47 protein-coding genes are annotated in these 57,671 nt (G+C 49.9%); 30 read left to right on the plus strand and 17 right to left on the minus strand.

Annotated elements, in window-relative coordinates:
* The first annotated feature begins 141 nt into the window (after positions 1–141).
* Together BZG73_RS07325 and BZG73_RS07330 are read left to right on the plus strand one after the other, a co-directional pair.
* Positions 142–516 carry a diacylglycerol kinase gene (locus BZG73_RS07325; protein WP_077667989.1) on the plus strand — a complete coding sequence of 125 codons (375 nt, stop codon included), beginning with the start codon at positions 142–144 and terminating at the stop codon, positions 514–516.
* A 21-nt stretch (positions 517–537) separates the two neighbouring features.
* Entirely contained in the window at positions 538–2,460 is a 1,923-nt protein-coding gene (locus BZG73_RS07330) for an LTA synthase family protein (protein ID WP_321166653.1), read from the plus strand.
* A 77-nt stretch (positions 2,461–2,537) separates the two neighbouring features.
* Here the strand turns inward: BZG73_RS07330 and BZG73_RS07335 are convergent, their stop codons facing one another.
* The 3 genes from BZG73_RS07335 to BZG73_RS07345 all read right to left on the minus strand — a co-directional run bounded on the left by BZG73_RS07335 (position 2,538) and on the right by BZG73_RS07345 (position 5,054).
* Entirely contained in the window at positions 2,538–3,725 is a 1,188-nt protein-coding gene (locus BZG73_RS07335; protein WP_077607448.1) for an acetate kinase, read from the minus strand.
* Between the two features lie 146 nt (positions 3,726–3,871).
* Positions 3,872–4,252 carry a hypothetical protein gene (locus tag BZG73_RS07340; protein ID WP_077667991.1) on the minus strand — a complete coding sequence of 127 codons (381 nt, stop codon included), beginning with the start codon at positions 4,250–4,252 and terminating at the stop codon, positions 3,872–3,874.
* 319 nt (positions 4,253–4,571) lie between these two features.
* The gene (locus tag BZG73_RS07345; RefSeq protein WP_046075717.1) at positions 4,572–5,054 is read right to left on the minus strand and encodes a TetR/AcrR family transcriptional regulator; all 483 of its coding nucleotides are present in this window, start codon (positions 5,052–5,054) and stop codon (positions 4,572–4,574) included.
* Positions 5,055–5,417: 363 nt separating this feature from the next.
* Between BZG73_RS07345 and BZG73_RS07350 the strand changes: the two genes are divergently transcribed.
* Together BZG73_RS07350 and BZG73_RS07355 are read left to right on the plus strand one after the other, a co-directional pair.
* The gene (locus BZG73_RS07350; RefSeq protein WP_077607450.1) at positions 5,418–7,073 is read left to right on the plus strand and encodes an AMP-binding protein; all 1,656 of its coding nucleotides are present in this window, start codon (positions 5,418–5,420) and stop codon (positions 7,071–7,073) included.
* Positions 7,074–7,304: 231 nt separating this feature from the next.
* Positions 7,305–7,601, plus strand: a complete 297-nt coding sequence (locus BZG73_RS07355) for a DUF406 family protein (RefSeq protein WP_046075715.1) — start codon at positions 7,305–7,307, stop codon at positions 7,599–7,601.
* Between the two features lie 84 nt (positions 7,602–7,685).
* On the opposite strand, the gene BZG73_RS07360 is transcribed toward BZG73_RS07355, so the two are convergent.
* On the minus strand, positions 7,686–8,300 hold the full coding sequence (locus BZG73_RS07360) for a DNA-J related domain-containing protein (RefSeq protein WP_046075714.1): 615 nt from the start codon (positions 8,298–8,300) through the stop codon (positions 7,686–7,688).
* A 397-nt stretch (positions 8,301–8,697) separates the two neighbouring features.
* Here BZG73_RS07360 and BZG73_RS07365 point away from each other — a divergent pair, with 397 nt between their 5' ends.
* Both BZG73_RS07365 and BZG73_RS07370 read left to right on the plus strand, forming a co-directional pair.
* Positions 8,698–9,471, plus strand: a complete 774-nt coding sequence (locus tag BZG73_RS07365; RefSeq protein ID WP_077667992.1) for an EAL domain-containing protein — start codon at positions 8,698–8,700, stop codon at positions 9,469–9,471.
* Between the two features lie 128 nt (positions 9,472–9,599).
* Positions 9,600–11,000 (plus strand): multicopper oxidase family protein, encoded by a 1,401-nt coding sequence (locus BZG73_RS07370; RefSeq protein WP_077667993.1) that lies wholly within the window; start codon positions 9,600–9,602, stop codon positions 10,998–11,000.
* A 79-nt stretch (positions 11,001–11,079) separates the two neighbouring features.
* Here BZG73_RS07370 and BZG73_RS07375 read toward each other — a convergent pair whose 3' ends face one another.
* The gene (locus tag BZG73_RS07375) at positions 11,080–13,035 is read right to left on the minus strand and encodes a methyl-accepting chemotaxis protein (protein WP_077667994.1); all 1,956 of its coding nucleotides are present in this window, start codon (positions 13,033–13,035) and stop codon (positions 11,080–11,082) included.
* A 240-nt stretch (positions 13,036–13,275) separates the two neighbouring features.
* On the opposite strand from BZG73_RS07375, the gene BZG73_RS07380 reads away from it, so the two are divergent.
* Positions 13,276–13,623, plus strand: coding sequence for a carboxymuconolactone decarboxylase family protein (locus tag BZG73_RS07380; protein WP_046075710.1), 348 nt, complete (start codon positions 13,276–13,278; stop codon positions 13,621–13,623).
* A 96-nt stretch (positions 13,624–13,719) separates the two neighbouring features.
* Here the strand turns inward: BZG73_RS07380 and gcvT are convergent, their stop codons facing one another.
* Positions 13,720–14,835, minus strand: a complete 1,116-nt coding sequence (gene gcvT / locus BZG73_RS07385) for a glycine cleavage system aminomethyltransferase GcvT (protein ID WP_077666097.1) — start codon at positions 14,833–14,835, stop codon at positions 13,720–13,722.
* Between the two features lie 64 nt (positions 14,836–14,899).
* Positions 14,900–15,502, minus strand: coding sequence for a helix-turn-helix domain-containing protein (locus BZG73_RS07390; protein WP_077668020.1), 603 nt, complete (start codon positions 15,500–15,502; stop codon positions 14,900–14,902).
* A gap of 581 nt (positions 15,503–16,083) precedes the next feature.
* On the opposite strand from BZG73_RS07390, the gene BZG73_RS07395 reads away from it, so the two are divergent.
* The 6 genes from BZG73_RS07395 (at position 16,084) to BZG73_RS07420 (ending at position 23,543) form a co-directional block, all read left to right on the plus strand.
* Positions 16,084–17,484 carry an L-serine ammonia-lyase gene (locus BZG73_RS07395; RefSeq protein WP_046075707.1) on the plus strand — a complete coding sequence of 467 codons (1,401 nt, stop codon included), beginning with the start codon at positions 16,084–16,086 and terminating at the stop codon, positions 17,482–17,484.
* Positions 17,485–17,510: 26 nt separating this feature from the next.
* Positions 17,511–18,809, plus strand: a complete 1,299-nt coding sequence (locus BZG73_RS07400) for a serine hydroxymethyltransferase (protein ID WP_046075706.1) — start codon at positions 17,511–17,513, stop codon at positions 18,807–18,809.
* Between the two features lie 166 nt (positions 18,810–18,975).
* A complete protein-coding gene (gcvH, locus tag BZG73_RS07405) occupies positions 18,976–19,353 on the plus strand; it encodes a glycine cleavage system protein GcvH (protein ID WP_074214574.1) in 378 nt (125 codons plus the stop codon).
* A gap of 15 nt (positions 19,354–19,368) precedes the next feature.
* Positions 19,369–22,233, plus strand: a complete 2,865-nt coding sequence (gcvP, locus tag BZG73_RS07410) for an aminomethyl-transferring glycine dehydrogenase (RefSeq protein ID WP_077667995.1) — start codon at positions 19,369–19,371, stop codon at positions 22,231–22,233.
* Positions 22,234–22,466: 233 nt separating this feature from the next.
* Positions 22,467–23,243 (plus strand): substrate-binding periplasmic protein, encoded by a 777-nt coding sequence (locus BZG73_RS07415; RefSeq protein ID WP_131826101.1) that lies wholly within the window; start codon positions 22,467–22,469, stop codon positions 23,241–23,243.
* A gap of 126 nt (positions 23,244–23,369) precedes the next feature.
* On the plus strand, positions 23,370–23,543 hold the full coding sequence (locus BZG73_RS07420; protein WP_108743200.1) for a DUF6435 family protein: 174 nt from the start codon (positions 23,370–23,372) through the stop codon (positions 23,541–23,543).
* Here the strand turns inward: BZG73_RS07420 and BZG73_RS07425 are convergent.
* Both BZG73_RS07425 and nsrR read right to left on the minus strand, forming a co-directional pair.
* Positions 23,540–25,351: an ABC transporter transmembrane domain-containing protein gene (locus BZG73_RS07425; RefSeq protein WP_077638358.1), complete on the minus strand. Its 1,812-nt coding sequence runs from the start codon at positions 25,349–25,351 to the stop codon at positions 23,540–23,542. The two genes, BZG73_RS07420 and BZG73_RS07425, sit on opposite strands and share 4 nt — an antisense overlap.
* Before the next feature lie 29 nt (positions 25,352–25,380).
* The gene (gene nsrR, locus BZG73_RS07430; protein ID WP_069360987.1) at positions 25,381–25,806 is read right to left on the minus strand and encodes a nitric oxide-sensing transcriptional repressor NsrR; all 426 of its coding nucleotides are present in this window, start codon (positions 25,804–25,806) and stop codon (positions 25,381–25,383) included.
* A gap of 108 nt (positions 25,807–25,914) precedes the next feature.
* Between nsrR and hmpA the strand changes: the two genes are divergently transcribed.
* From hmpA to arfB, 5 genes are all read left to right on the plus strand, one after another.
* The gene (hmpA, locus tag BZG73_RS07435; protein WP_077667997.1) at positions 25,915–27,099 is read left to right on the plus strand and encodes an NO-inducible flavohemoprotein; all 1,185 of its coding nucleotides are present in this window, start codon (positions 25,915–25,917) and stop codon (positions 27,097–27,099) included.
* A 183-nt stretch (positions 27,100–27,282) separates the two neighbouring features.
* Positions 27,283–27,765: a DUF3015 domain-containing protein gene (locus BZG73_RS07440; protein WP_077578440.1), complete on the plus strand. Its 483-nt coding sequence runs from the start codon at positions 27,283–27,285 to the stop codon at positions 27,763–27,765.
* Positions 27,766–27,869: 104 nt separating this feature from the next.
* Positions 27,870–29,738 (plus strand): Lnb N-terminal periplasmic domain-containing protein, encoded by a 1,869-nt coding sequence (locus BZG73_RS07445; RefSeq protein WP_077668021.1) that lies wholly within the window; start codon positions 27,870–27,872, stop codon positions 29,736–29,738.
* Positions 29,739–29,890: 152 nt separating this feature from the next.
* Complete coding sequence (locus BZG73_RS07450; protein ID WP_077578442.1) at positions 29,891–30,586, plus strand: pirin family protein; 696 nt, start codon at positions 29,891–29,893, stop codon at positions 30,584–30,586.
* Between the two features lie 94 nt (positions 30,587–30,680).
* Positions 30,681–31,094, plus strand: coding sequence for an alternative ribosome rescue aminoacyl-tRNA hydrolase ArfB (gene arfB, locus BZG73_RS07455; RefSeq protein ID WP_077520596.1), 414 nt, complete (start codon positions 30,681–30,683; stop codon positions 31,092–31,094).
* A gap of 161 nt (positions 31,095–31,255) precedes the next feature.
* On the opposite strand, the gene edd is transcribed toward arfB, so the two are convergent.
* Positions 31,256–33,061, minus strand: coding sequence for a phosphogluconate dehydratase (edd, locus tag BZG73_RS07460; protein ID WP_077667998.1), 1,806 nt, complete (start codon positions 33,059–33,061; stop codon positions 31,256–31,258).
* A complete protein-coding gene (locus BZG73_RS07465; RefSeq protein ID WP_046075696.1) occupies positions 33,061–33,582 on the minus strand; it encodes a gluconokinase in 522 nt (173 codons plus the stop codon). Before BZG73_RS07465 ends, edd begins: the two co-directional genes overlap by 1 nt.
* 153 nt (positions 33,583–33,735) lie before the next feature.
* Between BZG73_RS07465 and BZG73_RS07470 the strand changes: the two genes are divergently transcribed.
* The 4 genes from BZG73_RS07470 (at position 33,736) to BZG73_RS07485 (ending at position 39,472) form a co-directional block, all read left to right on the plus strand.
* On the plus strand, positions 33,736–35,115 hold the full coding sequence (locus BZG73_RS07470) for a GntP family permease (protein WP_046075695.1): 1,380 nt from the start codon (positions 33,736–33,738) through the stop codon (positions 35,113–35,115).
* Between the two features lie 10 nt (positions 35,116–35,125).
* Positions 35,126–35,734: a bifunctional 4-hydroxy-2-oxoglutarate aldolase/2-dehydro-3-deoxy-phosphogluconate aldolase gene (locus BZG73_RS07475; protein WP_077667999.1), complete on the plus strand. Its 609-nt coding sequence runs from the start codon at positions 35,126–35,128 to the stop codon at positions 35,732–35,734.
* A gap of 156 nt (positions 35,735–35,890) precedes the next feature.
* The gene (locus BZG73_RS07480; protein WP_077668000.1) at positions 35,891–37,816 is read left to right on the plus strand and encodes a RecQ family ATP-dependent DNA helicase; all 1,926 of its coding nucleotides are present in this window, start codon (positions 35,891–35,893) and stop codon (positions 37,814–37,816) included.
* Between the two features lie 225 nt (positions 37,817–38,041).
* Positions 38,042–39,472 carry a transporter substrate-binding domain-containing diguanylate cyclase gene (locus tag BZG73_RS07485; protein WP_077668001.1) on the plus strand — a complete coding sequence of 477 codons (1,431 nt, stop codon included), beginning with the start codon at positions 38,042–38,044 and terminating at the stop codon, positions 39,470–39,472.
* Positions 39,473–39,545: 73 nt separating this feature from the next.
* Here BZG73_RS07485 and BZG73_RS07490 read toward each other — a convergent pair whose 3' ends face one another.
* Positions 39,546–40,793, minus strand: coding sequence for an aromatic amino acid transport family protein (locus tag BZG73_RS07490; protein WP_077668002.1), 1,248 nt, complete (start codon positions 40,791–40,793; stop codon positions 39,546–39,548).
* A gap of 425 nt (positions 40,794–41,218) precedes the next feature.
* Between BZG73_RS07490 and rihA the strand changes: the two genes are divergently transcribed.
* Positions 41,219–42,154 (plus strand): pyrimidine-specific ribonucleoside hydrolase RihA, encoded by a 936-nt coding sequence (rihA, locus tag BZG73_RS07495; RefSeq protein ID WP_077668022.1) that lies wholly within the window; start codon positions 41,219–41,221, stop codon positions 42,152–42,154.
* Between the two features lie 86 nt (positions 42,155–42,240).
* Here the strand turns inward: rihA and BZG73_RS07500 are convergent, their stop codons facing one another.
* The 3 genes from BZG73_RS07500 to BZG73_RS07510 all read right to left on the minus strand — a co-directional run bounded on the left by BZG73_RS07500 (position 42,241) and on the right by BZG73_RS07510 (position 46,287).
* Complete coding sequence (locus BZG73_RS07500) at positions 42,241–43,824, minus strand: S8 family peptidase (RefSeq protein ID WP_077668003.1); 1,584 nt, start codon at positions 43,822–43,824, stop codon at positions 42,241–42,243.
* Positions 43,825–44,197: 373 nt separating this feature from the next.
* Positions 44,198–44,701: a hypothetical protein gene (locus tag BZG73_RS07505; RefSeq protein ID WP_077607511.1), complete on the minus strand. Its 504-nt coding sequence runs from the start codon at positions 44,699–44,701 to the stop codon at positions 44,198–44,200.
* A 149-nt stretch (positions 44,702–44,850) separates the two neighbouring features.
* Positions 44,851–46,287 (minus strand): coniferyl aldehyde dehydrogenase, encoded by a 1,437-nt coding sequence (locus tag BZG73_RS07510; RefSeq protein ID WP_077668004.1) that lies wholly within the window; start codon positions 46,285–46,287, stop codon positions 44,851–44,853.
* Positions 46,288–46,628: 341 nt separating this feature from the next.
* On the opposite strand from BZG73_RS07510, the gene BZG73_RS07515 reads away from it, so the two are divergent.
* The 4 genes from BZG73_RS07515 to BZG73_RS07530 all read left to right on the plus strand — a co-directional run bounded on the left by BZG73_RS07515 (position 46,629) and on the right by BZG73_RS07530 (position 50,818).
* Positions 46,629–46,970, plus strand: a complete 342-nt coding sequence (locus BZG73_RS07515) for a (2Fe-2S)-binding protein (protein WP_077578453.1) — start codon at positions 46,629–46,631, stop codon at positions 46,968–46,970.
* On the plus strand, positions 46,963–48,342 hold the full coding sequence (locus BZG73_RS07520; protein WP_077668005.1) for an FAD/NAD(P)-dependent oxidoreductase: 1,380 nt from the start codon (positions 46,963–46,965) through the stop codon (positions 48,340–48,342). Before BZG73_RS07515 ends, BZG73_RS07520 begins: the two co-directional genes overlap by 8 nt.
* Complete coding sequence (locus BZG73_RS07525; protein WP_077578455.1) at positions 48,339–49,595, plus strand: NAD(P)/FAD-dependent oxidoreductase; 1,257 nt, start codon at positions 48,339–48,341, stop codon at positions 49,593–49,595. The genes BZG73_RS07520 and BZG73_RS07525 overlap by 4 nt, the downstream gene beginning before the upstream one ends.
* 227 nt (positions 49,596–49,822) lie before the next feature.
* Positions 49,823–50,818: a chemotaxis protein CheV gene (locus tag BZG73_RS07530; protein WP_077578456.1), complete on the plus strand. Its 996-nt coding sequence runs from the start codon at positions 49,823–49,825 to the stop codon at positions 50,816–50,818.
* 110 nt (positions 50,819–50,928) lie between these two features.
* Here BZG73_RS07530 and BZG73_RS07535 read toward each other — a convergent pair whose 3' ends face one another.
* Positions 50,929–52,311: an alanine/glycine:cation symporter family protein gene (locus BZG73_RS07535; RefSeq protein WP_198531458.1), complete on the minus strand. Its 1,383-nt coding sequence runs from the start codon at positions 52,309–52,311 to the stop codon at positions 50,929–50,931.
* 405 nt (positions 52,312–52,716) lie between these two features.
* On the opposite strand from BZG73_RS07535, the gene trhO reads away from it, so the two are divergent.
* Together trhO and BZG73_RS07545 are read left to right on the plus strand one after the other, a co-directional pair.
* Complete coding sequence (gene trhO / locus BZG73_RS07540; protein WP_046075682.1) at positions 52,717–53,697, plus strand: oxygen-dependent tRNA uridine(34) hydroxylase TrhO; 981 nt, start codon at positions 52,717–52,719, stop codon at positions 53,695–53,697.
* 121 nt (positions 53,698–53,818) lie between these two features.
* Complete coding sequence (locus BZG73_RS07545) at positions 53,819–55,471, plus strand: diacylglycerol kinase family protein (protein WP_158010022.1); 1,653 nt, start codon at positions 53,819–53,821, stop codon at positions 55,469–55,471.
* Here BZG73_RS07545 and BZG73_RS07550 read toward each other — a convergent pair.
* Positions 55,450–56,844: a sigma-54 interaction domain-containing protein gene (locus BZG73_RS07550; RefSeq protein WP_201247891.1), complete on the minus strand. Its 1,395-nt coding sequence runs from the start codon at positions 56,842–56,844 to the stop codon at positions 55,450–55,452. The genes BZG73_RS07545 and BZG73_RS07550 overlap by 22 nt on opposite strands.
* Positions 56,845–57,080: 236 nt before the next feature.
* Between BZG73_RS07550 and BZG73_RS07555 the strand changes: the two genes are divergently transcribed.
* Positions 57,081–57,659, plus strand: coding sequence for a BON domain-containing protein (locus tag BZG73_RS07555; RefSeq protein WP_046075680.1), 579 nt, complete (start codon positions 57,081–57,083; stop codon positions 57,657–57,659).
* Positions 57,660–57,671: the final 12 nt, after the last annotated feature.

Raw genomic sequence — 57,671 nt, forward strand, 5'->3', positions numbered from 1 at the left:
ACTAGGTATTATGGATATATCAACATCTGAATATCAAAAAAACAAAGATATTTTTTCACTTACTAGGTATTATGGATATATCAACATCTGAATATCAAAAAAACAAAGATATTTTTTCACTTTGTCGTCAATAGGTAGAATATGAAACCAGGCTATAAAGGCATTAAAAGAATTTTTAAAGCAACCGAGTTTTCAATCAAAGGTTTGAAAGCGGCGTGGAAGAACGAAGCAGCATTCCGTCAAGAAATCTTGCTTGCCTTAATCTTAGTCCCATTGGCATTACTCATGCCCATTGCATTACTAACTAAACTCATATTAATTGGGAGCCTATTGCTTGTACTAATTGTCGAGCTCATTAACTCTGCCATTGAGGCTGTTGTTGATCGTATAGGTAATGAGCACCATGAGCTAAGCGGTCAGGCAAAAGATATTGGATCTTCGGCCGTACTGTTGACATTAATTCTTGCACTATTGACGTGGTTGAGTGTCATAGTAGATTTTATAATTCAGGGGTGAGAGATGCGAATCATAAATTTAATGAAACCAATTTTTATTTTCTTCCTATTAGGATTAGGACTTCTTAGTGCTTTTCGGATTGGACTATTAATTTGGCAGCAAAGCAACATAAGTCATTGGTCTGATTATGTTTATATTTTATCGCAGGGTGTTCGCATAGATATTGCCACTCTATGCTGGCTATATACCCTACCGGCCTTTTTATTGGCACTGCTGCCAACCTCTGGAAAATTTGGTCGTGGGTTTGTTTTTGTCTTGCGGAGTTGGCTGGTCTGTGGGTTAGTCGTATTAGCTTATATGGAGCTTGCTACGCCTTCGTTTATTTTGGAGTATAACCTAAGACCAAATCGGCTATTTATAGAGTATTTAGTTTACCCTAAAGAAGTTTTTTCCATGCTTTGGAAAGGCTATAAGTTACCGTTATTCTTAGGACTTGCAGGAGCGACATTGGTGGGTTTTTATAGCTGGCGATTAAGCGGTAAGCTTACTCAAACGGGAAACCAGCCACGCTGGTGGACACGGCCTATTCTTGCGGTTTGTGTGGTTGCTTTCGGTATCATGGGAGCGCGTTCAACGCTGCAACACCGTCCACTGAACCCAGCACTTGTCGCCTTTTCAACTAATCCGCTATTAAATGATTTAGTACTCAACTCTTCTTATTCGTTGGTCTTTGCCGCCAAATCCATGGCGTCCGAGCGTAATGCTGAAGAATACTATGGCGATATGCCGCTGGAAGAAATCATTTCAACAATTAAAGCTTATTCGCCATCAAGCACACATTATCTCGTTAATTCCGCATACCCAACGTTAAATACGAAGCAAGCGATCGGTAAGGATAAGAAAAATTTGGTCATCTTACTGCAAGAAAGTCTAGGCGCGCAGTTTGTTGGCGCGTTAGGTGGGCTACCGCTTACACCCAACTTAGATAATCTCATGAAGCAAGGCTGGAATTTTACTCAAGCTTATGCAACGGGAACACGGTCGGTACGTGGTATAGAGGCAGTCACAACAGGTTTCACACCAACACCCTCTCGTGCAGTAGTAAAGCTATCAAAAAGCCAAACTGGATTTTTTACTATCGCTGATGTACTGAAACAACAAGGCTATACAACACAATTTATTTATGGCGGTGAGAGTCATTTTGATAATATGAAGTCGTTTTTCCTCGGCAATGGTTTTCAAGATATTGTCGACTTTTCTCAGTTCGAACACCCACAGTTTGTCGGTTCATGGGGTGTTTCAGATCAAGATTTATATAACATGGCTGACAAACAGTTTCGTTCGCTTCATCAAAAAGGAGAGCCTTTTTTTAGTCTTGTTTTTACTAGTTCAAACCATTCGCCCTATGAGTACCCAGATGGACAAATTACACCTTACACTAAGGGAAAAAATACACGCCTGAATACGGTAAAGTACTCGGATCATGCACTCGGTGATTTTTTTAAAAAGGCGAAACAGTCAGACTATTGGCAAAATACCGTCTTTTTGATCATTGCGGATCATGATTCACGTGCTTATGGCGATGATCCGGTTCCCGTTAGCCGTTTTCATATCCCAGCGTTAATTATTGGCAAAGATATTCCTAAACATAAAGATACCCGTTTAGTCAGTAGTTTAGATATGCCACCGACATTACTTTCATTGATCGGTATTGATGCGACAACACCTATGATAGGTCATGATTTAAACCGCGCCGTACCATCTGACTATCAACGTGCAATGATGCAGTTCGATAAAAACTTTGGTTATTTAACACGTGAGTCACTGGTAGTGCTTCAGCCCAAAAAAGACCCTGTCGCCTATCAATATAATTTTGTAAAACAGGCACTCAGTCCGATCAAATTAAACCAAGAAGCGATAGTGCGCGCAAAAGCACATGCACTGATGGGCGGGAAGCTATACAGGCAAGGATTATATCCATCAGGAATAAACAATCCGCGCTGACTCAGTAACATACCGCGAGCAAATAGAGGAACAGCGAGTAATAACACTCGCTGTTTCTATTCAGAGAAGGCTAAGATTCAGGCCATTGCCATGGCTTGTTGCGCGATCACCAGCTCTTCGTTGGTTGGGATCACCAATGCTAGCGGTGACGCTTGGGTGGTGATTTGTCCTGCGGCACCAAAACGCGCGGCGGCGTTGGCATCGGCATCCGCTTGATAGCCAAAAATGGCCAGCTCTTTGAGGATCATCTCACGCACTGGCAGTGAGTTCTCGCCAATTCCGCCTGTGAAAACAATCGCATCCAGGCGAGATAAAGGCACCATGTAACTTGCGATGTATTTTGCTACGCGATAAGCGAACATTTCTAGCGCCAATTGTGCGCCTTTGTGGCCCTGCTCTGCCGCCTCGACCAAGCCTCGACAATCGTTCGTCAATTCCGAAACACCCAATAAACCTGCTTTGTCAAGCAGTTCATGATGGATCTCATCGGTACTCAGGCCTTTTTTGGAGAGAAACTCTAAAATGGATGGGTCGATATCGCCACAGCGTGTGCCCATCATCAATCCCGCCAATGGCGTGAAACCCATGCTGGTATCGACACTTTGGCCATCTTTCACCGCACACAAAGACGCACCGTTGCCAAGGTGTACGGTGATTACGTTGGTTTGCTCAGGTGCTTGGTTAAGCCATTTAGCGGCTTCACGACTCACATAATAATGGCTGGTACCGTGGAAGCCGTAACGACGAATGCCATAATCATTATAGAGCTGACGCGAGATCGCGTAGTGATACGCTTTTTCCGGCATGGTTTGATGGAATGCGGTATCGAAAACCGCGACTTGCGGCAAGCTTGGGAAGGCTTTGCGTGCCGCTTTGATGCCCACTACATGCGCGGGATTATGCAATGGCGCCAAGGCTTTTAGCGCATCGATTTGCGCCAGTACGGCATCGTCTATCAAGGTGGCTTGACTGAAGGTTTCACCGCCGTGTACCACTCGGTGGCCAACGGCCTGAAGTTTGTCACTCAACTGGTTGCTTTCGATAAGGCCCACAATGATGTCCATGGCCTCTTGGTGGTGGTTGCTTCCTGCACTTAAGGTTTTCTCGGTTTTTTCACCGTCGACTTTCCAGCTCATCCGCGCGTCATCGCGCCCAAAGCATTCTCCAGCGCCGGAAATCACAGCATCGCCAGTTTGCGCATCCATCAGCGCGAATTTTAATGACGAGCTACCTGAATTAATAACGAGTACCAGTGCATCACTCATAGGGTTACCTTATTGGCAGAATTAGGGTCACGGCTCACTACCGTCACCCCATTATTAAAATATTTTTGAATAATTCAACTGTCGTTATAGTAATAGCATAATTGCGCAACAATTTACTGCTTAAGATCAAGCTAAGTGCGCACAGACTAGGCAAAAAATAAAACCGATAGATAGCTCACGGCAGCGACAGCCAACACTAATGAAAAATAAGTAACCAGGGCACGTCTCCGGCGGATCCAAGTCCCTACGCCCGCGAGTAGGCTGCGATGTGGACCCGTCATCCCTAGGCTGAGAGCATATTGATGAGCTAGACGTTGGTGGCCTTGCGCATATAACCGCTCAAGCAGCTGGTGGACATGCGCCACTGAGCAGTGACCCAGCACAGCCATACACTCCTCATGGGGCATGACCGTGAGCAATTCAACTTGCTTGTTGAGCTCATATTGCAAAAAGGCATTGCGAGCAGCCACGATTTCTGACGTTGAAAAAGTGGTCGGTTCAGTAAAAGCGTTGTTCATTACCGTCATGGCGAATCTCCCGATTGGCAGCAGGTAACGACCATCAACAACATAGTGCCCAGCAGGGCAGAGTGATGTATAACAGCGAGAGGAGAAAAACAAAGCAGGCGGGGCCAACTATCAACGACAGTCGGTAACAATGAAATGTAGCAATACCAACAGTCGCTATTTTTCTCCGTTAAGACTCGGAGGATGGTCGGTATTGTTCATGGTTATCTCCAAATACATGTGTTGCTTAGAAAGCATGACAACTATACCAAAAAACGCAGGGACTGTCTGTCAACGGAAGGTCATCTCTCACCCCATACGAACAATAATAGCCATGACATTAGGATTTCGTTTCAGCTCGCTGACGACATAACAACACACTGGCGCCCAACAGTTGCGAAAAAGCGACCGTTAAATCGGTTTGCATTTGTTGTTCACACTCTTGCTGTAGTGTTTTTAAACATCTGAATGCGGCACCATTATCGGCTTTTCCGCTTATTAACACATAAAAACAAAGCTTTAGTGTTGCTTTAAACTCACCCTCGGCATGCATCGCCTGCATCCAGCTTTTCATAAACGCATTGATGGTACTGCGAGTATCGAGGGGCGTACGCAGGCTCTCCACCAAAAAAGGCTCTAATGCGACCATAAAATCTTGCTTGCGGGGAAAGTGGTGGCTGATCCCGGTGCGCGATACGCCTGTCGCTTCACTGAGCGTGGTATAAGACATTCCTTCATAACCAAGCGCCAACAGCTGCCGCTTCGCCTCTGCCAAGATAGTCTCAATGGTTTGCTGTGTTTGGGCTTTACTGCGTTTTGGCATGCGTAATCTGTTCTCCCCGTCAATCGCCGTCATTGGCGCTGTGATGACACGCGCGCCACTCGGCTCGCGGTCAGGCTAACTCACGAAAAAGTCCCGCCCCTTTTAAAATAGTACAGACTGACTCACTCAGCCTGACACTAACGCTTTACCAAGACGCTGAAGCGGATCAAACTTCCAAAAACCTTATTGAGAAGAATATGAAAAAACTGAAAAATCCGAAGCAAATCACTGCAAATAGTGCCGTCAGTCATAATTTGAACACGTGTTTAAATGATTATCTTGCTTCTCCTCGCCCCTGATCACTAAATTAACATTATTATAACGTTTAAACGTAGTCTTACGTTGCGACAATGAGGAAGTCCAATGTCACATATCAAACCGAACGATCAGATCCTGCGGTGGGCCGATGAACGTCCAAGCCATGTTTTTCTGCGCCAAATTCACGGCCGCCGCTTCCATGACTACACCTTTGCTGATGTGGCCGACCAAGCATTGCGTATGGTTACCGCACTGCGTGATATGGGACTGAAACCCGGCGATAAAGTCGCGCTCATCTCTAAAAACTGCGCTGAATGGTTTATTGCCGATTTAGCGATGATGATGGGCAGCTATATCAGCGTGCCGATATTTCCCACAGCCGGGACAGACACCATTGATCATGTGGTGACCCACAGCGAATCGAAAGCCATGTTTGTGGGCAAGCTTGATGACAGTAAAGCCCTGAGCGCCTCACTGGAAAACATGCCAGGCTTAAAGACCATTGCCTTTCCCTATCCCACGATTAGCTGCCATTACGAGTGGCATGATTTGATCGCCAACCATGAGGCATCAGATGAGCGCCCTGTGCATCAAGACAGTGATGTGATGTCCTTGGTGTATACCTCGGGCACATCTGGCTTACCTAAGGGGGCGATTTTAAGTTATGGCGGCTACTGCTGGTCCGCTCAGCGTTTGATTGACCATATTGGCATTGAGCCTGATGACCGTTTGTTCTCTTATCTCCCACTGGCGCATATTACTGAACGGGTTTATATCATGGGGTCAGCAATTATGGGCGGGATCCCTACCGCTTTCCCTGAATCGCTCGATACCTTTATCGAAGATGTCAAAATGCATCGCCCCACCTTGTTCATTTCTGTTCCTCGGCTTTGGACGCTGTTCCAGCAACGTATTCAAGAAAAGCTGCCGGACGGCAAACTCAACCTCCTGCTTCGCATTCCGTTGGTCAATAACCTGATCAAAAGCAAAATTGCAAAAAACCTCGGATTGGATCAGGCGCGCGTGTTGGGCTGTGGCTCGGCGCCTGTTGCTCCTGCCCTGCTGCAATGGTATGAAAAACTTGGGTTGCACATTACCGAAGCGTGGGGCATGACTGAAAGCTATGCCTACAGCACCCTCAATTATCCGTTTAGAGCAGACAAAATCGGTACTGTAGGCAATGCAGGTCCCGGCGTTGAAATCAAAATTGCTGACGATCAGGAGATCTTAGTCAAAAGTCAGGGGCTTTTTAGCGGCTATTACAAAAACGAAGAAGCCACCGCAGAAACCTTGGTAGATGGCTGGTTGCATACCGGCGATCTCGGTGAACTCGACAACGAGGGGTATCTCAGTATTTCGGGTCGCAAAAACGACACCTTTAAAACCGCCAAAGGTAAGTTTGTCGCGCCCGTGCCAATTGAAAAGCGTTTGTTCGAGCTCTCTAATGCCGAGATGCTCTGTGTGATCGGTTCAGGCATGCCTGCGCCTATTCTGCTCGCGCTGCCACACCATTTTCCACATTTTGACCGCGCGCGTTATGAGCGCCGGGTGAAGAAGGTGATTGATACCATCAATGGGGAGCTGGAGTCACACCAGCAAATCAAAGGCGTATTGATGATTAAAGAACCTTGGAGTATTGAAAACGGCAAACTCACGCCGACGCTGAAAATTCGCCGCCACAAGCTGGAGCAAGAGTATCATGATATCGGTACTCACTGGCCAAAAGGCACCTTGGTGCAATGGGAAGAAGACTGGGACTGATCCTTTCACTCATCGCCTGATAACACTCACCCACTATTGGCATAGACGCGCATAGTGGGTGATGTTTTTCTCCGTACCTGGCTGATATCGATAAGCCGTGCTACAAACATCGCAAAACCTGACCTGCCTCAATGTGCCACAACCAAGACTTTGCTAAAGATCGTCGTATCGACTTACAGCAGGCCACCCACACACTTTTTATGCCTGCTGCTTTTAACGTAGGGAAAGACCATGAAAGAGAATCAAACCGACACCTGTGATGCATGTGGTGTCAGCGCTGAAATAGGTTACATCATTTCTGAGGGCGACGAAGTAGCAGAAGTGACCATTCACGGCGACAGCAACGACGCGGTGCAAGCACGCTTCGAGCAATACCTCGCCCTTGCAGAAAGTATTAATCCTGCSGTTAAGCATGACTTTGACCCGCAACAGCTCGATGGCCATCGCGCGCACATCAAGCTACAGTTTGAATGCAGTGCCGAAAAGCTGATTTTTGAATTGCGCAGCCGCGGGCTCAATAACGCGTAAATATCACGCGAAAACACCATGCGTTTCAGTGGTTCAAGCAACAGGGTGTTATCTCACACCCTGTTGTTGCTTGCTGAACACTGTTTATAAGCGCAAACTTTGCCAAGCCTCGCACATCTCTCGGAAGGTGGTTGCATCTCCCTCGGGCCGATCTGGATGCCACTTCAGTGCCATTTTGCGCCACTGACGACGGATTTCATGCTCACTGGCATTCTCATCCAACCCCAACACTTTTAACGCCTTATTGCGCTCCAACATGGCCTCACCCGGCGCCTCATTGCCAATATGACGCTGGTAGTGCTTCCAAAACGACGACAGCAGCTCTTTCACGTCATCTTGGCTGGCGTCATAGTTATTCCAGTCCATGTAGTAATCACGCAATGGATCCTGATAATCAATTTCTTTGGCCACAAAGCCACTGTTACCAACCCGCCATTGCAGCTGGATATCCATTGACTCAACCTGCAACCATTGCTGTGGCAACAACATTTCTTGTAGTTGATACAAGGCATTCATTATCAAGAAATTGCGTTTGAATAAATCAAGGTGGGGGTCAGCATCGAGCTGGGCCATCATGGTGTCTTTTTGCAGCTCACCGAGTAGGTGGTGCACTTTCCAGCTTTGTCGCGTTGATTCTAGAATACTGAGTATTGGCCAAATCAGGGGGTTGTCTATTTCATCCCGTTTTTCAGCAAGCATGACGTTCATCCTCTGTCACTGGCCAGCTACCTTGAACCGGCATCTCTTGGGGTTGGTTGTAAAGCCACCTTATTAAGGTATAAACCAATTCTGGCTATTTTGTAGCAAATATCGGGAAATCCATTTTCAAGGCACGCCTATATAACCGCGTTCTCCGCCATCATAATGACACTCCCAACGTTGCCGATTAAATACTAAGCATATCCAGTGCCAACTTATGATGAAAAAGAGACCGTTTTGGCATATTAAAACCAAGTCTTGTCTGTTTATGTCGAGTCAACATCACAAGGCATTCACCTTAAACCGTGCAAACCCCATAATTTTTGTCATCTAATTCGCATTATGCCCAGAACTCCATTAACCTTTTTACAAGGACATACTAAACAACCGCTTTTCTATGACAGCATCTTCAACACAATGTGAGGCCTGCAGGGATGCGCAGCCACTCGCATTCGATTTTACCATGGCATTCCAGCCCATTATTCAGCTCTCTACGCATTCCATTTATGCCTACGAGGCACTTGCCCGTGGCAAAGACGGTAGCGGTGCGGGCAGTGTGTTTCAGCATGTCAACAAAGAGAATCAGTATCAGTTTGACCAAACCTGCCGGATCAAGGCGGTCAAACTCGCGGCCGAACTATCTATCCCTTGTTACCTCAGCATTAACTTTATGCCGAATGCGGTTTACGAGCCAGAGCGTTGTATTCGTACCACCCTTAAAGCGGCGAACGACTATAACTTCCCACTTGATCGGATTCTGTTTGAGTTCACGGAAGGTGAAGAAGTGTTGGATTACAGCCATATTCAACGCATTATTCGCTATTACCGCTCGCAAGGTTTTTTAACCGCAATCGACGACTTTGGTGCCGGCTATTCCGGCCTAACCGCGCTAGCCAATATTGACACCCATATGATTAAACTGGACATGGCACTGATACGGAATATTGACACTGACGTTACCAAGCAAACCATTGTGCGCCACAGTGTCGCTATGTGTCATGAACTGGGACGTCAAATTATTGCCGAAGGCGTTGAAACAGAAGGCGAGCTTCAGTGCCTGGTTGGCTTGGGCGTCGACTTCTTTCAAGGGTATTACATCGCTAAACCCGGGTTCGAGTGTTTACCACCTATCAATCAAGCACCTGGATTAGAAGCCTTCCACCGTCAATAAGATGACGACTCAGCGAGTCTTAGCACTCGCTGTTTTAACTCCCTCACAATCACAATTGATAATCTTTCTCAGCTATCAACTTTCAAGGTATACTGTCGCGCAATTACCGCGTTGAACAGGTGTAAAGAATGAATGGTGAATCGCTGAACGCACGTGGCCTCTCTCGGCGTCAATTCTTACAAACAACCGCAGCGGTGGCAGCCCTTTCCACCCTACCCGCTTGCTCGTTAGTCTCAGCGTCCCGAGAAAACGAGCAATGGGAATACCATCTCAGCGCCGAGCCCAGTCAGGCCGCGTTGGTTCCCGGTCATCAGACCGACGTCCTGGCCTTTAATGGCGACATCCCAGCGCCAACGCTCCGCTGCCGCCAAGGCGAGCCAGTGACGATTCACTTTACCAATAACCTCAACGAACCCACCACCATTCACTGGCATGGGTTACGTATCCCCATTGAAATGGACGGTGTTCCTTTCTTATCCCAAGCGCCTATTCAGCCCGGTGAAACCTTTACCTATCGTTTTACCCCACCGGATGCCGGCACCTTTTGGTACCACCCGCATATGAACTCTGTCGTGCAGTTGGGTAAAGGGCTGGTCGGTGCGATTGTGGTCGAGGAAGCCACGCCGGTTGTGTTTGATGAAGAGCACACACTGACACTCAAACACTGGCACCTAGATCGTCAAGGTAACTGGAAAGATCTCGCTATCCCTCGCTATAGCGCGCGTATGGGCACGCCTGGCGAATGGGGCACCGTGAATGGTATTCATCACCCTGAATACACACTGCAAGAAAAGGCGACCACACGGCTGCGCTTAGCCAATGTGGACAATACGCTCACCTATCCGATTCAAGTGCGCGGCGCAGAAGCCTGGATAATCGCCATCGATGGTAACCCGATTGCCACACCACGCCGACTAGAGGAGCACAAGATAGCCCCAGGGATGCGGCTAGATATTGGCCTGATTGCACCAAACGCTGGCGAAAAAATCGAGGTGATGCATATGAAAGGTGACTTTCCTTTCTTACTCGCCAGCTTTACCTCGACACCTTCTCATCTAGAAGAAAAGCCATTGCCCGCTTTGCCGCTCAATCCCGTCACGCCGATCGATTTAGCCAACGCCGAAACCCGCCACTTTGTGTTTGAGTGGGCAGGGGCGATCACACCGGCTGATAAACAAGGCAAAGGGAAACACGAGTTCTGGCTGATGAATAAACGCGCTTGGGAGGGAATGAGTAAAGGTAATATTCCTGAGCCGATCGCCAAACTGGAACGTGGGAAGACCTATATCTTCGATTTAAAAAACGTCACCCAGTACCATCACCCGATTCACCTGCACGGTCACACCTTTACTGTGCTAGAAATGGATGGCAAACCTGTCACGCCATTCCACACTGACACCGTGCTGTTGGGTAAAAATGGCCACGCCAAGGCAGCGTTTGTGGCCGATAATCCTGGCCGATGGATGTACCATTGCCATGTTATTGAGCACATGAAAACCGGCCTGATGGGGTTTGTCGAGGTCGCATAGCGGCCAAATCACGCCTATAAAAAACGGCGAGCACTTGGCTCGCCGCTTTATGCCGTCACTCGGTTTTCACCCGCTGCGATTAACTGTCCTTTTCCGTTTTAAAGCGATTAACTAACTCTGATAGCTCTGAGGCCACCACACGCAGCTCGGCGGCTGTTGCATTGGTTTGCTCTGCCGTTGATGCTGCACTGTTGGCACCTTCCAAAACACTGGTCATATTCTGATTAATATCTTCCGATACCGAGTGTTGCTCTTCTGTCGCCGTGGCAATTTGTGCCGCCATGTCGTGAATTTGTCCTACCAAACTTTGGATGGTGTCAAAGACACTCAAGGCCTCTTCCGTTGCCTCAGTGGTAGTTTGTGAATGCTCAACACTGCCTTGCAGCTTTTCAGAGAGCTGGTTGGTGCGTTGGGTTAAGGCCTGCAACAGTTCATCGATCTCTTCGGTTGATTTGGTGGTTTTTTGCGATAGCACCCGCACCTCGTCTGCGACCACCGCAAAGCCTCGTCCATGCTCCCCGGCGCGCGCTGACTCAATCGCCGCATTAAGCGCAAGCAAATTGGTTTGCTCGGCAATACCTCGAATGGTATCTAGCATAGCGGTGATATTGTCGTTCTCTTTGGTGAGCTCCGCCATCGCACTATCTGCTTCGTTGAGCGTGGTGGCCATTTCTTGCACCGCTGCACGCGTGTTATTCATCAATGCCATGCCTCGGTCCACTTCTGACTGGCACTGCTGGGCGGAGTCCGCCGTTTGATTACAGTTTTGCGATACCTCATTGGCCGTGGCCACCATTTGGTGGAACGCGGTGGCAATTTGCTCTAGCCCTGAGCGCTGCTGATGACTAGCACCATCCAGCTGCTCCGCAAATTGGGTGGTTTGATCGGCATGCGACGACAGCTTGGTCGATCTGTCCTTTATACCGATGATCAGTTCTTGAATCACATCCACAAACTGATTAAACGCGCCCGCCGTTTTGCCCAGCTCATCCTCGCCACGCACCGGTAAACGTTTGGTCAGATCGCCATCGCCACTCGCGGCATCGCTCAGCCCGTCGCTGACCGCAATGATGGATGCCGATATACGGTGGATCATAAAGTAGCCAAGCACACCGAATGCAAGCACGAGGATCAGACTGATGGACAGGATCACCGTTTGCAATTGCGTTACTTGGCCGAGTACCTCTTGCTGCGGCACAATACCAATCAGTCGCCAACCACTCTCCGGTGCTTTGTACTGGTTGACAAAGTAGTCTTTGCCAGCAAAGGAGACGGCGGTAAGTGATTCACTAAAATTCCCACCGCTGTAGACACTTTCGACACTCCGGGCAGGTTCAAAGTTATTGTCTGGGTTGTTCGGATCCGCAAGCACTGTGCCCGTGTCTTCCACCAACACAATATAGCCCGACTCACCGAGGGTGACGTCGCCTAACATATTTGTCAGCGCTTCTAGCGTAACATCAACACCAATCACACCACGCAAACCGTCTTGCGCCTGAAACTCCATCACATAATCGAGCAGAGGTGCGCCAGTGTTCACATCTTGATACGCCGGTACACGCACTGGGTTGTTGCCACTTCCCTGACCCGTTTGGTACCAAGGGCGCTGGCGTGGGTCATAATCTCCCAACTCTCCTTGCGGCCATTGAATGTACCCACCATCGCTCAGCCCAAGAAACACATAGGCGAAATCCTCTCGTGAGTCCCCCATGGATTCCAACAAACCATACGCCCGTGCTTCGACGGGGCTGTTTTGCTCAGAGGTCATGGTCTTCGTCGGGCCCATATATTTGGTGACTGAGCTATCCAAGCGTTTAAGCGCGTCGCTATTACCCAGCATTTTGGCGTTTGCCGCCAGCCCTTCTAAGTAGAATTTAAACGCATTGCCTATGTGCTGCATTTCTTTGTATGAGCTCTGCTCATAGCTTTGTAATGTACTCGTTCGAAACTGATAGAGTGACACAATAGCGATAATGAGGGTGGGCAGGATAACGCCTGTCAGGACGACAACGAGTAAGCGCTTTTTAATACTCATACTGACCTCCGTCAGTGACAGCACATAGGAGCATGTTGGTAAAAAGGTTGAATGTGTTGTTTTAAATTAGAACAACTATTAATGACAATCTAATAAATAACCTATTTCCCCTCACTTTTCCCACGAGACAGCGTCGAGCTGATTACTTTTTTAGACAAATGTAGAGGCTCGGCAGACACAGATTGCATCAACACGCAAAACCCTTTAAATTAGATAAATCTAAATTAAAAGAGAGGCATTATGACAAAGAAGAACTACCAGGAGATCAATCAGCAACAACTGGCGCTTAATAAACAATTCAAAGCACACAGTAGTGATACCCTGTCCGCATTCGGACAGCTACACCGGGCGGCAATGGCTGAGGGCGATCTTGATGTAAAAACCAAAGAGTTAATTGCACTAGGGATTGGTATTGCCGCACGCTGCGATGGCTGTATTGGTGCACACGTAGCCGCCGCTCTCAAACATGGCGCAACCAAACAAGAATGCGTAGAGACCATTAACGTCGCGATCGTAATGGGTGGCGGCCCGTCATTGATTTACGGCTCTCAAGCACTAGAGGCGGTTGAGCAACTAAGTGAGGCGTAGGGATCGCAACCACCTAAAAAGTGGACGTGACCTGCAACAAAAACGCAGCCATCTCTGGCTGCGTTTTTCTCGTCGTCGTATGCGTTCAGGGAGGGCTTAACCGCGATAATACCGCTGCGGCACAAAAGGCATTTTTTCGACCGTCATGGGCAGTTTTTTGCCACGCACTTCCGCGTAGACCTCGGTGCCGGGGGCAATAAACTCAGGCGGGAGATAACCCATCGCCACGGGCATCCCTTTGGTGGGGCCAAAGGTGCCGCTGGTGACCACGCCGATTTCATTATCGTCTGCATCAAACAGCTTGCTGCCTTCACGGACAGGGGCTTTGCTTTGGCCCACCAGCCCAATGCGCTTGCGGCTCACCGCTTTGGTAGCAATTTGTTCAAGGATTTTCGCCTCACCTGGGAAGCCACCCGCACGCTCACCATCGGCGCGACGCACTTTACTGATTGCCCAGATCAAGGTTGCTTCAACCGGCGTAGTGGTGGTATCAAGATCATGCCCATATAAACACAGTCCGCATTCAAGACGCAGCGAATCACGCGCACCCAAGCCAATCCATTCTACCTCGTCGTAAGCTAACAGTGCTTTGGCGAGAGCTTCTGCATGTTCAGCCGGGACAGAAATTTCGAACCCATCTTCGCCGGTGTAACCTGAGCGGCTCACCACGCAGTGAATGCCATTAATCTCAACCGGTTGAATGTCCATAAACACCATATCGTTTACGGTTGGGTTGAATGTCGCTAGTACTTGCGCCGCTTTGGGGCCTTGTAGAGCCAGCAAAGCACGATCTTCTAGGACCTCGACCGACACATCTCCTGTCAAGTTATCGCGCAGGTGCTGAATATCCTGCGCTTTGCAGGCGGCATTCACGACTAAGAAAAGGTGATCGCCTAAGTTGGCAATCATCAGATCATCTAAAATGCCACCTTGCTCGTTAGTGAACAGTGCATAGCGCTGCTTTCCTTCTGGTAAATCCAGTACATCAACCGGGACTAATCCCTCTAATGCTTTCGCCGCATCCGTGCCATGAAGACGAATTTGTCCCATATGGGACACATCAAACAAGCCCGCATGTTCACGACAATGGAGGTGCTCTTTGCGCACGCCCAACGTATATTGCACTGGCATATCATAACCAGCGAATGGAACCATTTTTGCACCCATATCAAGATGCAAGCCGTGTAACGGGGTCGTCAGTAACTCTGCCATTGTTCACTCCATATTGCGCCGGCGGGCCTCTTGCCCACGTTAAGCGATGTATTTGTGTCGTTGGTTAGGAAGCGGTCACCCATAAGATCAGTGCATCGGCATCACTGACGGAGGCCAACATGTGCCCCATGGTAGCGTCGTAATACACACTGTCGCCCTCATTGAGGATGATCGCTTCGTAAAATTCGGAAAAAAATTGGATGCTACCTTCCAGCACCAATAAAAATTCTTCGCCGTCATGGCGGATCCAGTCGCTATAGTCTTCAAACGCGCGCGCTCTGACCCGCGATTTAAACGGCATCATTTTTTTGTTGCTAAGCTGTGTTGCCAACAATTCATGCTCGTACGTGCCAGTGGGATGTGCTTTACCCTGTCCGGCAAACGTCACGTCTCGCCTTCCCGTTGCCTGCCGCTTTTTGGGTGGGGCAAACAATTGCGGGATATCAATGTCCAGCCCATGCGCAAGTTTTTGCATCGCTTGAAAAGTGGGAGATATCTGCTCATTCTCAATTTTGGACAAGGTTGAACGCGCCAAGCCTGTGCGCTGGCTGGCCTCTTCAAGTGTCAGCCCTAACCCGACCCGTACCGCTTTTAAGCGCGGGCCTAAGCGCAATGGTGCAATAGGTTCACGCGCTTCTCCCTCACGCAACGATCGTTCAACCTGCATCGACGGGTACACATCCTGTGTTGATTGGTCTGTTGTCACCAGCTTTTTACCTCTATCGGTTTGTCCCACTGTATTTGACGCTTTAACACTTTTAACAAAAAAGTTTCCTATCGGAAAATACCGGTATCATAAACGTGACGCAACCAGCGAATTGGTGAAAGCAGGCAACCTATCACGCTCACCCCAAACTGAGCCCCCTCACTTTATTTCTCATAAAAACAAAGCATTACACACTTGTTTATTTACCCGTTATTCAATGAACGACGAGTAACCCCCGAGCATTCACCGACATTGATTTGCAATTTACCCTCGCTTAAGATAAAAAGGCAAACGTTTGCGCAGTTATGCAATGGTTTAAAAAGAGAAGGTTTTGTCTCTAGGATCACAACATAGGTTTCTTATTGGAAATTTATTTTGCGGAAAAGTGAACGCTTAGGTACGTTAACAAAATGTTTAAATCAACAGTGCGCGTATTCATCGATCGCGACTGTTGAGTGCAACGTGAAGCAATGTCGACATCTTCGATGTAAGACAGCATGAATAATGACAAAAACGTACCTTACTGATTGAGGAGACAGGCCATGAGTCACAGCATGTTTGACCTGTTCAAAGTCGGTGTCGGGCCTTCAAGTTCCCACACCGTAGGCCCGATGGTGGCCTGTGCACGCTTTACGCAATACGCGGCACAAACGCTCTCAGTGACCGACATCGAACGTGTCAAAGTGGACTTATACGGCTCACTAGCGCTCACCGGGAAAGGCCATGCCACCGATGTCGCCTGTGTGATGGGATTGATGGGCGAAATGCCCGCGACCATAGAGTCAGATGAAATCGATACCATGACCAAGCTGGTCAAAAACGGCGGCGAACTCCCCTTTGCTGGACGCCACTACATCCCATTCAATTGGCAGGCAGATATTGCCTTTCACTATGAGCAAGTACTGCCCGCGCACCCCAACGGGATGACAGTCAGTGCATACGATAAAGCCGGTGACTGTTTGGCCAGCAAGACCTATTTCTCTGTCGGCGGTGGCTTTGTGGTGGAAGAAGGCGAAACCGATGCATTGGCAACAGATTTTGTCCCTCCTCACCCGTTTAATAGTGCGGCGGAGTTGCTTGACCAATGTGCAAAAACGGGCATGACCATCAGTGAGCTGATGTTTACTAACGAAGTGGCACGCGCGCGATATCACGATAGTGGCGCCACACGTGACACGGTTAACCAGGGACTGGATCATATCTGGCAAGTGATGCGTGAGTGCATCGATAGAGGCATTAAACAAGGTGGCGTATTGCCGGGTGGTTTAAACATTAAGCGACGTGCCAAAGGCATGTACGACGCCATTCACGATAAACAAGCCCATGGCTTACCCACAGATACCAATGATTGGGTCAACCTATTTGCCATGGCGGTCAACGAAGAGAATGCCGCCGGTGGTCGTGTGGTCACCGCCCCAACCAATGGTGCGGCAGGCGTGATCCCTGCCGTGCTTGCGTATTACGACAAATTTGTGTCGCCCAATAACCCAGACGGGATCCGTACCTTTATGGCCACCTCTGCGGCTATTGGCTCTTTGTACAAGACCAATGCCTCTATTTCGGCCGCAGAGGTCGGTTGTCAGGGAGAAATTGGCGTGGCGTGCTCCATGGCAGCTGGCGGCTTAGCCGCGGCGATGGGAGCGAGTAATCAACAAATTGAGAACGCCGCAGAGATTGGTATGGAACATAACCTTGGTCTCACTTGTGATCCCATCGATGGCTTGGTGCAAGTTCCCTGTATAGAACGCAATACCATGGGCGCCGTCAAAGCCATTAACGCTACCCGATTAGCCATGGGTGGCGACGGCGAGCACCACGTCTCGCTTGATAGCGTGATCAAAACCATGCATGAGACCGGGCTCGACATGATGAGTAAATATAAAGAAACCTCACAAGGTGGCCTCGCCACCAATGTGATCCCGATTAACGTCGTGGCCTGTTAGCCACCATCGCCAACAAGGAAAGCGCAATGAAACCGAGCTACCCGAATGTAGAATTGGAGCAGTTTTTCTCCACTAACTTATCGGAATCCGATGGCGCTGTGATGTCGGCAGTGCAGGCCGAACACAAACGTCAGCAACAACAAATCGAACTGATCGCCTCGGAGAACATCGTCTCGCAAGCCGTGATGCAAGCACAAGGCACCTGCTTAACCAATAAATACGCCGAAGGCTATCCGGGCCGCCGCTACTATGGCGGCTGCGAGCACGTTGATGAAGTTGAAGCCATCGCCCAAGCCCGCGCCAAACAGCTGTTTAGCTGTGAGTATGTCAACGTACAGCCGCATTCGGGCGCACAAGCCAACGGCGCCGTCATGCTGGCGCTACTGCAACCCGGTGACACCATTTTAGGTATGTCACTCGATGCTGGCGGCCACCTCACTCACGGCGCGCGCCCTGCTCTATCCGGTAAATGGTTTAATGCTGTGCAATACGGCGTGAGCAAAGACAGCCTAGAAATTGATTACGATGAAGTCGCAGTGCTGGCTCGTGAACATCAACCGAAGATGATCATCGCCGGGGGCAGTGCGATCCCTCGCCATATTGACTTCGCTCGTTTCCGTGCCATTGCCGATGAAGTGGGTGCCTATTTAATGGTCGACATGGCACACATTGCTGGCCTAGTGGCCACCGGCGCACACCCTTCGCCACTGCCCCATGCACATGTGGTCACCACCACTACCCACAAAACCTTACGTGGGCCGCGCGGCGGGATGATCCTCACCAATCACGAAGACATCAACAAAAAGATCAATTCAGCGGTATTCCCCGGATTGCAAGGGGGACCACTGATGCATGTGATTGCCGCCAAAGCGGTGGCATTTGGTGAGGCGCTGGAGCCTGAGTTTAAATTGTATATTGATCAAGTGGTTGCTAACGCCAAAGTCCTGGCCGAGGTTCTACAAACACGTGGCTGCGACATTGTTACAGGTGGCACCGATACCCATCTGATGCTCGTCGATCTGCGTCCAAAAGGCCTAAAAGGCAACCAAGCAGAGCAAGCGTTAGAACGCGCTGGCATCACCTGTAACAAGAACGGCATCCCTTTCGATACCGAAAAACCCATGATTACTTCAGGCGTTCGCCTTGGCACACCGGCCGGCACTAGCCGTGGCTTCGGCACTGAGGAGTTCCGCCAAATCGGAGAATGGATTGGTGATGTGCTGGACGCCTTAGTCGAAGCGCCAGAGGGCAATGCCGATATCGAGGCACGCATTCGTAAAGAGGTGCAACAGCTGTGCGCGCGCTTCCCGCTATATCGCCAATAAATGGCGGCGCGAAGCCATAAACAGTCTTGCAACGACTTAGCCAATACCATTGACACGTACGTTATTAAGACACAGGAGGCGGTATCGTCATCCACAGACCGCCTCACTTTACATTGTAAATCGCTCAACGACTGAGCAGCTCGCATTAAACGCAGGAGAGTAACAAATGGACGCGACACTAAAGTTTTCTGAAAGCCATGAGTGGGTCAAAGACAACGGCGATGGCACGGTGACCATGGGGATCACCGATCATGCCCAAGGCCTGCTGGGCGATGTCGTGTTTGTCGATCTGCCCGAGGTTGGCGACAGTACTGAAAAAGGTGAAGGCTTCTCATTGGTGGAGTCGGTGAAGGCAGCGTCTGATATCTATGCCCCGGTCGATGGCGAAGTCATTGCCGTCAATGAGGATCTTGAAGATAGCCCAGAGCTAGTTAACGAAGCGCCCTTTGAAGGAGGCTGGATTGCCAAAATTAAACTCGCTGACGACACCAATTTGGATCATCTAATGGACGCGGACGCATACACCGCCGCCATCGACGACTAATTCAGGACGACTATCATGACGCATACTCGTTTACTCGATAGCCTGGTGGCCGATAATGACTTTATCGCTCGCCACAACGGCCCAGATACTCAGCAACAAAGCGCGATGCTGGCGGCGATCAATGCCACCAGCCTCGAGCATGTGATTGAAGAAACTGTCCCTGCCGATATCCGCTTGCCACAGCCGCTAAACCTCAGCGCCCCCAAAAGCGAAACCCAGATGTTGGCGGAACTGAGCGACATTGCCGCGCAAAATACCATTAAGCGCAGCCTGATCGGCCAAGGCTATTATCACACGCATACCCCACCGCCTATTTTACGCAATGTGCTGGAAAATCCGGGTTGGTACACCGCTTATACCCCATATCAGCCCGAGATCTCGCAAGGCCGGTTAGAATCATTGCTGAACTTCCAGCAAATGGTAATGGACTTAACGGGGATGGATTTGGCCAACGCGTCGCTGCTCGACGAAGCCACTGCCGCAGCGGAAGCCATGACCCTGTGTAAGCGTGGCGGCAAGCACAAAGGCAACGCGTTTTTTGTTGCCAGTGATGTGCATCCACAAACCTTGGACGTGATTAAGACGCGCGCCAATTTCCTCGGCTATGACATCATTGTTGATCACGCGGACAAGCTAAGTCAGTACGACGTATTTGGTGCCCTGCTCCAATATCCGGGCACCACCGGTGAAGTGCGCGATCTCAGCACGCTGATTGCAGACGCACAAAGCAAGAAGACGCTGGTTGCGGTCGCCACCGATCTGCTTTCACTCACTGTGCTCAAAGCACCGGGTGAAATGGGCGCGGATGTAGTGATTGGGTCGGCACAACGCTTTGGCGTGCCCATGGGTTACGGTGGCCCACACGCCGCCTTCATGGCGACACGCGACAAGCTCAAGCGCACCATGCCCGGCCGCGTGATTGGCGTATCGGTCGATAGCAAAGGCAACCAAGCCCTGCGCATGGCGATGCAAACGCGCGAGCAACACATTCGCCGTGAAAAAGCGACCTCCAATATTTGTACCGCCCAAGCACTGCTGGCTAACATGGCCGCTTTTTATGCTGTGTATCACGGCCCTGAAGGCTTGAAGAAGATTGCCCGCCGAGTGCATCATCTCACCGCACTGTTCGCCAAATCGGTCCAAGCGGCGGGGTTGAGCCTTGCCCACGACAGCTTCTTTGATACCGTCACGCTCAACACGGGCGAGCAAACCGACCCCTTGTATCAAAAAGCACAGGATGCCGGCTTTAACTTGCGTAAATTAAATGGCCAACTGGGCGTGAGTTTCGATGAAGCGAGCACGCTGGCAGAGGTCAATCAATTGCTTACCGCGCTCACCTGTCAAGGCAATGCAGAAAGCGTGGCGAGCGATATTGAAGCCGATGAATTTGCCGCGATCCCTGCCGCATGCCGCCGCACCAGTGCATATCTAACGCACCCCGTCTTTAACCGCTATCACAGTGAAACCAAGCTGATGCGGTATATGAAGGCGTTGGAAAACAAAGACTTCTCCCTTACCCACGGTATGATCCCATTGGGCAGCTGTACCATGAAGCTGAATGCCGCGGCCGAGATGATCCCCGTCACCTGGCCAGAATTTGGTGCCCTGCACCCGTTTGTGCCACTGGCGCAAGCCAAAGGTTATCAAACACTGGGTAAATCACTGCGTGACATGCTGTGTGAAATCACCGGCTACGATGAGATCTCCATGCAGCCGAACTCAGGTGCGCAAGGGGAGTATGCGGGCTTAATCGCGATTCAGCGCTACCATGAAAGCCGTGGCGACAGTCATCGCAACGTGTGCTTGATCCCAAGCTCTGCCCACGGTACCAACCCTGCTTCCGCGGCGATGGTCTCAATGAAAGTGGTCGTAGTTGGCTGCGATGACGATGGCAACATCGACATTGACGATCTGAAAGCCAAGATCGATAAACACCGCGATGCGCTCTCGTGCATTATGATCACCTATCCATCGACACATGGTGTGTACGAAGAAACCGTGCAGCAAGTGTGCGAGCTGGTACACGAGGCTGGCGGTCAAGTTTACTTGGATGGCGCCAACATGAATGCGCAAGTGGGGCTGACCACTCCGGGCTACATTGGCTCAGACGTTTCGCACCTCAACCTGCACAAAACCTTCTGTATTCCCCACGGTGGTGGCGGACCGGGCATGGGGCCAATTGGGGTAAAATCGCACCTTGCGCCTTTCCTTCCCGGTCATGTGGAGCAAGGTGATGAATTTGCCGTGTCGGCCGCACCAATGGGCAGTGCCTCGATTCTTCCTATTTCATGGGCGTACATTGCCATGATGGGTGAACAAGGCCTAACGCGCGCGACCGAGTTAGCGATTCTCAGTGCCAACTATGTGATGGAGCGTTTGCGTCCCTACTACCCCGTGCTTTATCGCGGTAAAAACGGACGCATTGCGCACGAATGTATTATCGACATTCGCCCACTCAAAGAGGCATCCGGCATCAGCGAAGAAGACATCGCCAAACGCTTGATGGATTATGGCTTCCACGCGCCGACCATGTCATTCCCGGTCGCGGGTACTCTGATGGTTGAACCGACCGAAAGTGAAAGCCAAGAAGAATTGGATCGCTTCTGTGATGCCATGATTGCCATCCGCGAGGAAATTGCCAAGGTGCAAGACGGTGAGTGGACGCTGGAAGACAACCCATTGGTCAATGCGCCTCACACCCAAGCGGATCTGATGGCAGACGAGTGGTCTCACGCCTATTCCCGTGAGCTGGCTTGCTTCCCATCCGCCCATAACAAGGCAAGCAAATACTGGCCATCGGTCAACCGTGTCGATAATGTCTACGGCGACCGTAACCTGATTTGCTCTTGCCCTAGCATTGAAAGCTATATGGATGAGTAATCCACTAGTCACAGATAACCAAGTTAAAAACTAACTTGATAAACGAAAGGCGAGCCGCTCGGTTCGCCTTTTTTATTGCTCCATGTGTCCACCGTTGCGGTTCAACAGCCTGTAGTGACAGCCTTGGCTAATCCCGCTCTCCGCAATACCTTGCTCAGCGAAATTTTCTCCCGTCTTACTGCTTGCTGGCTAAACTTAAGGCAATACACCTTTTCACTGAGAGTGATTAAGCCTTGCTGAGTTCATGTCGACGCCCTGTTGTACGCGTGCTGTTGGTGATACTGCTGTTGGGAATGACCGGCTTGGTCCATGCGGCTACGCCAACTGTGCGTTTAGTCACGCTCGAATACCCGCCTTACATTCAAACCGCCGATGGCGCCATCGATGGTGTAGCGGTGCGGGTTGTCAGCAAAGCTTTTGCCAAGCTCGGTTATGAGGTAGAAATTGAAGTACTGCCATGGGCGCGAGCACTCTATCAGGTCCGAACTGGCTTAGCGGATGGCATATTCACCATTTTCAAAACACCTGAGCGCGAAGCGTTTCTCGATTACTCTCAGCAGGTTTTATTTCAACAAGGGATCCGCTTTGTTCATCGCCCCGATGTCAGTCTCTCTGAAGATGCGATTCAATCGTTCAATTTTGGCGCTTACTCCGTCTGCGTGATCAACCAAGTCAGTTACGGCAGCCGGATGGATGCTGCCTTGGCGCAAAATCAATTCGATCAGGTTTTCCGCCTGACTCGCGCACCACAGTGCCTTCGGATGTTGGAAAGTGGCCGAGCACGCCTGTGGCTCAGCAACCATTTTGGCGCACGCGCCCTGGTTAACCAGCTCGATATGAAGGATGTTGTCGAGATCAATCCCCATCCTATCGAAGACACCCCTAGTTACATTGCCTTTTCTAAAGCGCAAGAGTTATCAGCCCTACGTGACCAATTAGATCAAGCGTTAGCAGACATGAAAGCCACCGGAGAGTACCAAGCGATAATTGATGACTTTTTTAATGATTAATCGCTGACATTCCTGCACAAGGTTTTATCGCGCACTCACTTTGAGCCGCTAAACAAAGGCCGCTTATCATCCAAGTCCACCCTTACACCGTAATGGAGCATGTCAGTTATCAACAAAGGACGCGACATGCTCTCATTTTTAAAGCCGAATCCGGTTAAAAAGCTTAAAAAGCAGTACGAAGCTAAGCAGCAACAAGCCTTCCAGGCGCATCGCAACGGCGACATCCGTGGTTATTCACTGCTCACCGAAGAAGCAGAAAAGATTGACCAACAAATCAAAGAATTGGAAAACAACGCTTAGCCATTTGAGACATGGCTAAACTGCCGTTTTACTAAGCGTTGGTACAGAGGGCAGCGTGCCAGCAGGTCGGTATGGCTGCCTACATCAACAAGCTTGCCTTGATCCATCACGACAATGCGGTCAGCATGCTGAATGGTCGATAAGCGGTGAGCGATAATCAAGGTAGTGCGATCCCGCATTAAAGCCGCCAAGCCTTGCTGCACCGCATATTCACTTTCGCTATCAAGGGCGCTGGTGGCTTCATCGAGCAATAAAATTCGCGGGTCCTTGAGAATCGCGCGGGCAATCGCGATTCGCTGCCGTTGCCCACCCGAAAGCCGCACGCCTCGCTCACCCAAAAAGCTGTTGTAGCCGTCCGGTAATTGCTGAATAAACTCATCGGCGTGCGCTTGAATTGCCGCCTCTTTGACGGCGTGCTCACTGGCGCCTGGCCTGCCGTAGCGAATATTGCCTATTACATCATCACTAAACAGAGCGGGTTGTTGTGGCACCAGTGCCATTTGTTGGCGCAACGCTTGCGGGGGTAAGCGACGAATATCTTGCCCGCCCAGCCTAATCGCACCTGACTGCGGATCATAAAAGCGTTGCAGTAATTCAAATACGGTAGTTTTCCCCGCTCCCGACGGTCCGACTAAGGCGACGACTTCACCGGGCTGAATCACAAGGTTCAACGCATCAATCGCTGCTTGATGGGGACGCGTGGGATAATGAAAATGTACCGCTTCAAAGCGAATATCATTGCTTAATGATTGGGCATCGACACTCGGCGAGGTGGCGGGAGTTCGAATATGGCTTTGCACGTGCAACAGCTCCACCAAGCGCTCCGTCGCGCCTGCCGCGCGCTGCAACTCCCCCATCACTTCCGACAAGGTAGCCATCGAAGAGGCAACCATGATGGCGAAAAACACAAACGCGCCTAGATCCCCTGCTGACATAGTACCTTGAATCACATCGCGACCGCCAACCCACAACATGCCAGTAATGGCGCTGAACACAATCACGATCACGCCGGAAATAAGAATGGCTCGTTGTTTGACGCGCTCGCGTCCGATCTGATAGGCGCGCTCCACCTCTTGACCAAATGCGGCTTTGGCGTGATCTTCTACCGCGAAGCTTTGCACGGTTTTAATATTGGTGATGGCTTCACCGGCATAACTGCCCACATCCGCCATCGAATCTTGGCTTTGCCGCGATAACGCCCGCACACGACGACCATAGATAAGTATTGGCACCAAAATAAAAGGTACGGAGGCCAGCACAATCAAAGTCAGTTTAATATTGGTGGCAAACAGCATGATGATGGCGCCCACACACATCAGTGCACTGCGCATTGCCATGGAAAAGGAGGAGCCAATAATATTTTGCAGCAAGCTGGTGTCTGTGGTGATCCGTGACATAATTTCGCCACTGCCGTGGGTTTCAAAATAGCTCGGATGTAGGCCAATCACATGATCAAACACCGCTTGGCGAATGTCGGCACTGACCCGTTCACCCACCGATGACACCAGATAGAACCGGAAAAAGGTACCGATCGCGATCAATACCGTGATCAGCAAAATAAACTTTACCGCATTCCCCAGCTCAACCAGTGATTGCTGTGCAAAGCCTTGGTCGATCAAAAGGCGAACGCCGTGTCCGACCGAGAGCGTCAATGACGCGGTAAACACCAAGGCCAGCAATGCCGCGCTCACTTGCCAGCGATAAGGGCGAATAAACGCGATGAGTTCCCACAGAACAGTCAGATTTTTACTGTTGCGACTTGAAGCAGATGGCGTCGAGGCGGCGCGCGTTAAAGCGGAATTAGCCATAAGCTCTACTTAGTGCTGTCCTTGCACATTTAGGGGCGAGTGAGCAGTATCATTAACTCGCGATTGTCGTTGATAAGCGCATCGATGGTGCATGCATCTAACTCCTCTAAAAAGGCTTGCTTGGCTTTCGCTAAACGCTCTTTTAAACGGCACGCTGGGGTGATATGACAAAACTCAACCGAGCAATTGACGAGCTCCAACGGTTCAAGATCGCGCACCACTTGCCCCACGGTAATCGCGGTCGGCGCTTGCAGTAGACGAATCCCCCCGTTCTTCCCACGCACCGTTTGAATATACCCCAACTGCCCTAAACGGTTGATGACTTTCACCATATGATTGCGCGACACCCCAAACAAGCGTGTCACCTCAGTAATGTTGGTGAGCTCACCCTCTGGCAAGGACGCCAGAAAAATCAAGGTGCGAAGTCCGTAATCTGTAAAGCTAGTTAGTTGCATGTGCGCCTCTTGCTGCCCCGCCAAATTGTAAGTCTTCTATTGATCAAAAGATATATTTGAGATACAACTTAAAACATGCATTAAATATACATGTTTAGAGAAACGCTGATGTTAAGCCAACAAACCATTGATATTGTGAAATCAACTGCTCCTGTACTCGCCGAAACTGGCCCGAAGCTGACAAGCCACTTTTACCAAAGGCTATTCCACCATCACCCTGAACTAAAAGACATTTTTAATCTGCGCCACCAGCAAAATGGCGATCAGCGGGAAGCACTGTTTAACGCAATCTGTGCCTATGCACAGAACATCGACAACTTGCCCGYTTTACTGGGTGCGGTAGAGAAAATTGCTCACAAACACACGAGTTTGCTGGTCAAAGCCGAGCACTATCCGATTGTCGGTCAGCATTTGTTGGCCACCATTGATGAGCTACTTTCGCCGGGACAAGCCGTGCTTGATGCGTGGGCTGAGGCCTATCAAGTGCTCGCGGATGTATTTATCGCCAATGAGCGGCAGCTTTATGAAGATAGCCACGCCCAAATTGGTGGCTGGCAAGGGCAGCGAGCATTTACTTTGATTGAAAAACGTCCTGAAAGTGAGCAGGTCACCAGTTTTGTATTTGCCCCTCAAGACGGTCAGCCCGTCGCGCCTTTTACGGCCGGGCAATACATTGGCATCGTGGTCAATCATACTGGCTTTGAACATCAAGAAATTCGCCAATACAGTTTGTCACACGCGCCGAACGGCAAGCATTATCAGATCTCGGTGAAACGGGAGCCACAAGGTCAGGTCTCTAATTACTTACATGATGAGTTAGCCGTTGGTGGTACTGTGATGCTCACCCCACCGACGGGCGATCTCAAACTGAACGTGGATCCGAATACGCCCGTGGTATTAATTTCTGGCGGGGTGGGCATAACGCCAATGTTGGCGATGCTAGAAAGCCTTACCGAGCACAACGCATCTGTAACTTGGCTGCATGCTACCGAGAACGGCAAACTGCATGCTTTCAATCATCCTGTTCGCACTCTTGCGTGTCAGCACGCGCATATTCAGACGCACGTTTGGTATAACCAACCTCAACCCGCAGATACGCTTGGACAAGACTTTGATCATACTGGATGGATGGATCTCACTGCGGTTAGCGATACGTTCAGTCCCGCCACGGTGCAGGTATATCTCTGCGGCCCAGTTGGCTTTATGCGCCATATCCAAGCGCAACTTCGCGAACTTGGCGTTCCTGACGAACAGTTCCACTATGAGTGCTTTGGGCCACACAAGGCCTTGTAGCTTTCATTTTCTGTTTTTGGGTGACTAACCCCAAGTTTTATAGGGTGTAGTTGAAATTATACAAAACAGTCAATAGAATCGTCAGACCAAGTTTTTGGCATCGCTCTGTCTAATATTCTCACAGTTGAGAAAAAGATGGGGAAGAAACGCCGAATGCCAACATTTTTAATCAAAAGGATTACCATGAAAAAACTAATTGCAATCGCTGCTCTTGCAACTCTTCCTCTATCAGGCGCTGCAATGGCAGACTCTGATATCGGTTGTGGTCTGGGTACAATGGTATTTGATGGCCAACAAGGCAAAGTTTACAAAGTTCTCGGCGCCACCACTAACGGTACTTCAGGTAACCAAACCTTTGGTATCACCTTTGGTACTCTGGGCTGTGACGGTACAGGCACCATTGATTCACAGCAGAAACTGGCTATGTTCATCGACGGAAATATGGACAATCTAGCTCGTGATATCGCACGTGGTGAAGGTGAAACCTTGGCAACGCTTTCTGAAGTATGGGGCATCAAAGATGCAGACAAAGCAGCATTTAACGACGTTGCAAAGCAAAACTTTGCGTCAATCGTGACCTCAGAGCAAGTAACTTCACAGGAAGTACTCACCAACCTGAACACGGTTGTGGCTCAAAATGAGCAGCTTGCAGCGTATAAAATCTAAGTGATGTAACGCTAATAACATCCTCTCCAGCTTGGTTAGGATAGAGTACGAAAGTGCCCTACTCGGGCACTTTCATGTTTTCATATATAACTCGTTGTACTGATATGAGACTTCTCAACGCTTTCTCCTCTCTATCGTCCCCTATTAGTCTCATTATTCTCTGTTTGTTTAGCGCGCCTACTTTTGCCGAGAAAAGTGACTTCGATATTCCTACTTTAGCTAAGCACGCGTATTGGCTTAAACTTGGCCACTATTTACCTCAAACATTTTCTGGTTATGAGAGTACGATCGATTCTCAAACCTTCTTCCTTTCTCCTCACGGAAAGACGGAGCCAAAACAAGAGCTCAAGGCGACCATTGACGCGCTTTATCATGCCGACACTGCAGTGGCACAAACTACACGGTGCCGTTATCCTGCACGATATACGTGGCTCGAATCTCAAGCAGGGCGCACTGCCACACTCGATTGTCCCGAACTTGAACGCTGGAAAAAGGTGCTTGATCCTGAAGCCATGACGCTGGTGTTCCCGACAGCATTTATGAATAACCCGTCATCCATGTTCGGCCATACCCTGCTACGCATTGATGCCAAGGATCAGACCAGAAACAAAGAATTAGTCGCCTTCGCCGTCAACTTTGCTGCCGAGCCAAACGAAAGTGATAACGCTGCTTTGTATGCCGTAAAAGGCCTGTTTGGCGCCTATCCGGGACAGTTTACCGTCATGCCTTATTACCGTAAGGTACGAGAGTACAATGACATTGAGTCTCGCGATATTTGGGAGTATGCCCTTAACCTCTCCGAACAAGAGGTTAACCGGGTACTCCTGCACTTATGGGAAATGCAGCGCGCAACCTTCGATTACTACTTTCTCGATGAAAACTGCTCATACCAACTACTTGCCTTGCTACAGCTGGCCCGCGAAGAGCTGCGATTAGTCAGTGACTTTCCTTTTCAAGCCATTCCTTCAGATACGGTTAAAACGCTCGCCAATAATGATTTGATTGAAAGGCCCAACTTCCGCGCGTCATTTGGCACTAGATTGTTAAATATGTCGCAGCAGACGTCTCCAATCGTGTTTGAAGCAGCACAAAAAGCAAAAAATGGCGATTTTCCTGACCACAAACAATATCGTGCGGAGCAGCTGGCAGCTATTTATGAATTTGCGTACGAATGGCTCAATTTTGATTTCTATGATCAAGGGCTTCCTCGGGACCCTTATGCACAGCGTCTCACTAAGCTACTTGCATTACGGAGCCAAGTTAGCGCCGTCTCTCCATTTGAACCCGTCGCTAATACCAGTGTCGCACCGGACAAAGGACACGGCTCTACACGCGTAGGAATTGGCGCAAGGGCATCAAAGCATCGTCCAGATGCGTTAACACTCGAATGGCGCGCGGCTTATCATGATTTACTGGATCCTCAAGATGGCTTTGTCCCCGGCGCACAAATCAGTTTTGTCGATGTGGCAATGAGTCATGATGAAGACGGCAAGACACAGATAGATAAGCTCTATCTGATCGACGCCATGACAATCGCCCCGAAAAAGCCGGTTTTTTCTAGCCTGTCGTGGAATATTCGCGCGGGCTTTGATCGCCTACCTACTGCGCGAGAGCCATCCAGTCGTTGGTTTGCGCAAGGCGGCATCGGTCAGTCTTGGGGCGAGGCCGATGGTCTCCATGCTTACGCTCTGTGGTCCACGGCACTCTCACATGGCGATGCCAGTGATGACCAGCTAAATATTGCAACAGGGATTGAATCTGGCTTGCTTTGGCAGCTTGCTGATGACCACCGCCTCGGTTTACAAGCCCAATCTCTCCCCCTACTTAATCGTGATTCGCTGTCACATTCACAAGTGGATATGACATGGAACTGGCGTGTTACTTCGGATTGGTCTATCCGCAGTAAAGCACGCTATCAGCATTGGGAGAGCGAAGAGATGAGTGGCCATATTACTAACTACTTTTATTTCTAGCTTCATCGCTTACCATTGTCCTCATTGTCGTTCTATTTTTTAGAACAAGATGCTCAATCATACGCCGTGTTCGCACGGCGTTTTTGTTTCTACACTGCAGCTATTGTTCAGCGTCACCGCTGTTCAACATCGAATCAGTGAGGAGAAGCATTATGATTACCGTCCGTCATGCCAGCGATCGCGGTCAGGCCAACTTTGGCTGGCTACAAAGCCGCCATACTTTTTCATTTGGTAGCTATTACGATCCTCATCATATGGGTTTCTCTGCACTGCGTGTGATCAATGATGATATCGTCTCGCCCGCCGCAGGCTTTGATACCCACGGACACCGTGATATGGAAATCATCAGTCTGGTGCTGGAAGGGGAAATAGAGCACAAAGACAGTCAAGGCAACCGACAAACCCTACCGGCTGGCGAGTTCCAACTGATGTCGGCTGGGCGCGGTATTTATCATAGCGAGTATAATGCCTCATCAACCCAAGCCTTGCGCTTTCTACAAATTTGGATTGAGCCCAATGAGCAAGGCGGGGAGCCGGGTTATCAGCAAAAAGATTTTGGTAAGCAGGCTGGCTTTACCGTCATCGCGACCCCAACCGGAGAAAATGGCACCTTACGCATCAAACAAGATGCGCGTTTGCTACAGCTGATTCTACCGCCCAGTGAATCGGTTACCTTGCCTTTGGAGGCAGGACGCCATGCCTATGTACATCAAGTCGCGGGCCCGCTCGACGTTGAAACGACATCTCTGGCTCCAGGCGATGGCGCAAAGATTGAAGATATCCATCACGTAACCTTTAGCAATAAGGGCAACGAAACCAGCCAAGCACTGGTGTTTGATCTCCCCTAACGCGCAGATTCAGCCACTCTGGCCTGCCGGTCTATTTGCGCCGCAGGCCTTAGTCTGTGTACACTGCGCCCTTTCTTCATGCATGAGAGGTTGAATGCTCACTCTATCGAATAAGGTGGCAATTCCCGACAATGAGATTGAGCTCACGGCCATCCGCGCCGCAGGGAAAGGCGGGCAAAACGTCAACAAAGTATCGAGCGCCATTCATCTGCGCTTTGACATCCAAGCCTCGTCACTGCCTGATGCGTACAAAGCCCGATTAATGGCTCTGTCTGATTCGCGCATCTCCAAAGAGGGCGTCGTAGTCATAAAAGCGCAAAACTACCGCACCCAAGAGCTAAACCGAGAAGACGCGCTAGAGCGCTTACAGGCGTTGATCAAAGGCGCGATGGTAGAGCAGAAAAAACGTAAACCCACCAAACCTACCAAGGCCTCACAACGACGCCGCGTGGATGCTAAAAAACGTAAGAGCCAAACTAAAGCCCTGCGTGGAAAGGTCGCCCCTTAGCGCCTCACATTCCACGGCTAAGTCCAGGCGTTTACGAAACCATCATCTCGCTTGCTGTATCACAACCGGTAGTGTGCTGCCCTCATGATCTCGCCAAGTATTAGCCCATTTATGTGACATAACGCATCAACGAAATACACCGTGCGATGACACACTATGGCTTATGCACGCGGTGAAGGAAATAAATACGTCGCCCCCTCATCAGCGCGTGACACCTGCTGACGCGCCGCAGCAAACAAATCACGTCCCCATGTATTGGTCGCTTGGGGCGGTTCTGTCACAGGACGCAGGGATAAGTCAGCATGACAGGTCAATACGCCAGCATTGGCATCCAATGTGATCAGATCGCCATCTTTAATAACGGCCAGCGCACCGCCATGCATGGCTTCTGGACAGACGTGCAAAGCGGCAGGAACCTTACCTGACGCCCCCGATAACCGTCCATCTGTCACTAGAGCAACCTGATATCCCATCTTTTGCACATTACCAAGAATAGGCATGAGTTTATGAAGCTCTGGCATGCCATTAGCGGCTGGGCCATTGAAACGTACCACCACAACCACGTCTTGGTTGAACTCCCCTCCTTGATAGGCCTGCTCAACCTGGTGCTGACAGTCAAACACTCGCGCAGGCGCGCAAACCACGCGATGTGCGGGAGCCACCGCGGAGACTTTGATCACCGCGTTGCCCATATTGCCAGAGAGCATGCGTAATCCACTGGTTGAGCTGAAATGCGAGCCGGAAGCCGCTATAACCCCTGTGTCAGTTGATGGTGCGGCAGGTTCCCAAACAAGCTGCCCCTGGTCTAATCGTGGTGTGGTCAATTGATCGCTAAATTGGCCGACGGCAGGTAAGGTATCGTCATGTAATAACCCAAGCGCATGTAAGTGCACCATCAACGTTGGGACGCCTCCAGCGGCTTCAAAAGCATTAATATCAGCCGGGCCGTTAGGATACATTCGAGTCAATAACGGAACCACATGGGACAATGTATCAATATCTTCCCACGTCAGGATGATCCCTGCTGCTCGCGCCATGGCCACCAAATGGATGGTATGGTTGGTGCTGCCGCCTGAAGCCAGCAACGCGACCACACCATTGATGACGCTTTTTTCCGTCACCACATCGCAGAGTGGTCGGTAAGTCGCACTTCCCGCACACTGGGATGCTAACGCTGTCGCCGCATAACAAGTCAACGCGTGGCGCAACGCCGAGTTCGGGGCGACAAACGCGGCGCCGGGGAGGATTAACCCCATAGCTTCAAGCACCAGTTGATTGGTGTTAGCCGTGCCGTAGAAGGTGCAGGTCCCCGGACTGTGATAGGCCTGACATTCCATCGCAAATAATGCCTCTTTACCGACGTCACCGGCTGCATACGCTTGACGTACCGCCACTTTTTCCTCGTTGGTTGTACCTGTGGACATCGGGCCAGAGGGCACAAATAAAGTCGGTAAGTGCGCATAGGCAAGCGCGCCCATCAGTTGCCCCGGTGCAATTTTATCGCATACGCCAAGCAACAGTGTGGCATCGTAGACATTATGGCTTAACGATATCGCAGTCGCCTGCGCAATCACATCACGTGAAAACAACGACATCTCCATCCCCGGCTGACCTTGCGTCACCCCATCACACATCGCGGGCACACAGCCTGCCACTTGCGCCGTATGGCCCAAAGGCTGCAGAGCAGCTTTGATCTGATCGGGATAGTCAGCATAGGGCGCATGCGCGCTAAGCATATCGTTATAAGCGCTGATAATTGCCACATTGGCGGTGGTCATATCCAGCATGTGCTGTTTATCTTGCTGGCACGATGCGGCCACCGCATGCGCGATATTGCCACAAGACAAGCTTGCACGCGTCTTTCCCATATCGGCTTGTCTCTGAGTTTGGCGTAAAAACGCGGTGCGCGCAGACTCGCTGCGTTGGCGTAGCTCTTTAGTCACCGCTTCAACGTTAGAGTGCACCATCAAGCCACCTCTTGCTGACGAGTAATGAGACACGCTGCGTATTTTGTTAAGGATTCGATATCTCGGTTGATATCAACAGAAATCACGTCTGATTCAATCCCCGTCGGTTTTTCTAAAGCGGCAAATTGACTGTCAAGCATTTCGGTTCTCATGAAGTGGCCTTTACGCGCTCGCATACGTTCAAGAATTAACTCATAGCTACCATCTAGAAAAAGAAAAGTGACGCTCTTATTTCCCTCACGAAGCCTATCTCGGTATTGACGTCGAAGCGCAGAGCAAACGATGACACCGAATTCGTTTTTTTGCTCCAAACTAAACGCGACATCACGGAGCCGTTCGAGCCAAGGCTCTCGATCTCTATCATTGAGAGGCTGTCCCAATGCCATTTTCTCGATATTTGCGCGTGGGTGTAAATCATCACCATCGATAAACTTGGCGTCTAAGCGCTGTGCCAATTTCACGCCTAGCGTACTTTTTCCAGAACCACTCACGCCCATCACAATCACACTACCAATTGCCATACCAACTCCTTAGCGAGATTTTAACCAGATCTCATTTTTGGTCATGCATTTAATAATTGTCTTTATCTTAGTGTGGTTACCGGTAACATGTTACCGGTAACCTTTAACTTTGTGACGTTTGACACAAAACATCTTAGTCTGAAGAGGTGAGCCATGGAACTACTCGCACAAAGCCCTGAGCCAACGACTCTGCTCTTGATAGCACTGGGCGCTATCGCATTGTTATTACTACTAATAATGAAACTTAAGGTACATGCTTTTGCATCGCTGACGTTGGTCAGCTTGGCCACTGCACTCACCACCGGAATCCCGATCGATAACGTGGTGCCAACCATGATGACAGGATTTGGCAATACCCTCGCATCAGTTGCCTTACTCGTCGGGCTGGGTGCCATGATAGGCAAAATTCTCGAAGTCACCGGCGGTGCGAATGTCTTGGCCGATACGCTGATCGCTCGGTTTGGCGAAGCACGTGCCCCGTTAGCACTCGGTATTGCTTCTTTGCTCTTTGGCTTTCCTATCTTTTTCGACGCGGGGCTGATTGTAATGATGCCCATCATGTTTAGCGTCGCAAAACGCTTGGGTGGCTCACCGATAAAATACGCCTTGCCGGTTGCGGGGGCGTTTGCAGTTATGCATACCTTTGTCCCCCCACATCCCGGTCCCGTTGCAGCCTCAGATTTACTCGGCGCAGACATGGGCTTGCTCTTAGTCGTTGGGCTTCTGGTTTCGTTTCCTACTTGGTATTTGGGTAGCTACTTATTCGGACTGTATGCAGGCAAGAGGTTCAACATTCCGCTCGCAAAGGCTTTTTTAAACACTGAAGTCATGTTTAAAAGCAAAAAGGATTACCCTGCCTTTTCAACTGTGTTGATGATTTTACTGCTCCCTGTACTGCTCATTTTCCTCGATACGGGTCTGAACGCACTCAGTGTGGCTGGCATGGTCAACGGTGAACATCAATGGGTCGGCTTCTTGCGTATGCTAGGTAAAACCCCGGTCGCACTGCTGATCACCCTATTAACTTGCTTGTTGGTCTTTGGCCAAAAACTGGGCAAAAGTAAAATGGAAAAACTGTGTACCGATTCGTTAGCGCCAATTTGTGCGGTGATTTTGGTCACTGGCGCGGGCGGCATGTTTGGTGGCGTCTTGCGCGCGAGCGGTATCGGTCAAGCACTCGCCACCATGCTGTCAGACACGGGCATGCCGATAATATTGGCCGCATTTGTTATTGCTACCTGCTTGCGCGTTGCACAAGGCTCTGCCACCGTTGCTCTCACCACCACGGCCGCACTTATCGCACCCACCGTATCGCATACTGTGGGTTTATCCCAACTGGATGTGTGCTTTATTGTCATCGCGATTGCTGGTGGGGCGACCGTTTTATCGCATTTCAACGACTCGGGCTTTTGGTTGGTATCGCGCCTACTCGAAATGGATGAAAAAACCACACTTAAAACTTGGACTGTGATGGAAACCCTGCTCGGGACCATTGCGTTTGTTATCGTAGCGCTATTAAGCGTTTTACTGTAAAGGAATCCCCATGACTGAAATGAATCAACGCCTTAAGGCAATTCGCATCGTGCCAGTGATTGCGATTAATAATGCGGATGATGCTGTGCCGCTAGCAAAAACCTTGGTCGATAACGGCCTACCGTGCGCTGAAATTACCTTTCGCACTGACGCGGCCGCCCGTGCTATCCGTCTCATGCGCGATGCCTATCCCGATATGCTGATTGGTGCCGGCACGGTACTCACTGCAACCCAAGTCGACGCCGCAATTGACGCAGGCGCCGATTTTATTGTCAGCCCTGGGCTTAACCCAACCACAGTAAAACATTGCCAGCAACGCGGCATTCCTATCATCCCTGGGATCAACAACCCCAGCTTAGTCGAGCAAGCCATGGAGCTGGGGCTGGATACGTTGAAGTTTTTTCCTGCCGAAGCTTCAGGCGGCATTGCGATGTTAAAAGCATTATCTGCCGTGTATCCCGTGAGTTTTATGCCAACCGGCGGCGTGAGTGAGGCGAACGTAAGCGATTATCTCGCATTACCTTCGGTGCTTGCATGTGGTGGCACTTGGATGGTCCCTGCCAAGTTGATTGACGCGCGCAACTGGGATCACATCGCAGCATTAGTTAAGGCGTTGTAATGGTTGTCACCTCAAGCAAGGACATCTTTTCCGCTTGAAAAAGATGCTGGAGTCGCTCGCACTCGTCATCGCTTGTGCTTGCAACGTCAACGCGTCACCGATACCGTCTCTTCTCGATTTATAAAAGACGCTGGGTTAAAAACGGGGAGAGGCGGTATGTTGACCAAGGCACTTGAGCACGTTTTTGGGTTTTCATCATTTCGTGCAGGACAAGAGTCGGTGATTTCTCAGATAATGCAAGGGGAGTCGGCCTGTGCGATTTTTCCTACCGGTGCGGGTAAGTCATTGTGCTATCAACTACCAGCCACGCAACTGCCCCACTTAACCCTAGTGATTTCACCTTTGCTAGCATTAATGCATGATCAAATCGCATTTATGCGCCGTAAAGGTATTGCCGCCGCTACCATTGATTCCACACAGACTCCCGAGCAAACTAAACAAGTGATGAAGCAAATCCGCTGCGGTGATATCAAAGTCCTGATGATTTCGGTCGAGCGGTTAAACAACGAACGCTTTCGCCAATTTATTGCCCCTATCCCCATCTCTTTATTGGTCATAGATGAAGCACATTGTATCTCTGAGTGGGGACATAATTTTCGCCCCGATTACCTCAAACTCCCCGCTTATCGACAGCAATTAAATATTCCTCAGGTATTGCTTCTCACCGCTACTGCGACACCCGCGGTTGTCGAGGACATGCAAAAAAAATTCGCGATCCCAGCAAGTAACACGACATTAACCGGGTTTTATCGCTCCAACCTTTACCTGAATGTGGTCGCCGTGGAAGAGGATCAAAAACGACAAGCGCTGGTTGAGCAGTTGCAGCCTGCTCCCCTCTTACCAACTGTCATTTATGTCACCCAGCAGCAAACCGCCGAGGATGTCGCCCAGTGGCTACAAACCCAGCATATCCCCGCGACGGCTTACCATGCCGGTATGAGTCACGATACGCGTGTATCAATACAAGAAGCCTTTATGGCGGGCCGATCACCATGTATTGTCGCGACCATCGCCTTTGGTATGGGGGTCGACAAGGCTGATATCCGACGTGTCATCCATTTTGATTTGCCTAAATCGATCGAGAACTATAGCCAAGAGATTGGCCGCGCGGGACGAGATGGCCACCAGGCAACGTGCACTGTGCTCGCCAACCAATCAAGCCTGAATGTACTGGAAAATTTTATCTACGGCGATACGCCAGACAAAACGGCGATCCAGGGGCTACTGGAAGAAATAAAACAAGCCGGTCAACAATGGGAAGTCATGCTACACAGTCTATCACGGACGTATAATATACGGCTTTTGCCGCTTAAAACCTTGCTGGTTTATTTAGAAATGGCCGGTGTAATCACCAGCCAATACAGTTATTTTGCCAATGTGAAGTTCCAATGCTTTGATTCACCAGAAACCATTACAGCTAAATTTCAGGGCGAGCGGCGCGAATTTGTCGCCCAACTATTTACGTGCGCGGTCAAAGCTAAAACCTGGTACAAGATGGATTTCCAACAACTGTGGCAACGCTTTGGGGCAGAGAGAAAGCGCGCGTTAGCGGCACTGGACTATTTTCACGAGCAAGGTTGGATATCACTTGCCACCCAACAGGCCACGCAAGTCTTTTCGGTCAGTCCCCATGAGATTGATGTTCAAGCGCAGGCTGAACAATTACATAACCTTTTTGCTAAAAAGGAAGAGAGCGAACTGGCCCGCATCAACCAATTACTGGCTTTATTGGCCTCTTCAACCTGTATTAGCCAGCGCCTTGCCGACTACTTTGGCGATCACGCGGCGCCAACTACTTGTGGCCATTGTTCGGTATGCCAAGGACATATTGCTCAGCTACCCCCACGCCCTGAATTACCCGCGATCGATGTGCAGGCATTATCATCATGGTGCCAGCACTTCGCCGCCGCTTGCGATGCCACGCCAAGTCACGCGGCAACGACACGTTTTTTACTCGGGCTGTCTTCACCGCTTCATACCAAAATCAAGGCGAAGACAATACCTGGTTTTGGCGCACTTGCGTCGTATCCGTTTCAAACGGTCAACGCTCGCGTGCTCGCTGAGCACGGTGCCAAACAATAACGGATAACAATGTGGCGCATCCAGCTTAGCAACGCTCGGAGCGCCACCTCATGCCGCTGGCATTGCCACAATCGGGTGTATCATCACGAACGCACTACCCTCTCAGTTTTGCGGAAAAAGTGACATTTATCCCCAGCTGCCAATGTTTTGTTCATATACTGGTAGTAATGGTCGCATGCATTGCGCGCCATCATTTCTAGCCATTGCCAGATTCAAGGGTTGTTTATGCGGCATTCTGGGGTGTTATATGTGGTGACTCGTATCATCGTTGTGGTTCTGAGCATTGGCGTCCTCTTGACCATCACGCTGAGTGTTGACGCTGAGCAAAACCAACAGTCCAAGCCACAAAGCCCTGTTTTAAAAGTGGCGAACTCGCATGCTTGGCGACCATTTTCCTATCTTGACCGCAATCAAGAGCCAAAAGGGATCCTAATTGATTTTTGGAAAGAATTTGGCAAACGTAACGGCTATCAAATTGAATTTGTGCTAACTGATTGGCAACAATCGATTGATGCTGTGCGAAGCGGTCAAGCCGATGTTCACGCAGGCTTACTTCGCTCACCAGAGCGGTTAGCGTTTATGGATTTCGGCACCCCACTTTTTAGCATCGATACGCAAGTGTTCTTCAGCCAAGCTCTCACGGGCGTATCGGCAGATTATGTGTTAGCGGGCGACACCGACCACGCAGTCGGTGTTGTGCAAGGCGGGTACGAAGAAGAGTTTATGAGAACCGAATTTCCAGACGTAACGCTACAGCTCTTCCCGAATAACCAAGCCATGCTTGATGCAGCGTTATCTGCAGACATCCAAGCATTCGTCGCCGATCTGCAAGTCGCCAATTATCACCTTTATACCACCACTAACCAAAATTTGTTTATACCCGTCAGGCACCTCTATACAGAAATGTTATATGCCGGTTTTGCGAAAGGGAAGACGGCATTACTCAATCAAGTTGATAATAAATTTGCTTGGCTCGACGATGAAACCAAGCGGCGGCTATTAAATCGCTGGGTATATTACGATGTCGAGACCGTCTATCCCGCGTATTTGTTACCAATGCTAATCGCCTTTGGTGTGATAGTGGGCATCAGCTATATCTTTTTACTGAAAAGAACGGTTAAACAGAAGACGCATGCGCTGCAAGCAGCCAATGACTTACTGCAAGCGCAAGCGATTACTGACTCTCTCACTCATCTTCACAACCGACGTTATTTCTATCAGTGCCTATATAGCCAAATGCGCGAAGTCAAGGGGATAACCCTGATGGTGTTCGATATTGATGACTTCAAAGCCTTTAACGATGGGTTCGGCCACGCACATGGCGACGAAGTGCTTTGCTTTGTCGCTCAAACAGCGCGGAGTCTATTACCCAATGACGCCGTGGTGGCAAGGATCGGGGGAGAGGAGTTTGCCGTGCTGCAGTATTTTTCTACCGCTGAGCGTGCCGTGGTGCAAGGAAAACTGCTGTGCAACGAGATATCAAGACAAAGCCTTGCGCTATTTAATCATCCATCTATGCCCGTCACAGTGAGTTTGGGCGTGGCTTACTACCCAAACGGTATGCCTCACAGTGAAATTGTTGATGCCGATAAAGCCATGTATCAAGCTAAAAAGCAGGATAAGAACTGCGCCGTTTTGCACGAGATAAGCCAGTGAGAGCGGGCTTACGACATTGCAACATACAAAAAAGCGCCGCGAGGGCGCTTTCATGCAAGATAATATTGTTTACTTAACCCATCAAGTTATAAAGCAACGCAGARATCGCCAGCATACCGGTCACAAAGATAAAGTAAGTACCCGCTTTGCCGCGATACTGCGCCAGCGCTTTGACTTTGTAGGCCGCAACCGTTGGCATAATAAATAAGATCATCGCAATCACAGGCCCAGACAATGCGCCCATCATATCGAGGATGCTGGGGTTAATCACCGCACACCACCAAATAGCAAAAAACATCACCACCACGCCGAGCTTATCGGCCTTTTTATAAGTGAGTTTGCTATGTTTGGTGACCAGGCCGTTCAGACTTTCGCGTGCACCGAGAAAATGCCCCAAAAACGATGATGTGATAGCAATAAAGGCGACCAAAGGCCCTAAGGTGCCAATAAATGGATTTTGGGTGACATTAGCAAGGTATGAGAGCACAGACACATTTTGCGCCTTCGCTTCCGCCATTTGTGCCGGGGTGAGCGTCAACACGCACGAGAAAACAAACAGGAGTACAAAGGCAACTAACATCACGCCCGCGCGTTTAAGAATTTGCTCTGACTTGCCTTGGGCATCATCACCATAGTGACGGCGCTGAATATTAGCAAAGCTAGAAATCGCCGCCGCATGGCTGAACGAGAAAATCACCACTGGCACGGCGAGCCATAGATTCATGCCCAGTTCTCCCATCCCGGGCATAGCGAGGTTCGGTGCTTGCCATGATGGTATTAGGTAAAAAGACAAAAACGCCAAGATAGCAACCAGCGGATAAACCATCGCCGCAAATGCACGCAGCATCAGGCGCTCGCCCCCCATCATGATCGCAATCATACCTGCGACTAGCACACCAGACAGCATGACACGGTTTGGCGACGCCCACCCGAGTTGATTAACCAAAAAGCTATCAACTGTATTAGTCAGCCCAACGCCATATATCAACAAAATGGGGAAAATAGAAAGAAAATACAGCACGGAGATCAAACGGCCTGCATGGCTGCCGAAGTGTTCGGCAACCACATCGGTGAAATCGGCATCTTTGTGGCGAGACGACAACACAAAGCGCGCTAAGCCTCGGTGAGCCATAAACGTCATCGGAAACGCCAGTACGGCCATAATCATGAGTGGCCAAAAGCCCCCCATCCCGAGATTAATGGGAAGGAACAGGATCCCGGCCCCCACCGCTGTACCGAACAAGCTGAGTGCCCAATGGGTATCATGTTGGGTCCAGCGGTGCGATACACTTTTTGAGGAGATATCTATAGTCTGGTTCACGTCAAACTCTCTTAGTTATAATATTTTGTGCGGTTGCATAGTAGCGAGTTCAATCTAAAGTATCACACAAATGTAATAGATATATGTCCTAATTGTTTTGTTAAATACTTGTCATATAATCTAGGTTAAAATCTAAAAGGCAGTTTATAACTCCATTAACAACCTAAACTATCAACATAAAACCCCAAATTATCAAGCAAGGGCAGATTGATTGAATTGTTTGCAAAATAATGCAACAACCACATTTTCGTTCGCAACATGTTGACAATGTGTAACAACTCATCTCTCAGTTTTTGATGATAAATTATTCACCTGTTACATTTCGATCGCGTGAGCAATTAGCGAGGACGATCACACGCTACAAGTGGCAAGGCGTTTATCCTGTGCTGACCGACGTGTTCTCCAACTCCGCGATAGGCCAGCTTATGCGTGAACCCATTATTATCGACTGCGATCCCGGCCATGACGATGCCATTGCACTGGTGATGGCTTGTGCAATCCCCCAGCTTGATATCAAAGCAGTCACCACCAGTGCCGGAAATCAAACCCCAGATAAAACCCTTTACAACGCCAGACGCATTTTGACTTTGTTGCAACAAACACACATCCCTATCGCGGGTGGCGCACATAAACCACTCACCCGTGAGCTCATTATTGCTGATAATGTTCACGGTGAGTCGGGCTTGGATGGTCCTGCGCTGCCAGAGCCCACGATGGACGCCCATCCTGATAATGCTGTTAACCTAATGGCCAGTGTGCTTCAAGACGCTGACCAGCCTATTACCTTGGTCGCGACTGGCCCTTTAACCAACGTGGCTTTACTCCTGGCCGCCTACCCGGATTTAACCAACCGGATTAAGCAGATTGTGCTGATGGGAGGCGGTGTGACCTTGGGCAATTGGACACCAGCAGCCGAGTTTAATATTTATGTCGACCCAGAAGCTGCTGATCGCGTGTTTCGCGCTGGGATCCCAATCACCATGTTTGGATTAGATGTTACCCACCAAGCGTTAGTCAAAGATGAAGATGTGGCTTCCATCCGTGGCATCGATAATCCCGTGGCACAGACAGTTGCGGGTTGGCTTGATTTCTTTATGCGCTATCACCGCGATCCCAAGTGGCGCCTAGACGGCTCACCGCTGCACGATCCCTGCACCATCGCGTGGCTGGTGATGCCCGAGCTCTTCGAGTGTGAATCACTATGGGTGGGTGTCGAGACACAAGGGACGTTAACCACTGGAATGACGGTCGTCGACCGCTATCACGTCACGGGCAATCTCGCCAATACCGAGGTGGCAATGGCCGTCGATCGAAAGGGCTTTATCAACTTGCTATACGATTGCTTGCGCCAATACCACTAAAAAGCGCGGCTTTGTGCCGCGCTTTATCGTCATCTTGGGTCATAAAACGGTTTCGGTCATAACGCGACCGCCTTAGCGACAGTGCATTAGTATCGCGCTGTCACACTGACACCGTTAAAAGCAGTGTAACCATTAAGCATCACGTGATAGCGACCGTTTTGTGTGCTTTGTACCGTACACACTTCACTATTGCCGTAGTTGTATGGACGGCAGTCCCAGCTATTTAAAGTTGGTTTCGCCCCATAGCGTAGGTACAAATCTGCATCGCCTGAGCCCCCGCTGATATTGACCGTTAGACGTTGCCCCGCGTCAACATCAACGTAAAAGAAGCGCTGCGTACCTTGTGCCCCAGCAATACCCGTCACTGGCTGGCCATTTTTGAGCTCATTTTTTGGCCCTGGCGTTGGGTCACAATCAGGCTCACAACTGCTATCCGCTTGGCTATAGAGCAGTTTGTTAACCGAACCACGAGGATCACTGATTTTATTTACGCTAGCACGGTTGCTAATTAAGCTCTCGACTTGTGCTGGCGATAGGCTATTGTTTTCTTGTAAATACAAGGCCGCAACACCGGCAACATGAGGTGTCGCCATTGACGTGCCACTGATGGTGCGATAACCACCGTCATACCAGGCAGATTTGATTTGCGAGCCTGGTGCAAATACATCAAGACAGCTGCCCCAGTTGGAGAAACTTGATCGGCTATCGCTGCTTGTTGTTGAGCCCACGGTGACGCCACTTGGCTCACGGGCCGGCGAGCTGTTACACGCATCGGCATTGGAATTGCCAGCCGCCAGCATAAAGCTCACACCCGATTGCACCGCACTGGCAACCGCACGATCCAGTGCTGTAGACACACCACCACCTAAGCTCATGTTTGCCACCGATGGTCCACTGGCATTGGCAGCCACCCAATCAACCCCGCCAATCACACCGGACGTTGAGCCCGAACCACTACAGCTCAGCACTCTCACCCCAACAATGTCGACATTTTTAGCGACGCCATATTGGCTACCACCGATAGTGCCGGCCACATGGGTGCCGTGACCGTTACAGTCTGACGCGTCATTATCGTTATCAACAAAGTCATAGCCAGAGCGAGCACGACCACCAAACTCTACGTGTGACGTTGTCACACCTGTATCAATGACGTACGCCGTCACACCTGTGCCATCAAAATTGGTACTGTAATTGTTATCCAAAGGCAGGTTACGTTGGTCAATGCGATCCAACCCCCAAACTGGATTACTCTGGTTGGCGTTTGGGGTGATTACCGGGTCCAAGGAAATCGTCTTATCTTGCTCGATAAAGTCCACTTGCTCGTCCATACGCAACGCGCGCAGTTGCTCTGGCGTCAATTTGGCTACAAAGCCACTCAGCGAGCGATCAAACACTTTCTCAACTTTAACCGCGTGTTGGTTGACCATGCTTGAGACGGCCTGCTGAGTGAAGGTTTGTAGCGCTTGTGGATCGTCGCTGAGCGTCATCGGTTGTTTGAATACCACAATGTATTGGTCTTCAATCCCCTGGTTGTCTGACGCGACAACGAGTGGCGCTAGCGTTTGCTGCTGAGAGATCGCTTGTTTACCCTCTTCCTGTTTTGCGAGCGCTGCAGGCGATGCAGCGACTAATGCTGATGCAATACAGCAGCTAAGTACATGCTTTAACATATTGTATTCCTTACAATGGTTAAACGTATCAAAAATTAATTGCCTACAAATAACAACAAGCACGTTTATAAAGCTATGCATCAACAGCATTTTTTTCCGCAGAGAAAATCGCTTTATTTATCCAACTTACCAGCATTATTTACTATTGCATCAGCAGCATCAATTTTAACTTTTTGTTTACAAAGTGTTTATGTAGGCCATCTGTGAGCACTTAACACTTTTTTACTAAAAATGATTGATGAACAGTTCTTTGATGCTGCTCACAGCTAAAATGAAAGTGAATTAATACATGCAGTTAGAGAGTGAGATTGATTGGCATAAAAAAGCCAGTGACAGAGCACTGGCCGGTAAGATACTCGGTGTTCAACCTAATTTAACTTGGCTGCTCATGCACCAACACGCCGCCTTCAAGCGCCCCAACTAATACATTCGGAACGTCAGTTTCATCAGAGGTAACAGCAATACGCGTGCCCGGCCCAATCGCTGAGATAGGGGCTGCCATCATCAAAGAGCCACGCTCACCGTCATCAACAAGCTTCCACGATGGCGCGGCTGCCGCATGATCATTGGCATATAGCCGACACTTGTTTCTGTCAGGTTCAATTAAACAGTCCAGGCCATACTCAATGTCGTCATAAAAAAACGACCACTGATAATAACCCGCATTGACGCTGCAAGGGGTTTTGATAAAACTCAACGCCTCTGCGCTATCTTGGGTTAAGGTAATAAAGCGCTGTGCATCTGGCACCATCGCTAAATATCCCAGTGATTTGCCATTGGCATCGGTGACCGCGAGCTTTACCTCTTGTTCAACCATCGCGCGCTCATGATCGCCAATGTCTGGCAACATGGAATCGGGTTGTACTGAAAACGCCATTGTGTCGCTCCTTTGGTTGCTTCGCACCACTTTTAACAGTTATGTAACAACCAAAGATATAGATCAATTTCTCGGAAAAGTTTAGTGATGCACTCCGTAACTGGGGAAAGCGCTCAGATCGCAATGTCTTATCGTGCAAATTTGCAGGCTTACCGCATTAACCACCAGCGCATTAAGCGTTTGTACCAGCGGTTGTAAGGGGGTTTGACTAAAAAGCTGGTGTCCCATTTATCACGGGTGAGGACGGTTTTACTGTGGCTAAACGTATAAAAGCCTTCAATACCGTGGTAATGCCCCATGCCAGAGTCACCAATGCCGCCAAAAGGCGCATCTTCGGCAGCGACATGGAACAAGGTTTCATTAATCCCCATACCGCCAGCGTGAAGCTGCTTGGTGACCTGCGCGCGTATCTCAGCGTCATTGCTCATCAAATACAAAGCGAGCGGTCGCGGGCGCGCCTGAATATAAAGCAATGCCTCAGAGATATCTTGATAGGTGACAATAGGTAGGAGCGGGCCAAAAATCTCTTCTTGCATCACCCGCATATCATCGGTGACTTGGGTCAGTAGCTGAGTTGGCCAGCGTCGTTTTTCCGCAGTTGGCATGGTTTGCTGGTCGAGTGCACACCAGCGACGCGCACCCTTATCGAGCGCATCTTGGAGCGTTTCTTCTAGCCGCATCGCTTGGGGTTGATTAACGATCTGGCTGTAATCTTGATTGGCCTCAAAGTCAGGATACATAGCACGAAATGCACGTTGATAGGCGTGTATAAAGGCTTCTTGCCGATGTTCAGGGCAAAGCACATAGTCGGGGGCAACACATATCTGCCCAGCATTTAAGCACTTCCCGTAAATGAGCCGTGAGACAGCCACGTCCATATCAATTTGATCATCAATGATCACCGGCGATTTACCCCCAAGTTCGAGGGTCACCGGGGTCAAATTATCGGCCGCCGCCAGCATGACTTGACGTCCGACCTGGGTTGAGCCGGTGAAAAAGAGATGGTCGAACTCTAGCTCGGTAAAGCGGCGCGACACTTCAACTTCACCTTCAACCACGGCCACTTCGTTTGGGCTAAACACCTCAGCGATTAACGCGCGTAATACCTGGTTGGTGTTGGGCGTGAACTCCGAAAGCTTAAGCATTACCCGATTGCCCGCGGCCAACGCGCAAATCAGCGGACTCACTGCCAGCATAATCGGAAAGTTCCAAGGTACAATGATCCCAACCACGCCTTTTGGCTGGGAGTGCACGACCAATTTGGTGCCTAGCAAAGTAATACCAGGACGCCGTTTTTGCGGCTTCATCCATCGCTTTAATCGATGACGGGTGTAATCAATTTGGTGCAGCAAAGGCAAGATGTCGGCAATTTCAGTATCAACGGGCGCACGGTAGCCGTAATCGTCGCTAAGGGCTTGTTGTAACGCAGACGATTTTTGCTTGATGGCCTGACGCAAGCGCAGAAGTGCGTCGCGACGATGGCTGTACTCTAAAAAAGGACACTGAGACACCTGTTCTTTTTGCGCGTCGAATGTCTCTCGCATCTCTTTAACCGTTTCCAACCACTGTGAGCCTGACTCTGTCATCCTTGCCTCCTCTGCCGATACAAGATCGCGATACACCACTTCTTCATTGATGACATAGCCACCTTGTTTACGCAACAGCGCTTGACCGATATAGCGTCACTGTTCACAGGCCCCTCTCCGCGCAAACCTGATCGTTATCATGATAAAGCTCACAACATCATCATTATTTCCATACATTTTGCGAGGAATAACAAATACGAAACAAAAAGTAACGTCATATTCACAAAGCAAGTTTAGTATACTCCTCGCCTAATAAATAAGACAACACACTCCGCTCACTTAAACAGGCTGAGTGGGCGTCATCACTGTGCCAACAACATACCAATGAGCAAATTAAAACGATGAGACGAAATCAAGACATTACCGATGCCGTTGGCGAAACCTTCTCGATCCATGTCAATGGCGAGACGGTTCCCGCCATCGCTGGAGAAAGCGTGCTAAGCACTTTGCTCGCAAGCAATATCCGTGCGCTATCTAAAAATGATTATGGCCGATTAGCGAGTGCCTATTGCGGCATGGGCGTGTGTCATTGCTGCACGCTGGAAATCAACGCCCGCCATAAACAACGTGCGTGCCAAGTCGCCGTTCAGCCGGATATGGATGTCCGCACTGAAGCCAACATTGTGGTTGAGAACACGGATCTTGAAAGCCACACCGTCGAGCAAGGAGAAACCCATGTCTAAGCCTGTTGTTATTGTTGGTGCTGGACCTGCTGGTCTCTCTGCAGCGGTCACACTGGCCAAGCACAAGGTCGCCAGTATTATTGTTGATGAAGCCCCCAAACCCGGTGGCGTCGTCTATCGTGGCCCGTGGCGAGAGACTAACGCGCTGCCCCATTTGGATGACAAATGGAAGGCCACCTCACAAACCCTGCGCGAACAATATCACCAGCATCAGGATTTGATTGACCTACGCAGTTTGACGCGGGTACTGGGGCCAATGGCGGATCAACATCTCCTCACTGCTCATGAAGATACGCTATCAACGATTGACTATGAGCAGTTGATCCTCGCCACCGGTTGCCAAGAGCGCAGCATTCCCTTTCCTGGCTGGGATCTGCCAGGGGTGATGCTTCTTGGGGGGATCCAACTGCAAATAAAAAGCGGCTTGGTTCGTCCCGGGCACCGCTGCGTGATCACCGGCACAGGGCCTTTGCTTGTACTGGTTGCTTGTCAGCTTCACAAAGCCGGTTGTGATATCGCCGGTATCTATGAAGCGGCGCCGTTTAAAGACTTGGCACGTGAAACGCTCGCCCTCCTCAACCGTCCACAGCTCGCGCTAGATGGCCTCTCCATGATGATGTATCTCAAACGCCACCATATCCCGATGCATTACGGTTGGGGCATCGTCAAAGCCTCGGGTGACCCCCAAGTCGAGCACGTCACGGTTGCACCCTACAGTAAAGAATGGCACCCAGATGTTAGCCGTGCCGAAACCATAAATGCCGATGTACTTGGTGTGGGTTACGGCTTTGCGGCACGCTCTCAGCTTGCGCAACTAATGGGACTAGATATGCAGTACGATCACATGAGCGGGGCGATCCCCGTGGTGGACGAGTGGCAACGAGCCAGTGTCGACAATGTTTACTGCGCCGGTGATACCGTGAAATTTGCCGGCGCAGAAGCCGCCATGTTGGAAGGAAAGATTGCGGCGTACTCCGCACTGAAGGCACGCAATATTTCAATGCCTAATCTTGACAATGAGTTTAAGGCTCTGCGTCATCAGCTCGAAAAGAGCTACCGTTTCCGTAAAGGCTTTGATACGGCAGGCTACCGTCGTCCAGGCCTGCTCAGTTTGCCGGGAAAAGACACAGTGATCTGTCGCTGCGAGCAAGTGAAAAAGGCGGACATTGATAACGCCATCAATCAAGGCGTCAAGGATGTGATTACGTTGAAAATGCGTACCCGCGTTACCATGGGTGACTGCCAAGGAAAAACCTGTGCGCACTACTGCTACGACCGACTCAATGAGAGCACGACGTCGCCTCAGCCTTTGATTCGCCCTCGATTCCCACTCGACCCTATTCCTTTTGCTGCGTTGGAGGATGACGCATGAAACAGTACGACATCGTAATTTGTGGCGGCGGCGTGATCGGCGCATCGGTGGCTTATCATTTAAGCCGCGAGCGCGACTTATCCATCGCCGTTGTGGACTATAAATACCCCGGAAACGCCTCGCGTGCGTCAGCCGGTGGTCTATGGGCGATGGGCGAGTCAACCGGCCTTGGCTGCGGCGTTATCCTGTTTAAGACCCTTTCTAAGCAGATGCAAGAAAGCGGCGAAGGTGGATCACCAGAGATCAAACCGCACATTATGCCCAAGCCGTTCTTCGATATGGCGATGCTGTCTAACCAGCTCTATCCGGCATTGTATGATGATTTGCTGACGCATCACGGTGTGGACTTTAAGTTTGAGCGTACTGGTTTGAAGTTTGTCATGTTTGATAAGTACGACAAACTCTATGCCGAACATATTGCGGCCGCCATTCCTGATCGCCAAGAGCATGTCCGTTGGGTGTCTCAAGAAGATCTTCACGCACAAGAGCCTAACGTGTCGCGTGCGGCAATTGGTGCGATGGAGTTTGAGGGTGATCACCAAATCAATCCCTATCGCCTTAACGAGGCCTATTTGGAAGCAGCACGGCAGAACGGTGTCGAGCTATACCTCAATACCAAAGTCACGGGTGTGGTGAGACAAGGTAACCGCGTTGTCGCGGTTGAAACAGAAAACGGCAAGCTAGGTTGTGGCACCATGATCAATGCGGGTGGCGCATGGGCGGAAAAACTCAGCTTGTGGGCAACGGGGATGCCAATGCCTGTCTTCCCAGTCAAAGGCCAAGTGATCGTCTCCGAGAAGCTACCTAAGCTTTTAAATGGCTGTTTAACCACCAGTGATTGTTATATCGCCCAAAAAGATAACGGCGAAGTCTTGATTGGCTCAACCACCGAAGAGCGTGGTTTTGACACCACCACAGACATGAAGTACATCAAACAGCTGGCACAAGGCGCCATGAAGTCTATCCCCGAGCTGAAGAAGATGAATATCAAGCGCTGCTGGGCAGGCTTGCGTCCGGGCTCACCGGATGAGCTGCCGATTCTTGGTGCAGTGCCGGGTATTGACGGTTACCTCAATGCATGTGGGCATTTCCGTACCGGTATGTTGACCTCTGCCATCACCGGAAAGGTGATGAATGAAGTGGTACGTGGTCTGCCAACCACCATTGATCTCGCGCCGTTCTCCTATACACGCTTTTTGGACAGCCAAGGAAAAATGATCGGGAATTACCACTTAGACGTGGCCTTACCTTAACTGCCAAACGGCCCTAACGGTCTTCAAAGCCTGCTCGCCGCAGGCTTTTTTGTTATTAAGCTGTAACTTATCGATGACTTTCGCGATCAATTTAGCGCGATAGCCCACAGAAAAGCAGCACGATTATCGAGCAAAGATTGTCGCTTTATTGATCTCAGGCTTATACTGGAACAAACTCAGTTTAACGCCAGCTTTATTCGCTGATATCGAAAGGAAATGTGGTAGGCATGAACGACGARCCATCAAAAAACGAAATACTGACGGAAAGTGGTACGAATGAGCTAGAAATCATTGAGTTTCACTTAATCAAGCAACTTCCTGACGGCAGTACCAAAACCTGCTATTACGGTATCAACGTTGCCAAGGTTCGCGAAGTTATCCAAGTTCCGGAAACCACTGACTATCCAAACGCCCAAGCGCACATGATTGGGGTGTTTTCGTCACGCGACAAGCTAACGCCACTGATTGATCTCGCAGGCTGGTTAGGCGTCCCGACGCGTCCAGAGAAAGACAATAAGTTTGTGATTGTCACCGACTTTAACAACATGACTAATGGGTTTTTGATTGACAGTATTAGTCGTATCCATCGTATTTCCTGGGAAGCGGTTGAGTCCCCAAGCCAATTTTTAGAAGCAGGCGAGCAAGATTGTGTGGTCGCCGTTGTCCGCAAAGACAACAACCTGATTATGATCCTGGATTTTGAGAAAATCATTGCCGATATTAACCCTGAGTTGAGTATGGAAAAATACGATGTCACTCAGGACAGAAACGTCAACATTTCCGAATCCAGCGCGAAAAAACGCGAAGCAAAAACGATTTTAGTGGTGGACGATTCCGCCTTCATCCGTAGCTTGATTGAGAACACGCTACGCTCAGCTGGCTTTAACATTATATCGGCCAAAGATGGTGGCGAGGCCTTTGACAAACTCACCGAATTCGAACGCATTTCCAAAGAAGAAGGTGTGTCGATCAATGAGTTTGTGGATGCGATTGTGTCAGACGTAGAGATGCCACGAATGGACGGTATGCACTTAGTCAAACGCCTCAGAGAGATGGATACCTATAAAACCATGCCTATTATCATGTTCTCGTCGATCATGAGCGAAGATAACCGCGCTAAGGCTCTGCAATTGGGCGCCAATGATACCATCACCAAACCCGAAATCGGTCGCATGGTTAGCCTGGCTGATACCTATGTATTTGGCGCACCACTTGATGATTAATCAACGATAAAGGCCAACATAGTGAACAAAACAAAGGCTGCACATTGGCAGCCTTTGTTCGTTTTAGCGTGACAACAAAGTTGTCAGTCAAGCCATTAACTATCGGCTCATTAACTGTTGGTTACCTGTGAGCGGTGACTTTCACGGTAACGGTGACTGGCAAAATAACGTTTAGCAGCTTGGTTTACCTTAGGCGCCAACAGCAACGCGGAGACCATGGTGGGCACTGCCATCAGCCCATACGCCCCAATGAGGAATAAGAACACCACATCCAGCGATAATACCGCTCCCAGCACCACAAGCGATAAGTATAGGTACTTATAATACTGACCCGCCTGCTCGCCAAATAGATACACAAAGCATTTATAGCCGTAATACCAAAATGTAAATACCGTGGTGAAAGACAAAACTAACACCTGTGCCGCCAATAACCACGCCCCTGGCGCGCCAAAGGCCGCTTTAAATGCCGCCATGGTCAGACTAACACCTTGCATGCCCTCGGCTTGATCAAGCACACCGGTCACCAAGATCACTAGCGCAGTGCAACTACAGACAATTAAGGTATCAATGATAGGACCTAGGCTAGCGACCAATCCTTCTCGGACTGGCTCATTGGTTTTTGCCGCGCTGTGTGCCATGACCTCGGTGCCAATCCCGGCTTCATTAGAGAAAGCACCACGACTCACCCCCACAATAATCACACTGATCAGGCCACCGAACATCGCATCCGGTGAAAAAGCACTGGCGAAAATCGACTGAAACACGCCAGGCACGCGCTCGGCATTAAGTGCCAAAGCGGCGATCGCCATCACCATATAGCTGCCCGCCATCAAAGGCACTAGCGCACCAGCAACATCAGCCACACGCTGCAAGCCACCCCAGATCACCATACCGACGAAGACCGCCAGTACAATGCCCAGTGCCCAAGAGAACGCACTACTCTCTAGCCAAGCGATCCCCGGAAATAGCTGAGTTTGCACCACGGCACCAAGCTGGTTAATTTGGAAAGACGGCACAAATCCCATCAAGCCGGCAATGGCAAACATCACCGCTAACCATTTAAATTTTGGCCCTAAACCGTGCCGAACCGTATACATGGGGCCACCGTGGACATTGCCGTTCGCATCTTCGTGACGATACATGACCCCCAATGTACAGGTATAAAACTTGGTTGAGACTCCTAGTAATGCCGTTAACCACATCCAAAACACCGCACCGGGTCCACCTGCGCTGAGCGCCAGTGCCACGCCGGCAATATTACCAAGGCCCAAAGTGCCGGAGAGAGCGGCGGCGAGCGCCTTGCGATGAGATAAATCACCATGGCCACTGCCATCGTCCACCTTACCGGTTAACAGCTTGATACTGTGTGCCATATACCGAAACGGCGTGAGTTTGCCATAAAGGGTAAAGAAAACCCCGCCACCAACCAATAAGATCAGCATCGGCTTACCCCAGATAAACCCGACAAATGCGTTAATCCATTCTTCAATCATGTTTTGCATCCTTTCTTGATGCTTGGCTAATTACTTTGCTTACTAGACCACTGTCTAGCCGATGCACGCCAACCAACAAAATAATTAGACCATAAAGCAATAAAACCATTCTGGCGTGACTAAAAACCCATTCAAACTAAGTCCAAACACGCTTTCAGGCGATAGAAACTCCGTTCATACGTGATGTTGATCTCATAAAAACCAGACGTTATTGAATAACTAACAATACAATTTGATTTGAACACAAAGTAGAGTGCATCGCCTTCGTCGCTATCAGAGCGCTCGATATTTAACCTTACTTTTATCCGGTGTTTTGCGTCAGTAGCATTCGCTATACTCCGCGCTCACGTATACATACACCACCCATGCACTGGATTTACGCTCCAGCCAGCAAGAGGAAACAACATGTCTAAATATGTCATTTGTGCCTTATATAAATTTGTCACACTCGACGACTACCAGTCTTTGCAAGCACCATTGCTTGAAGTAATGGAAGCCAACCAAATAGGCGGCACGCTCCTTCTCGCCCAGGAAGGCATAAATGGCACAGTAGCAGCGACAAGAGAAAATATGGATGCGCTGTTTGCGTGGTTTAGAAATGACCCACGCCTAGCGGATATTGACTATAAAGAGTCGTTCGAAGACAGCCAGCCATTTAGTCGCACCAAGGTAAAACTCAAAAAAGAAATTGTGACCATGGGGGTTGAAGGCATCGATCCGCGCCAAAGCGTGGGCACTTATGTCAAACCAACAGAGTGGAATCAATTAATCAGCGATCCAGATGTGTTAGTGATCGATACGCGTAATGATTACGAAATCGAGATTGGTACCTTTGAACGAGCCGTTAATCCGCATACAGATAGCTTCCGTGAATTCCCAGACTATGTTGAACAGCAGCTTGACCCTAGCACGCACAAAAAAGTCGCCATGTTTTGTACCGGCGGGATCCGCTGTGAAAAATCGACCGCTTTTTTGAAAGAAAAAGGCTTTGATGAGGTGTATCACCTAGAAGGCGGGATCCTTAAGTACCTCGAAGAAGTGCCTGAGAGTGAAAGCTTGTGGAACGGAGAGTGTTATGTCTTCGACAGCCGTGTTGCCGTTAATCACGATTTGGAGCGAGGGTCTTACGCAATGTGTAATGCCTGTCGCCTTCCCATCACGCAAGCGGACATGGAAAGCGAACACTATGAGCAAGGCGTCTCTTGCCCTAAATGCATCGACAAACACACCGACGCCCAAAAGGCAGCGTTTCGAGAGCGAGAGTACCAAGTCCGTCTTGCACGAGAACGCGGTGAACAGCACGTCGGCGGTGAGGCGAGAAAGATCATTGAACAACGTCGCGCAATGAAAAAATTCCGGCGCCAACATCAAAATCAAGATAAATAATAATACAAAAACGGCACGCTAGACGTGCCGTTTTTTATGATATTGGGCAGGGCTAACGTATAGTAAAAGCTGGATTGTTTTACCGATGGCGTCTGTGCTGAATAAAAAGGAGTGAATAAGCGTGTTTATAGGTCCCTTTTATAGCTTGGTCGCCGCGTGTTTATTCACGATCAGCTGGTGGATACCTAACGTCCTTCTTACCTTGCTTTTGTCATGGTGTGCGGCAGCATTTTTCGCCGTTAGTATCGCTTATTGGCGCAATCAGCCTCGCCTTTTTCGCAAACGCCAGTCCGGGCAGTTGCCTCGCATCAGCCAGTGGGTGTTTGCGCCATTTTTCACCTTTACCCACCTGTACAATCGTTGGGCAAGAAAACGCGATGTTGCACCGCCCGTCCAGCAAGTCGCCCCTGGGCTCTATGTCGGTGCTCGTCTGACCTACAAAGACATCCCCGATCTGCAAGCGCAAGGTATTGATGGAATATTAGATGTTACCGCTGAATTCGAGAGCGTCGACCGTTTCACACAATCACAGGCTGTCGCCTATCTCTCGGTGCCCGTATTGGATCATGCCTATCCCTCGCGTAGCCAACTGATGCGCGCGTTACAATGGCTGCATCAACAGCGACAAGCCGGACACAAGGTGGTGGTGCATTGTGCACTAGGACGCGGACGGTCCGTGATGGTTGTTGCCGCCTATCTTTGGGCACTTTCTCCCCACCATTCGCTCGAGGATGTGCTTGGTGACATCAAAATGGTACGCCCCAAAGCACACTTGAATCAGCGCCAGCGCCGCGCTTTAGTGCGTTTTCAGCAAAGCGGTGCGTTGCGGTTGGCGCGTCCCATTGCCTGGATCATTGCTAACCCTGCTGCAGGTGGAAAGAAATGGCGTAAGCACCGCGACTATATTCAGGCCTATTTAGGTGACGGGTATCGGTTAGTCGTCCATCAGACACGCCATAATCGTCGTAGTTATCAACTCGCTTGCCGCGCTGTGTCACAACAGGCTGATGTGGTGATCGCCGCCGGTGGGGACGGCACTGTGAACGCCGTTGCGCGAGCACTGATTAACACCGCAATCCCTTTAGGCGTATTACCGCTTGGCACCGCAAACGCCTTATGCCATGCATTGTGGGGGATAAAGACCAAATTTTTAAATATTGATGCCGCTTGCGATGTCATTTTAGATGGGACGCCACGAACCATCGACACCGCACGCTGTAACGGCAAAGTGGCGTTGTTAGTCGTGGGCGTTGGCTTTGAACAACAAATGATTCGCCACGCCGCTCGGGAGCAGAAAAATCAATTAGGCCAGTGGGCGTATTTGCAGGGTCTACTCGGGGCTGCCAGTCAAAATCAAGCCATCGATCTCACCGTTCAATTCGATCACCAAGCGCCTCAGTTGATCCGCACAACCAGTATGGTGGTCGCCAATGCCGCACCAATGACAACCTTATTAGCCCAAGGGCAAGGCCAACCAAATTATGCCGACGGCAAACTCGATGTCACTTGGCTCACCGCGAGTTCTACCAAAACAGATACCGCGTTGTCCCTCATGGAATTAGCATTCGCGAGTCTGTTTGAAACACGATTAGGCCGCTTTACTCACTATCAACAAGTCACACGCGTCTCGATACGTGCTACATCAGTCATTGACTATGTCATTGACGGCGAGCTTTATCGCGACCGAAAACTAACGATTGACGCGCAGCCTCAATCACTCGCGATCCTGTCTCCGCCTCTTCCTGATACCGCTCAATCAGACGATAATGCATGATATTGCTGGAGTTTGTTGTATAAGGTTTTAGGGCTGATCCCAAGCGCCTTAGCCGTACGCTGACGGTTTCCTTGACAGCGCGCGAGTGTTTGTAAAATCGCTGCTTTTTCGAGTTCATCAAGTCTGATTCCCTCTGGCAGCGAAAGCGCCTCAACCGCTGTTGACGGATCATCAGCCATCACGTTAGTGGGTAGGTCCGTGACTTCAATGCACCCATTACTCAATAGAAAGCCATGCTCAATAGCATGTTTGAGTTCACGTACATTCCCTGGCCAGTGGTAGTGCTGGACGTGCTCGAGCGCGTTATCGCTAATGCTCACGGTTGTCTGATGATTAAAATTCAATTCAGCGAGGAAATGCGTGGTCAGTGCATGAATGTCATCTCCTCGCTCCCTTAATGGCGGAACCGTCACCACAAATTGTGCCAAGCGATAATAAATATCCTCACGCAGCTTACCTTGCTGAATCGCCTCTTGCGCGTCGCGATTGGTGGCGGCCAAAAGACGCACATTCGCTTTTTGATTGCGTGTCGAACCAACTGGGCGGTATTCCCCTGACTCCAGCACCCTCAATAATTTCACTTGCAGCGACTGGGGCATTTCCGTTATTTCATCGAGAAACACCGTTCCCCCTTCGGCTTGGTAAAAAATCCCTTGGTGATCTTGATGCGCGCCAGTGAACGCCCCTTTGACATGACCAAACAACTCACTTTCGATCAGTTCTGGGCTCAGCGCCCCACAGTTGACCGCCATAAAAGGGGCATCCCCCCCTTGGCTTCGCCTCTCCATCCCGCCTATGTCAGTCGGTCGACCCAAGCCATGGAGTGTTTTTGCGACATGCTCCTTGCCCACCCCACTCTCACCGATGATAAACACATTCGCTTGCGTTGGACCTAGTCGTTGAAGCTGGCGATACAGGGCCAGCATCGGGCTTGATGAGCCCAATAAATAGCCGTATTGATCTGCCTGGCTAGTAATAACGGGGGTACCCTGTAATTGCCCACGATCCTCACCGCGCATCTGATCAATTACGAGATGCTGGAAGGCCTGCTTATCGGTAGGACGACGCAATACCGTCGCAGCCATGTCTTGGGCGTGGTGATTCCAAGCAGGAAAGGGCGCGCCATCAGTCAATAACACCCATTGCGTGTGGGTGACACGCGTCATGATGGCGAGCAGCTCATCGATATCGCCATCCTTGGTGTCAACATCTATTACGACCCAGCCGGGGTCATCAACCTGACACGCTTCTAACAGTGCGGCTAACGTATCAAACCACACCACGTTCGTCGCTCGCGCGTTAAGCGCCACCTTTAGCATCTGACGCAAAGAGGCATCTGACGACTGAGGTAAATAGGCGAACAAGCAAGACATATACATCGCATTCCTTCCAAGCGTTTTCTTGTCCTAGACTGCCATATCCAACCCCAGCTATTAAGTAATAATTGCCAACACTTAGGAAAAAATTACCTAAAAAGCAAAACCATCAAATCATCAACCAATAGATAAGTTGTTGATATTTAGATTCTTTTAAAATTGGCATGGATTTCGCTGTTGGGAATCTAGCAGCGCCACAACGTTGCTCACACTCATTGAAAAAGGAGGATTTAATGAAGACGACTCCGCAAGGTCGATTTCATCCTTTATTTGTATCATTAGGGTTAGCGCTTGCGCTTGGCGCTTCTTCTGTCTCTGCGGCGAGCAGCGCCAATGACTGGCAAGATGAAGCCAAAGACGCTTGGATTGATGGCAAAGCCGAGTCCATGCTGATGGTGAACACTAACCTCAATAACTTTGATATCAACACAGATGTTGAGCAAGGCGTGGTCATTCTAACCGGGAAAGTCGATACCGAGCTTGATAAAAGCTTGGCCAGTGGCTTAGTTCGTCAGATTGATGGCGTGAGTGAGATAAAAAACGAGCTCACTGTGTCGCAACCTGCGAGCCAGTCAGCCGACCTAGGCCAAGCCGTCGTTGACACCAAAGTCAGCGCGGCGCTTAAAACAAGCTTGTTGCTGAATCCCGATATTAGTGGAACCAATATTGATGTATCCGTTAACGATGGCGTCGCAACCCTATCAGGCGAAGTGAAAAGTGATGCCGCGCGCGATCTTGCCGTATTAATGGCAGAGAACGCGCAGGACGTTGAACGAGTCATTGATGAACTCGACGTCGAAGGCAATGCCTAAATAATAAGGCGT

This window comes from Salinivibrio siamensis (genome assembly GCF_001996005.1).
GTDB lineage: Bacteria > Pseudomonadota > Gammaproteobacteria > Enterobacterales > Vibrionaceae > Salinivibrio > Salinivibrio siamensis.

What these genes read in the sequence shown, in the direction of transcription:
- BZG73_RS07380 (WP_046075710.1), top strand. Translation starts at nt 13,276, where the DNA reads ATGACAAAGAAGAACTACCAGGAGATCAATCAGCAACAACTGGCGCTT.
- BZG73_RS07485 (WP_077668001.1), top strand. Translation starts at nt 38,042, where the DNA reads ATGCGGCATTCTGGGGTGTTATATGTGGTGACTCGTATCATCGTTGTG.
- BZG73_RS07360 (WP_046075714.1), bottom strand. Translation starts at nt 8,300, where the DNA reads ATGCTTGCTGAAAAACGGGATGAAATAGACAACCCCCTGATTTGGCCA.
- BZG73_RS07465 (WP_046075696.1), bottom strand. Translation starts at nt 33,582, where the DNA reads ATGGCAATTGGTAGTGTGATTGTGATGGGCGTGAGTGGTTCTGGAAAA.
- BZG73_RS07330 (WP_321166653.1), top strand. Translation starts at nt 538, where the DNA reads ATGAAACCAATTTTTATTTTCTTCCTATTAGGATTAGGACTTCTTAGT.
- nsrR (WP_069360987.1), bottom strand. Translation starts at nt 25,806, where the DNA reads ATGCAACTAACTAGCTTTACAGATTACGGACTTCGCACCTTGATTTTT.
- BZG73_RS07375 (WP_077667994.1), bottom strand. Translation starts at nt 13,035, where the DNA reads ATGAGTATTAAAAAGCGCTTACTCGTTGTCGTCCTGACAGGCGTTATC.
- rihA (WP_077668022.1), top strand. Translation starts at nt 41,219, where the DNA reads ATGCGTGAACCCATTATTATCGACTGCGATCCCGGCCATGACGATGCC.
- BZG73_RS07475 (WP_077667999.1), top strand. Translation starts at nt 35,126, where the DNA reads ATGACTGAAATGAATCAACGCCTTAAGGCAATTCGCATCGTGCCAGTG.
- BZG73_RS07505 (WP_077607511.1), bottom strand. Translation starts at nt 44,701, where the DNA reads ATGGCGTTTTCAGTACAACCCGATTCCATGTTGCCAGACATTGGCGAT.
- BZG73_RS07525 (WP_077578455.1), top strand. Translation starts at nt 48,339, where the DNA reads ATGAAACAGTACGACATCGTAATTTGTGGCGGCGGCGTGATCGGCGCA.
- arfB (WP_077520596.1), top strand. Translation starts at nt 30,681, where the DNA reads ATGCTCACTCTATCGAATAAGGTGGCAATTCCCGACAATGAGATTGAG.
- BZG73_RS07400 (WP_046075706.1), top strand. Translation starts at nt 17,511, where the DNA reads ATGAAACCGAGCTACCCGAATGTAGAATTGGAGCAGTTTTTCTCCACT.
- trhO (WP_046075682.1), top strand. Translation starts at nt 52,717, where the DNA reads ATGTCTAAATATGTCATTTGTGCCTTATATAAATTTGTCACACTCGAC.
- edd (WP_077667998.1), bottom strand. Translation starts at nt 33,061, where the DNA reads ATGGTGCACTCTAACGTTGAAGCGGTGACTAAAGAGCTACGCCAACGC.
- BZG73_RS07370 (WP_077667993.1), top strand. Translation starts at nt 9,600, where the DNA reads ATGAATGGTGAATCGCTGAACGCACGTGGCCTCTCTCGGCGTCAATTC.
- gcvP (WP_077667995.1), top strand. Translation starts at nt 19,369, where the DNA reads ATGACGCATACTCGTTTACTCGATAGCCTGGTGGCCGATAATGACTTT.
- BZG73_RS07500 (WP_077668003.1), bottom strand. Translation starts at nt 43,824, where the DNA reads ATGTTAAAGCATGTACTTAGCTGCTGTATTGCATCAGCATTAGTCGCT.
- BZG73_RS07480 (WP_077668000.1), top strand. Translation starts at nt 35,891, where the DNA reads ATGTTGACCAAGGCACTTGAGCACGTTTTTGGGTTTTCATCATTTCGT.
- BZG73_RS07420 (WP_108743200.1), top strand. Translation starts at nt 23,370, where the DNA reads ATGCTCTCATTTTTAAAGCCGAATCCGGTTAAAAAGCTTAAAAAGCAG.
- BZG73_RS07350 (WP_077607450.1), top strand. Translation starts at nt 5,418, where the DNA reads ATGTCACATATCAAACCGAACGATCAGATCCTGCGGTGGGCCGATGAA.
- BZG73_RS07535 (WP_198531458.1), bottom strand. Translation starts at nt 52,311, where the DNA reads ATGATTGAAGAATGGATTAACGCATTTGTCGGGTTTATCTGGGGTAAG.
- BZG73_RS07395 (WP_046075707.1), top strand. Translation starts at nt 16,084, where the DNA reads ATGAGTCACAGCATGTTTGACCTGTTCAAAGTCGGTGTCGGGCCTTCA.
- BZG73_RS07550 (WP_201247891.1), bottom strand. Translation starts at nt 56,844, where the DNA reads ATGTCTTGCTTGTTCGCCTATTTACCTCAGTCGTCAGATGCCTCTTTG.
- BZG73_RS07445 (WP_077668021.1), top strand. Translation starts at nt 27,870, where the DNA reads ATGAGACTTCTCAACGCTTTCTCCTCTCTATCGTCCCCTATTAGTCTC.
- BZG73_RS07440 (WP_077578440.1), top strand. Translation starts at nt 27,283, where the DNA reads ATGAAAAAACTAATTGCAATCGCTGCTCTTGCAACTCTTCCTCTATCA.
- BZG73_RS07470 (WP_046075695.1), top strand. Translation starts at nt 33,736, where the DNA reads ATGGAACTACTCGCACAAAGCCCTGAGCCAACGACTCTGCTCTTGATA.
- gcvT (WP_077666097.1), bottom strand. Translation starts at nt 14,835, where the DNA reads ATGGCAGAGTTACTGACGACCCCGTTACACGGCTTGCATCTTGATATG.
- BZG73_RS07520 (WP_077668005.1), top strand. Translation starts at nt 46,963, where the DNA reads ATGTCTAAGCCTGTTGTTATTGTTGGTGCTGGACCTGCTGGTCTCTCT.
- BZG73_RS07365 (WP_077667992.1), top strand. Translation starts at nt 8,698, where the DNA reads ATGACAGCATCTTCAACACAATGTGAGGCCTGCAGGGATGCGCAGCCA.
- BZG73_RS07450 (WP_077578442.1), top strand. Translation starts at nt 29,891, where the DNA reads ATGATTACCGTCCGTCATGCCAGCGATCGCGGTCAGGCCAACTTTGGC.
- BZG73_RS07555 (WP_046075680.1), top strand. Translation starts at nt 57,081, where the DNA reads ATGAAGACGACTCCGCAAGGTCGATTTCATCCTTTATTTGTATCATTA.
- BZG73_RS07345 (WP_046075717.1), bottom strand. Translation starts at nt 5,054, where the DNA reads ATGCCAAAACGCAGTAAAGCCCAAACACAGCAAACCATTGAGACTATC.
- BZG73_RS07325 (WP_077667989.1), top strand. Translation starts at nt 142, where the DNA reads ATGAAACCAGGCTATAAAGGCATTAAAAGAATTTTTAAAGCAACCGAG.
- gcvH (WP_074214574.1), top strand. Translation starts at nt 18,976, where the DNA reads ATGGACGCGACACTAAAGTTTTCTGAAAGCCATGAGTGGGTCAAAGAC.
- BZG73_RS07390 (WP_077668020.1), bottom strand. Translation starts at nt 15,502, where the DNA reads ATGCAGGTTGAACGATCGTTGCGTGAGGGAGAAGCGCGTGAACCTATT.
- BZG73_RS07425 (WP_077638358.1), bottom strand. Translation starts at nt 25,351, where the DNA reads ATGGCTAATTCCGCTTTAACGCGCGCCGCCTCGACGCCATCTGCTTCA.
- BZG73_RS07515 (WP_077578453.1), top strand. Translation starts at nt 46,629, where the DNA reads ATGAGACGAAATCAAGACATTACCGATGCCGTTGGCGAAACCTTCTCG.
- BZG73_RS07510 (WP_077668004.1), bottom strand. Translation starts at nt 46,287, where the DNA reads ATGACAGAGTCAGGCTCACAGTGGTTGGAAACGGTTAAAGAGATGCGA.
- BZG73_RS07340 (WP_077667991.1), bottom strand. Translation starts at nt 4,252, where the DNA reads ATGACGGTAATGAACAACGCTTTTACTGAACCGACCACTTTTTCAACG.
- BZG73_RS07335 (WP_077607448.1), bottom strand. Translation starts at nt 3,725, where the DNA reads ATGAGTGATGCACTGGTACTCGTTATTAATTCAGGTAGCTCGTCATTA.